The organism is Rothia santali (assembly GCF_024199905.1).
In the GTDB taxonomy this organism is placed as follows: Bacteria; Actinomycetota; Actinomycetes; order Actinomycetales; family Micrococcaceae; genus Rothia; species Rothia santali.
Genome location: NZ_JANAFB010000017.1, coordinates 1 through 53,444, shown reverse-complemented (window position 1 = coordinate 53,444; position 53,444 = coordinate 1). Strand labels below are relative to the sequence as shown.

The following is a 53,444-nucleotide window of genomic DNA, read 5'->3' as shown; positions in this document are numbered from 1 at the left end:
CATGAGTCCCGAGTCTCTACACCACTTCATTTTGGGCGCCACCTAACGAACTAGTGAGATCTTGCCCCATCACATCTCGGATACAAACCCACCATTAGGATCCTCACTACCTTACAGAACGGTGCCCCGCATCTGCGGCCACGAAACCCCAATGACTATTGAGATTCGAGACATGCTCGCCTTCAACGAATCTGACAAGACCGCGCTGATCTAAGAGATACCCTTACGCGAATCACCGATGAGGAATGACGGCTTCTCGAATATAGCGCACATGCTGGCAGCGCACCGTTTTCCTATATTTAACGTTCGCCGTTCGATGTTTGGCCAACCCGACCTGAACGCAGTCGTTCTATAGTCTCAAGATTCGCCCCTTCCTTATAAGTTATATGGTTTGCCAACCACATCGTTGCCTGTCGAAGCAATTCCTCGATATTAGCACCGCAATTAAACATGTACTTCATTGCGGCATACTGTGTCATCTGGTACCCCGCCTCCAGAACCTCAAACATTAGCTCAGGATCCGGATATAACGTTGTACGATACTGCCCCTCTTCGTATTCCTCACCTACGCTTACGTCCATTAGTTCGAAATTTGTCCAGGGCATGCCGTGAGCCGCACCACTGGCTGCCCGCCAGATGCGTTCAACATTTTTCCACTCAAGGGCGAGATCCTCCGGTTCACAGGCCCATCGAATAACATTCATGTACCCGCCGGGCGGACTAATCTCGCGCTCTTCGAAGCAAGCGCTCACCCTTTTGACCACTGCGGCGTCCCAATCCTTGAGTCGTTTCTTGTGCTCCGGGTCATTATTGCTCTTTTTGTATTCTCCAAGATTCCAACGAAACAGGCTAATGTGCCGTCTGAGGCATTCTTTAATATCGACTGTGTTCAGAAGCCAAACCGCTTGCGCCGAGCTTTCCAAGGATGCTCTAGCCAAGGCATGGACCGGCCTTGAAGTGAGCACCGTTTCTTGTTCTGGGTGAAATTTCTGAGGTGCCGCGTAATCAGCCCACATCAAAAGATGTTCAAGGGCTGCAGAAATATAATGCTTCGCACTGGATGACACTTTTTCAAACGGATAGATAGAATCAATTTGAGAGAAGTTTGAGAGCTCTGCCGGGTCGCCGCAAAGACTCATTGCTTTCCATGTAACTCTCGCCCCATGGGCGATATAAGCGAAGTTTTCGGAGTGTTCTTGCGACAATCGGACAGTGTCTTCGTACATGTACCTAGCATACTCTTGGTAGGGATCCTGCGATGACGCTCCTTGACTGGCCTCGTGGTCTTCATCAGGCCGTCGCCTTAGCCACTCGCGCTCGGGATAGAGAATAGGCAAATTAGCTGTGGATGGCACCCTCGCACCAGTACTTGTGCCGGGAGGGGCATCATGTACGTCTCAGAATTGGATGCGAACTCGGAAGTTGCACTTACGGCCGAGGGCCAGGATCAGAGAGGCCTCTCGTGTCACCGCCGACATGGGCAGCAGTTCCGTACTCGAAGTCCGAGCCGGAAACGTCCGTCTCGACGGGTTGGCCGTGGTGGTCGATATGCTTCGCATCGGTAGCGACCGGCGCTTCGGGGATCCTGGCCGAGCGTATGACCTTCACAACTTCATCGATCAGGGCCAGGTACTCCTCCCCCGGGAAGATCTTTCCGGACTTCGCAGCCTGCGCGTGCAAGGCCTCGCGCTGAGAGGGCATCAGCCATCCACCGAGGATGCCGAACGCCGCGGTGGCCAGGATCGTGATCGCGTACACCAGCCCATCTGAGAGCGGTTCGCCGCCGCGCTCAACCAACCCACTGATTAGCTGGGCAACCGAGACGCCGAGGACGGACCCGCCGCCGGCCGAGGCCAAGGTGACCGGACCCACGGTGCGCCTTTTTTGCTGTTCTGCCATGGTTACTTTCCTTCTTTCAGCAGGGCGAGGATCTCCCGCTGCCCGTTCTCGAGCGCACTCAGACGCCGGTCACTTTGCTCCTCTGCCAGCCGGCGCTTGTCGTCCTCGGACGCCCGGTAGGCCGCTTCGCGATCGTGCGTGGTGACGTTGGTTTTGTTCGCACCGAGGTCTTGGCCCTTCCACATCCCGTACTGCCGGATCTCGCGCTTCGGGTCGACGCGGTTCATGATCGTGGTCAGCCCCCAGTTCAGGACGGTCTGCAGGTTCTGAAGTTGTCCGTTAAAACCCGGCCAGGTCGCCCACCGGACGTTGTTGATCACCGCGTCCTTCGCCTTCTCGTACATCCGGTCCTCGAACTCCTGCCGGTTCCGATACCAGCTCATGATCTCCTCCAACGGTTCTCTCGTACTCACCGGCCGCTCGGCCGGACTCGTCGGCACGGAGGCACCGTGCCGGTAGACCACGACCGGCGGGCGCAGATTCGCCGCCCACATCGCGTCGTGATCGTTGATGGTGATGCCGTCGTAACCGGCATTGCAGTGGATGATGTTCTCCGCATCCACGAAGATCCCGGTATGCCCGGCCGCCCCGCTCGAGGCCCCCTGCCGACCCCAAATGAACACGTCCCCGCGCAGGGCATCGATAAACCCGCCCCCCGGATCCGCCGGCAACTGGTGCCACCCCGCGGCCGGTAGGTCCCGGAACAGGCTCTCGGTGTTCCCGATCCAGCTCCCCGGCGGCCGCAGCCCGGCGTGGATCATCGCGAAGTAGACCGCCGACGAGCAGTCATAGGCACCCGGCCCAGTCCGGTAGCTCATCGAGTACCGCACCCGCCCGGCCCGGGCCGCGAACCACTCGATCATCCTCTCGGTCGCCTCAGACATTCCCTCTCCCCTCGTTGATCTCCCCCACCGGTCCTAAGAGATGCTCCGCGGTCCGGGGGTAGGTATGGAAAAGGCACCCCCAGCGGGGTGCCTCTACTGCCGTTCATCCGACCGGGCCTCCAGCGCCCGGATCCGCGGCCCGTACTCGCGCGCTGCCTTCACATGCCGGTCCAACCGCGCCTCCAGCCCACCGATGCGCTCGCGGTGCTCCCGGTCCTCCCCGCGCATCTGCCCCATCTCCGCCCGGATCCCCCGCACATCCTTCGCGGTCTCATCGTGCAGGCTCTCCAGCCGGGCCGAGGAGGCCACCAGGGAGTCGATCTGCGCCCGCATCCCATCCAGATCCACCCGCAGATTCGTCGGATGCGTGTTCTTCACCTCCTCCCGGGCCACCCGCGAGTTCTCACTCGCCGCCCGCGCATCCCGCCGCAGCGACTCCAGGTGCGGGCGGACCTTCGCGTAGAGCACCAGCAGCCCGACCCCGGTCACCGCGATCGCCACCAGCGAGGTCAGCAGCACGTCCAGGACGGGCAGCCCGGTGGCCGGCGGCACCAGCTCCGCGCCCGACGTCGTGTCATTGGCCAGCATGGAACCTCCCCATCCGCTCCACCGGATACGACAACGCCGAGACGTCCACGTACGCCAGCTTCTGCTCCCGGTCCAGCACCCGCAGCGCCGAGATCGACCCGTCGCTGACCACGCGCAGAAACACCGTCGAGTAGTGCCCGCCGTAGCCCGTGCACAGCACGTCCCCGGCCGGGCGCACGTGCTCGGGCAGGTGGGCGAAGTTCCACAGCGGGGTGTCGAAGTCCGCGCGGTCCCGCCGCCGGATTCCGCCGGTGAAGTGCGCGGTACCATCCACCACCCGGTAGCCCATGAAGTAGCCGCTGGGCCGCCCGGTGGGGATGTCCTTCCACTCGATGTCCCGGTTGCCCGGGTTGGTCGGCAGCGGGATCCACCCGGTGTCCTGGTGCTTCGGCTCCCACCCCAGCAGGCCGATCATCGTGGTGGCCAGCAGCTGGTACCCGGCGTCGACGAGGTGGATGTCGTCGGCGGCGTAGAGCCCCATCGGGTTCCCGGGCCGCACCCCGTAGTCGGTGAACGCCCGGGACAGGTCCACGAAGCTCGCGTTCTCCCGCCCGGCCGCGATCGCCCCCAGCGCGGCCCCGTAGGCCTCCCACGGCGGCGTCGCCGGCTCGGGGACGTCCAGGCGCGGGTTCTGGTGGATCAGCACGTGGTGCGTCGCGGCCACGGCGTCGATGCGGTCCAGGGCCTTCTCCACGTCCCGGGTGTAGGCGGTGATGGACTTGCGGACCAGGTAGTCGTTGGAGCCGACCATGTGGAAGACCACCGGCGGGGCCAGGGCCCTGATCGCCTGGACCTTGTCCTCGGGCAGGTAGTCGTGGGCCTGGGTGCCGCCGGCCGCGCCGTTGACCACCATGAGCCCCGGTGCGGTGAGCCCGTCGGCCGGGGCCTGGGCGAGGTTGGAGGTCTCGTAGTGCTGGGAGCCGTCGGCCATCGGGTGGTGGGCGTACAGCGCGGTGGCCAGGTGCCCGGCGAAGGAGTGCCGCGGGGTGGAGGAGAAGAACCCCTGCATCGTCGAGGACCCGAGCAGCACCACGTTGACCCGCTGGGACTGGCACCGGGCCAGCCCGGCGCGCACCGCGCCCGGCAGCGGCCCGTCCCCAGGGGCGAACCCCGAGGCGACCGCGCGGACACCCCACCCGGTGAACCACTGGTAGTTCCCCGCCACCACGGTCCCGCCCGACTGCGCGGTCACCCGGATCCGGACCTGCCGGCACCCGTCCGGCAGCCGCACCCGGCGGCTGAACCGCCGCCACGAGGACACCGGCGCCACCCCGGCCCGCACCACCTCGGCCACTCCCCCGGTGAGCTCCGCGCCGGCGACGTCGAGGCACACCAGGTCGACGTCGAACCGGGAGTTCTCCTGCCCGCCGCGCGCCCAGAGCTCGACGTCGTAGAGCCCCGGCCCCGGCACCGGGAACGCCTCCCCGGCCGCGGTCCTGCGCCCCTGGAGCCAGAACGACCCGGGGAAACCGCCGTTGACCCCCGGCCCGCCGGTATTGTGCCCGAACTCGGCCCACCCGTGGCGGGCGCGCCCGTCCCCGTTGAGCACCAGGTTCCCCGCCTCCTGCGTGCGCTGCGCGGTGTTCCGCACCTCGACGCGCACCAGCTCGCCCTCGTGGGAGGCCGCGCGGCGCTCCAGCGTGGTGGCACGGTCGCCCAGGGTCGTGTCCGCCCCGGCCCGGGCGCGCCGCTCGGCGGCGAGGTCCGCGCGGACCCCCTCGAGGGTGACCGGGGATCCGCCGGTGGCGGCGTCGGCCGGTGGGGTGACCTCCGCTCCCGGAGAGGCAGCGGGCCAGGGCTCGTTGGTCGGGAAGTCGATCGTGAAGCTCACGCCCGCGCGCCACGCCGGCGCCGCGAGGTCCCCGGCGTACAGGCGCGTGCCCAGCGTGGACGGCTCGGTGCTCAGCCACACCTGGCCGCGTTCGGGCCGGGCCTCCCGGGGACCGGTGGAGACGACGCCGTGGTAGCTGACCGGCGTCTCCCCCGGCCCCGCCTGGTTCCCGAATCCGGCCGGCAGCTGCAGCACGACCACGGACGCCCGCCCGGTGGCCAGCAGCCGCACGGCCCCGCGCACCTGCACGACGTCGCCCACGCGCCGGATCTGCAGCGAGTTCGACGCCGCAGGGTCCAGGACCAGCGCCATCTGCCCGAAGGGGACCTCGCGCCAGCCGGTGGACCGCGGGGTGGCGCCGTTGATCGCCCGGGAGAGCGCGGCGTCGCCCTCGGAGCGGGCGGTCTGCTCCTCGGTGAGGCGGGCGGTCAGGTCCGCGTCCGCGGTCTGCCGGGCGGTGCGCTCGGCGTCGTCGGTCGCGGCGCGCGCGGCGGCCTCCTCGGTGAGGGTGTGGTCCAGGCGGCCGATGTGCTGGGTGAACTCGTTGTCGATGGCGTTGCCCAGGCCCTGCAGGTGGGCGGGCACGGTGGCGCGCTCCTGCCGGTCGGGGACGGGCCACCCGCGCGGGGTGCTGGTCATGGGCATGCGGGCCCTCCTCTGCTGCTCGTCTGATCTGGTCGCGGCACCGGTCCGGGTGCGCCTCGGATGCCGCTCGTCCCGCGGGCCACAGGCGCCGCTCGTCCGCCCCACAGGCCGCAAGTGCCGCTCGTCCGCCCCGCGGGCCACGGGTGGCATCGTCCGCCCGGGAGCCCGCGGCGGTCGCGGCCGCAACCACCCCGGCGCCGCTCATCCCGTCAGCGCCCGATACGTCCCGACCCCCTCCAGCTCCCGGTACGAGGCGAAGTCCCGCTCCACCTCGCCGTAGGTCCGGGAGGTCCGCCGGAAGGAGACCACCCGCGGGGTGAACGTCGTCGTGCCGGCGACAGGGTCGTGCTCGACGCCGGTCACCAGGACCGTGAACGCGTGCCCCCACCGTTTGGTGGCCTCCAGGGTGAGGACCAGGCCGACGTCGATCCGCGGGTCGAAGCTGGTGGTCACGTCCTCGAAGACGGGGTGCTCGGTCGCGAAGTACTCGGCCAGCACCCGGCACACGTGCCGCACGGCTCCGCCGGAGCCCCACACGCCCATGTCGTGGATCAGCTCCGGCCCGGCCGGCCCGCCGGTGGGGAAGGCGAGCGAGGTGGCGTCGAAGACTTCCACCCCACCGCCGGCGCGCAGCACGGGCATGCCTTGGTTGTTCATGTTGAAGCCCAGGGACTCGTTGATCTGCTGAGGCATCTGCGGCCGCGAGTCGCGCGCCCAGCCGCCCGTCCCGGCCCAGCCGACGGTGACCTTGAACGTCTTGATCGAGATCCGCTCGACCTCGCACTGGATCAGCCCGCCCGGCACCGCGTCCAGCGGGTAGGGCCGGCTGCCGGTCTCGTTCTTGTCGGTGCGCGCGACGGCGAAGACGCTGCGCCAGCCCCACCACCACTTCTCGAGCCGGCCCAGGCGCAGCCGCTCCCCGATCGCGTCCTTGATCGCGTCGAACTTCTCGTTGAGGTTCACCGGCTTCGTGTCGACCTCGAAGAAGTCCTCGCTGTCGCCGATGCGCACGATGTAGGTCAGCCGCCGGTCGGCGTCGAAGGTGTCCGAGGAGGACCCGGTCCACACCTCGACCACCGGGTTGCCGGACCCGTTCATGCTGATCAGCCGGTCCCGGAACTTCCCCGTGACCTGCCCGGCGGCGTGCGTGTAGGCGGTGGACCAGCGCAGCGGCGCGTAGTCGGACTCGGTCAGCCGCAGCGCGGGCGCCTGGGCGCGCAGGAGGTTCCCGGACCAGAACTGCAGGATCCCGGCGCCGTCGACCCACGAGGAGATGCAGTAGGGCCCCGCGACCGTGGCGATCGCGTCCTTGCCGGTCTCGGTCTCCATGCCGGGGATGTACCCGGTGCCGGGGATCTGGGCGTCGAGTCGCCAGTTCACCGCGTGCCCGGTCCGCGAGCGGCAGATCGCCTGCCACGCGCGCGGGGTGGCCTGGTCCTGCCCGGGCCGGCCGATCATGGCCTCGCACGCGATCCCGGGCCCGGTCTTGTACAGGAAGATCGGGGCGGTGGTGGGCGTCTGGTAGGTGTCCGCGCCGGTGCCGATGATCTCCCGGTCCGCGTCGAGCCGGGTCAGGGGCGTCTCGTGGAACTGCCCGTCGATCCGCGCCCAGAGCCGCTGCCCCGTCCCGGGCGGGTAGTACAGGCCCAGCAGGTGGTCCCCGGGCGCCAGGTCGGCCACGCGGATGTGCCGGCCGGTGGAGGTGTAGATGTGCAGGCCGCCGTCGACGACGCCGAGCTGCACCGTCGTGGAGTCGTTGAACCTCACGCCGAGGTACAGGTAGGTGCCGGCCTGGCAGCCGAGGAGCTCGACGTCGATGAACAGGCCGTGCGGCAGGACCGAGCGCGGGTCGTTGTCCCAGGCTGCTACGCCCCGCTGCAGGCCGCGGCGCCCGCGCAGCGCGGCGAAGACCGGTGGCCCGGAGGGGTCCTCGGTGACGCCGGCCGCCACCAGGCCGCCCTCGTAGCGCAGGAAGTCGGTCCAGACGGAGCCGTTCAGGTGCGCGTTGAGCAGCCAGTCGCCGTCGAAGGCGGGGTACCGGGCGCCGAAGCCGCACTGCTTGGCGGCTTCGGCTAGGACGTAGACGTACTGGGTGCCGGGGTACGGGGAGCGCCACTGAGTGCGCTGACGGCGCGGCATGCGGTGGATCAGCGGGTACCAGGAGACGGAGGCGTTCAGGTCGTCCGAGCGGTCGATCAGCGTGGACACCAGCGGCTCGCCCATGCCGCCGCTGGTCTCGTCGACGACGCCAGTGAACACCCGCTGCGCGGTGACCTCCTCCCCCTGCCGGATCTGCGCGGTGCAGACGACCGGGTCGCCGGGGCGGGGGTAGTCGGGGTCCAGGGGCGAGACGTCGCGGGAAATCGTCCCCTCCTGGTCGTGGTCCCAGCGGATCGTGCCGGTGCGCTGGGGCACGGAGTCGGAGCTGGTGAAGCGGCCGGGCAGGTCGTTGGTCAGGGCCGCGGACCAGCTGACCGGGTGCAGGCCGCGGTCCTGCCCGCGCAGGGTGACGAGGGTGCGGATCTGCCGGAGGGTGCGCGTCATGCAGGGTCCCCCGTCCTGAGCTCGGTGATGGTGTAGGCGGGCCGGGCGTAGGTCGCCGCGTCGAGGCACCGGGAGCCGGCCCACAGCAGCGCGGAGGCGTTCTGCTCGACGACGACCGAGGGCACCCGCTGCCCCTCGCCCCAGGCGTAGAGCTCCGGGCCGAGGGTCACGGCGGGGCGGGTGAACTCGCCGGTGACGAGCAGGTCGGCGTGGACGGCCGGGGCGGGTGGGGCCTCGGGGCAGTGCAGGGCGATCCGGTCGAAGGTCGAGGCGCCGCCGGTCGCCACGGCGCGGTGCTCGGCGACGACGCCGCGGGCGGCGTCCCGGTAGCGGACCAGCAGGGTCGTGCGGCCGCGCGCGTAGGCCGAGGCGGTGAGCCGGCACCGCGGGGCCCCGGACGCGGGGACCGGCAGCGGGATGCCCTCGCCGACCACCGCGGCCCGCCGCGGCCCGGCCGAGTACCCCAGGACGACGCCGTGCTCGGTCCGCACCGGGGCCGGCATGTAGTGCTCGAGGTAGGCCAGGGAGGACTCCTCCCGGGAGAGCATGTTGACCCGCTGGCCGCCGGTGGGCAGGAACTGCAGGCCGGTGCCGCGGCGGTACCAGGCGGCGTCGGCGGCCATTGACTCCAGGAGGTCGAGCTCGCCGGGGCGCACGGCGCCGTAGCCGGCGGCCCAGGTGCGGGCCGCGGCGAGGCCGCCGAAGACGGTGGCGGTGCGCCCGCCGTCGGCGGCCTCGTGGAACCGGACGCGGGATTCGCGGGAGGTCTCCAGGGTGACGGAGGCCTTGACCGGGAAGAAGCCGTCCAGGGTGGTGCCGAGGTGCATGGGGGCCTCCTTCGTCGGGGGGTGGTGGGGCCGGCGGGGTCCGGTGGCGTCCATTCCGTGGCCGGTGGCCTGGGCACGGTGGGGTCCGGTACAGGGCCGCCCGCCTCACGCGCGCGGCCCGTACCGCCGTTCGACCTGCTTCATGAACCCGTAGGTCTCCCGGCCGCCCAGGTTGACCACCGGCTGCCAGGAGCGCATCGCCGCGTGCACCGCGGCCGCGATCTCGTCCGCGCCACCGGCCCGGGCCGGGAACCCGCGCGGCGCCGTCGTGCTGGCCGGGGTGCCGGCTGCGAATCCGCGCGGGGACCCCGGCATCACCCCGCCGGCGTTCATCCACTCGAGCCAGGCCCGGTTCTTCCGGGCGGCCGGCTCGTTGGCGATGAACTCCTGCGAGCGCACCTTGATCAGCTCCCCGGTGTCGGCCACGCGCGCGAAGACGTTGTCCGCGGTGGGGTCGGCCGGCGGTGTGCCCGGCACGAGCCCGCCCGCGGCCATGCCCCGCAGCCCCTCGATCACCGATCCGCCGGCGGAGTACCCCGCCTGCGACTTCTCCACGCCGCCGAGCGAGAACTTCTGGTGCGACTCGATGACCTTGATCTGGACCTCCCTGAACGTGGGGATCCGCTCGATCGCCCGCGCGGTCTCCCGGGCGGTGTTCAGGGCGTTCTCGCTCATCCACGAGGAGATGCGGGTGTCCTTGGGGATGCGGAGGATGGCGGCGGTGGTGTCGTTGGCCTTGTTCTCGGCCACCGAGCTCATCCAGGAGTCGACGGCGTCGCTCTCCGGGATGTCGAGCACCGCGGCGCGGGACCGCACGGCCTGGAGGACGATGTCCTCGCCCATCCAGGTCCGCACGGCGATCTGGCGCTCGATGTCGCTGAGCGAGGACTGGGTGCCCTCGGCCATCTGCTTGGCCGCGTCGCTCATCCACGAGTCGATGGAGACCTCCGGCTCGATGCCGAGCACAGCCCGCGCGAGGCTATCCGCCTGTTCGCTGGTCAGCCCGAACCGGACGCCGGTGTCGACCAGGTCGTCGTAGGTGGTGCGCAGCGCGTTCTGCACCTCCGCCTGGGAGGCACCCTGCTTGGCCATGGCCTCGGCCATGTCCCACCCGGCGCGGCCGAGCTCGTTGAACGCCTTCTGCGCGGCGTACCCGCTCTCGGTGGTGGTGTCGAGCATGCCGGTGGCCTCGTCGAAGGCGAAGGCGTTCTCCGCCAGGGCGCCGTGCAGCTCGCGCAGGGACTCGTGATAGGCACCGGTCGCCTCGGCGGCGGTCATGTTGATCTCCCCGAGCTGGCGCAGGCTCTGCATGACGTCGTCCAGGGTCTTCTGGGTGTCCGCGGCCTCCCCTCCGAGCAGGCCCATGGCACCGGCGGCGCCCTCGAGCCCGCCGCCGGCCGCCTGCGCCGACTCGGCCGCGTCCAGCAGCTTCGGCGGCAGATCGCCCATCATGGCCTGCAGCTGCTCCTGGGGCGTGAGGGTCACGTTGAGGCTGTTGGCGTACTGGATGACCGCGTCGCGCAGCTGCGGGAACAGCTTGGCGGTGACCTCGAGCGGCACCCCGGACTTCTCGGCCTCCTCCGCGATGGATCGGAAGGCCTGGGCCGCGCGTTCGGTGTTCCCGTCCCGGAACATCCCGGCGAGTGATTCGTCGACGTTGCCCAGGCTCTTGGCCAGCTTCCCCACCGCCGGGGTCGACGCCGTCAGCCCGCCCATGACCCGGGTCAGGTGGTCGACGCCGCCGCTGTCGTTGATGCGGGCGATGGCGCTGCCGATCCCGTCGATGCCGGACACCGTCCCCTCGAGGGACCAGCGGCCGCGGCCGTTGACGAAGTCGGCGTTGCGGAACGCGTCGTCGAGCCGGCTGACGTTGAACTCCGCCCCGGACATGGCGTTGGTCATCTGGTCCACCGAGAGCACGTCGTCGCGGCTGAATACGGCGCCGAGGCCCTGCAGGACCGCGAATCCGGCGGCGGCCCCGGCCGCGTACTTGCCGACCTTGCTCAGCTTCCCGCCGAGCCCGGTGGTGGCGACCCCGAGGGTGTCCAGCGCCGCCTTGGTCTGGGCCAGCCACGCGATGAGCTTCATCCCGCCGCCGACGGCCAGGGCGGCCGCGCCGGCGAGCCCCGCGATGGCGACGACCGTCCCCATGACGGGCTGGGGCAGACTGCTGAACCACCCGGCCAGCCCGGCCAGGGCATCGGCCATGCCGGCCACCGCGGGCAGGATCGCCGCGCCGGCGGTGACCGCGGCGTCCTGGATCGAGTTCCACGCGATGCGGGCCCGGGACTCGGTGGTCTCGTACCGCTTCCCGGCCTCCTCCACGCGGTCGATGTTCTCCCGGAATCCGTCGTTGCTCTGGTGAAGCGAGCTGGTGAGGATGTCGGAGGCTCCCGCCAGGCGCAGGAACGCGTCCTGCTCGCGGATCCCCCGGATCCCCAGCTCGGTGAGGACCTGCGAGACCGACCCGCCCTCGTCCTTCACCCGTCCGAGCCCCTGCACGAAGGAGTCCAGGGCCTGGGCGGGGTTCTCCCGCCACGTGTTCGTGAACTCCTCCGCCGACGTCCCGGAGATCCGCGCGAAGGTCTCCAGCTCGGTCGAGCTGGTGCGCACCGCGTTGTCGATCTTCTTCAGCGACATGGACATGGCGGTGCCGCCCGCCTCGGCCTCGATGCCCACCGAGGACATGGCCGCGGCGATCCCGAGCACGTCGCCCTCGGTCATGTTCATCTGCGCCCCGGCGCCGGCCAGGCGCAGGGACATCTCCACGATCTCCCGCTCCGTGGTCGCGAAGTTGTTGCCCAGCCGCACCAGCGCGGACCCCACCCGGGAGTAGGCGGACTCCCCGACCTCGCCGACGGTGCCCATGATGTTGGTGAACCGCGCGATGCTGGTCGCGGCGTCCTCGGCGGAGAGGTTGGTGGACTCCCCCATGTCGATCATGGTCCGGGTGAACGCCAGGACATGCGGGGTCTGCACCCCGAGCTGCCCGGCCGCCTCGGCCACCGCGGCCAGATCCTGGTGCGAGGCCGGCAGCTCCCGGGCCATGCCGCGCAGCCCGTCCTCCACGGCCTTGAGCTGCTGCGGCGTCCCGTCGACCGTCTTGGTCACCCCGGCCCACGCGGACTCCCAAGACATCGCAGACTTCACCACCAGCCCGACGGCGCCCACCACCGCGCCGCCGGCGATGGCCGAGCGGTTGGCGATCGTGTCCCACTCGGCGGAGTGCTCGCGCTGCTTGGCGATCACGCCGTTGATCGACCCGGTCACCGAGGACCCCATGCTGGCCCAGACGGAGCCGGCGCGCTCGCCGGCGCCCTCGGCCTTGGTCCCGGCCTCGTCGAAGGACTGCCCGGTCTTGTGGCCGGCCTGCTCCCCCGCCTGGCCGGCCTGCTCCCACGGGGTGGCGACGCCGTCGGCGGCGTTCGCGGCGTCGGCGCCGGCCTCGGCGTAGGCCTGGCCGACCCCGTCGGCGGAGCTCTCGGCGGTCGTGCCGGCCTGGTTCCAGGGCTCGGCGACGTCGTGCGCGGCGGCCGCGGCCTGGTCGCCCGCCTGGTCGTAGGCCTCGCCCACGCCGTCGGCGGAGTGCTCGGCAGAATCTCCCGCCTGCTCCCAGGGCGGGCGGACGTCCTGAGCCGCGGCGGCCGCGGCATCACCGGCCTCGTCGTACGCTTGGCCGACGCCGTCCGCTGACTGCGCGGCAGCGTCACCGGCCTGCTCCCATCCGGGCTTGATCCCGTCAGCTGCGGCCTTTGCTTCAGCGCCGGCGACGTCGTAGGCCTGGCCCACTCCGTCGGCGGACTTCTCCGCGGTATCGCCGGCGTCGGCCCAGGGGGACTTAACCCCCTCGGCGGCTTCACCTGCGCGAACGCCAGCCGCGCCGTAGGCCTCACCAATCCCCTGTGCCGAGCTCGCGGCATCAGTTCCGGCCCGCCGGTAGGCGTCCCCGGCACGCTGCGCGCCCTCGGCTCCCTGCGCCCCGACCTTGGCAAACGCCTGATCGATCTGCGCAGCCGCGGATTTCGACGCCGACGCCGCCTCGGCCATCGCGGCCTTGAACGCCGAGATCTCGGCCTTCAAACGGATCGTGACGCTGCGATCTGCCACCCGAATCACCTCTACTCTGTTGCCATGACTGACCCGCCAGTGCCCACCCGCACCCTGTCCGAGACCCTGCTCTTCTGTGCCAGCGCCCTGATCGGTGCCTTCGCGGTGCTGACGCTGTTCACCGCGCTCACGTTCGAGAAGCCCTCCGCCGCGCCGGTCGGGGCGGGGACCTTGGCCATCCTGCTGGCCGGGCTGGGATACCTCGCCCGGCTCACCCGGCTGGTCACGGCGTGGATGGGCGCGGAGGCGACCCGTGTCGAATCGTCGAAGGAGCATTGAATGGCACGCGCACAGCAGAAGCGACTCCCCGGGGACACCATGCTTGGCTTCGGCATCGCCTACCTCTTGATCGCGCTGATCCTCGGGGTGGCGACAGCCCTCGGCGGGGGCGTGCCCGGACTGCCGGTGATCCTGCTGTGCATCGCCGGGCCGATCTTCATGCTCATCGGCTACCTCCAGCGCATCGCGGCGGCCCGGGACTCCGAACGGGTGCGCCATGACTGAACGACGGCTGCCCGGCCGGGGACTGATCATCGCGGGCATCGTGGTCCTCGCGTTGACCGCTCTCGCGTTCCTCGGCCTGCTGGTCTTGGCCTGGTTCTACGGCCTGGCATTGCTGGGGCTGGTGCTGCTGCTGATCCCGCCGGCCGGTCTCGGCGTCGTGCTGATCGTCATCGGGTACCTCAAGCGCATCGCGGCCACCCGGGAGCCCGCCGACGGAATTGCCCTCCGGAACGAAGGTGCGCCACAGATCGAGCGGTGATTCCCAGCCGAGGATCCCCGGCCCATCCCGCGAAGCCGGGGCCCTAGGTTCAGCGCGCACCTCGCCTCTATGCTCAGTCTATGAGCGATGTCACACGGCGTATCAGGTGGCGCAAACACCTGCAGGGATGGGGCATGGCCCTCTTCTTCATCGGCGCGGCCATGAACTTCTCCAGCTGGGCCTGGGACATCGATTTCGGCTTCACCAGTCTGATTGTCTTCATCATCGGTACAACAGCGGTGTGCACGGGAACCTACATAGGACGCGGTCTGCCCGCCCAGCCCGTCACCACGGAGCAGCCCCAAACGCCGTCCCCGTCTGCTCAGCAGGATCCTCCCGCACCGCGATGAGCACCTGACCCGGCGCCGGCTCCTTGATGTCCCGCTGCGCGGACTCCACGGCCTCCTTCGCGAAGCACGTCTGCGTCTCGACCCGGAACCGCCCGGACATCCCCGGATCCCGGCACACGGAGACCGGGTTCCCGCACTCGGGGCACCGCTCGAGCTCGACGATCTGGAAGGCGAGCGCCGCGATCCGGTCCCGGACGCTCCAGGCCTCGCCGGAGCCGAGGAAGAACCCGGGCGGCTTCCCCCACGCCCGGCCGGTCTTCAGCGCCAGCAGGACCCCGGGGTTACGGCCGCTCGCCAGGGCGTCCGCGGCGAAATCGGGGCGTCACGTCGATCTGCTGCGCCGCCTGGTACCGCAGGATGATCGCGGCGAACTGCGCCCCGATCGTCCGGTGCAGGGCGGCCCACTGCTCCGGTTCCAGGGCCCGGCCCTGCAGCCGGGCGGCCCGGGCCAGGATCCGGTACCAGTAGTCCATGTCCTGGTGGTAGTTGTAGTCCTTCGGCTTCTCCCCCAGCTCGGCGCGGATCTCGGCCAGCTCGGGCTCGATCAGCGCGTACAGCTCGACCTCCGCCTTCGCCGCCTCCATCCGCTCGAGCAGCCGCTGCTTCTCCCGTTCGAGCTCGCCGGCGCCGGCGTCGCCCATGGACTCCATGCCCTCCGGCGCCTCCTCGGCGCGCTTCATGGCGGCCTCGATGCGTTCGACGTCGGCGGCCAGGTGCGCATCGCGGTAGACGGTCACGACCTCGCGCAGGCGGTGCTCCGTGCCGCCGGTCAGCCAGTCGCCGAGGTCGAAGGTCTCGGCATCAGGGGCCGAATGCTCGGCGGGCCGGGCCTGATCGGTGAGCGCGCGGGCGGCGAGGGTCTCGGGGGTGGTGCTGTCGGTCATGGCCGATGGTTCTCCGTTCTGGGGGCGGGGCGGGGCGGGTCGGTTCGCGGCGCCGCCGACGCCGGTTCGTTCTGTCACGGGGTGGGCGGCCCGCCGCCCGGGAGAGGACGCCGGGCGGCGGGCACGGGTGAGGGGGCCGTGCGGTGGGCGGCCGCGCGGCGGGGCTACCGCCCGCCGGTCGAGGTCACCGCGGGGCGCACGGCCCGGTTCTGCCAGGCCCGCTGCGGGTTCAGCGGCACGGTGCGGCGGATGAAGCCACCGTTGTCGGTGGGCTTCTGCGGGGTGTCGGTGAGGATCTCGTAGACGTCGACCTCGTCGGTGGCCTCCCAGGCGGCGTCGAACCGCTTGCCGGTCTCCCGGGCGACCATGTACCCGCCGGTGCCCTTGTCCTTCAGGGCCTGGAAGGCGATGTCGCCGAGGGTGTCGTGGCGGCCGAGGTGGGTGGGGTCGAACCAGCGGAAGATGCTGATGAGCCCCTCGTAGTTGGAGGGGCCCAGCACCACGGGGTTGGACTCGTCGCTCAGGGCGGCCTGGTCGTCCACGGTCTCGGAAGCCGTAGCCGAGAGCCGGTAGTCGGCCTTCAGCACGCGCTGGGACAGGTCAATGCCGGCGTTGAGCTCGGCGATGGTGGGGTTCTCGGGGTCGGAGAGGTAGGTGCAGTAGGTCAGGCGGATCTTGGCGTCGGCGAGGGTCTTCGGGGGCAGGATCTGCGGGGCGGCGGTGGCCGCGGTCAGGATGGTCATTCAGTGTGCCTCCTTCTCGGTGGTCTTGGCGGGTCTGCGGCCGGCGCGCGGGCTGGTTCCGGGCTCGCCGGCGCCGGCGGCCGGGTCGGTTCCGGGGGCGGCCGGCCCGGTCGCGGCGGTGACCGCGTCCTTCGCCGCGGCCCCGGCGGCGTCGGCCGTCACGGTGGTCGCCGCGTCGCCTCCCGCCGGCAGCGGGCTCACGAGCTCCGGGAACAGCTCGAGGTGCTCCTCGGGCCGGTAGATGGTCTCGCCGTCTGTGGTGCGCATGGGCACGATGGCCATGGGTGGTCTCCTTCGTCGGATCGGGGGGTGGCGGATGGGGGTCAGTCAAGGTCGAGGGTCCACAGCAGGGGCAGGTACTGCCGGGGCGGGGTGACGCCGGTGTCGGTGATGATGAACGCGTGGGCGTGCTGCTCGGCGTCGGGCTTCACCACGTGGTCCCCCACGCGCAGGTTGGTCAGCGCGGGGCCCACCCGGTCGGCCAGCCAGTGGACGTTCGCGGCGTCCGCGCCGACCAGCTGCGTGTGGATCCGCAGCCGCCGCGCCCCGGTGGCGGCCAGGGCGTCGAGGGCCTCCATGGCCGGGTCCGCGGCACCCTGGGAGACCCACAGGCACACGTAGGGCCGGATCCTTCCCGAGGGGTGGGTCGGCACGGCCCGGTCCACGGTGCCGGTGTAGACCGGCAGGCGCCCGTCGATGCCCCGCAGCGCCCGGTGCAGCCGCTCCCGGGCCTCGTCGGCGGTGACGCTCACAGCAGCGCCTCCCCCGCCTGGGCGATCGCGCGCTCGTAGGCCGGGGCCACGACGTCGAACGCCGGCGTCATGTACGGCCGGGCGGCCATCCGGGAGGTCCCGTACTCCAGGTAGATCCCGTAATGCGCGCCGGGCCCGACGAGGACCTCGCCCGGGGCGGGGCTCTCCGCGGCGATGGAGGCCCGCAGGTACCCGGTGTCCACGGGGGCCCGGCGCTGCGCCTGGGCCTGCAGGTCCGCGCCGGCCTTGACCGTCGCGGCGTGGACGGCCCGCTCCACCCGGGCGGCGCCGGCGCGCAGGTCCCCGGCGAGCTCGGCGAGCTCGGTGCTGTCAGTCGCCATAGTCCATCGCTCCGTTCTGGGTCTCGACGTCGACGCAGAGCAGGTCCCGCTGCCACAGGTCGGTGCCCTGCAGGACGTGCACGACGTCGAACCGGCGGCCCGTCAGCTGGGGGTCGTAGCGCGGGGTGTCGGTGATGACGATCTGCGCGCTCGCGGCGCCGCCGGTGATCTCGTGGGCCCACTCGAGGGGAAGGGAGATGCGGTAGAGCTTCGCGCCGACGATCTGGCCGGCGGCGATGCCGAGGTCCGCGGCGCCGGAGTTCAGTTGCTGGACGCGGCAGGGCGCGCCCTCGGCCACGAGGTCCCAGTCCTCCCTCTCGAATCCCACGGGTGGGTCGAGGACGCGGTGGTAGATGCGGCATCTCGCGGTGAAGGCGGCCTCGGCGACCGGCCGGTGGTGCTCGTGCCAGCCGGGTGGGATGAGCGGTCGGTCGGGGTCTAGGGCGCCCATCGTTCGGTCCCCTCCTGCCGGGTGGGCGGGCCGGCGGGGATGTACGCGGCGTAGGCGGCGTCCGGGCCGGTGCGGGCGTCGTCGGCGTCGGCGTCGGCGATCAGGTCCCGGGCCTGGGCGCGCAGCTCGGCGGCCACGGAGGGTCCGTCGGTGGAGAGGTCCTGGGTGGTGATCTTCTTGGACAGCAGCACCTCGGAGGCCGCGATGCTCAGCAGCGCCCGGGCGGCGGCCCGTTTGACGGAGCCGCCGCTCAGGCGCAGGAACCGGCGGATCTGCTCGGGGTCGAACAGCTCGGAGCGGTCCCGGCGCGGTTCCCCGATGAGCAGGCGCACGTCGGCGACGTCGTCCGGGGTGTCCCCGTGGTCCGCGGCGGCGGCCCGGGCCGGGTCCGGGCCGCCGAACGGCTGCTGGGTGTCCATCGCGCCTCCTCGGCTTGGGTGGGTTCCCGCCCGGGTCAGGAGCCCTGGGAGGCGTAGACCGCGTAGGGCATGAGCGCGGCGCCGCCGGTGACGTGCCGGCCGCGGTACCAGATGGTGTCGTCCTTGAAGGAGCCCTGCATGGGGTCGATCGGGCCGCCCCCGCCGGCGCGCAGGCCCTGGGTGTTGCTCACGCGCAGGTCCGGCTCCTCGTGCCCGTCGAGGCTGACCTTCGCGATCGCCGGCGTCGTGGAGCCGGGCTCGGGCAGCAGGTACCAGGTGGTCTCGGCCTTGTTCGCGGTGTCGTACTTGGCCAGGGCCCGGGGCGCGACGAGCGAGGCGATCGAGGCGCGCACGCCGTTGCCGGTCTTGGTCGCGGTGCCGCCCTGGGTGGTCTGGACCTCGGTGATGTTGAGGATCGCCTCGGCGGCGGTCTTCAGGGCGGGGTGGACCACGAGGGTGAACCGGTCGACGTCGATGAGCTGCCCGTCCTCGCCCTTGCGCAGGCGCAGGGCGCCGAGCGCGGTGAGGAGGTTGTCGTAGGTCAGCGGCAGTCGGGTGGGCGCGGAGGGCCCGGTGAACAGGGTCTTGGACGGCCCGCCGCGGGGGTCGATGAGGCAGCCGAAGACCTTGGCGTCCTCGGTCCGGCGCGCCGCGGAGGCCAGCCGCTGAGGCAGCTTGGCGAGGGTGGACCAGTTGCGGGAGAGGTTCAGTTCCCAGGTCAGGCCGATCGCGCGGCCGGTCTTGCCGACCTGGATCTTGTATCCGGTCTCGGTCAGGGGCGCGCCCTTGTACTCCTCGCCCTGGGCGACGTCGTCGAACTCGTCGAGGTCGTGGAGGCCGACGTAGGGCTTCTCGGTGAAGTCGGGGACGCCGGCGGTGTCGACGATGCCCTGCCATTCGGGGGTGTGGGCGCGGAAGAGGTCGAGGGCCTCGATGCCGAGCGCGGGCGCGAGCAGCTTCGGGAAGTCGGCGGTGGTGAAGGCCTCCTGCAGGTTGGCCTTGGCGCGGAATCCGCCGGTCAGGCCGGCCTTGAAGGTCTTGGCGGCCTCGAGGACGCCGGTGAAGTCGGAGGGGCGGGCCTGTTCGATCTTGTCGGCGTGCAGGAAGTCGCTGTCCATGAAGGTGGTGGTCATGCTGGTTCTCCTAGAGGGGTGGGGGCTACCGGGGGACCTTGCCGTAGGGGGCGACCTCGACCGGCGAGTTCCCCGGTCCGGCCGGGGTGAGCGCGACGCCGAAGGGTTCGCCGTTGCCGACGGTGCTGCTCAGCATCCCGGTGGAGGTGAGGTTGATCTGCTGCCCCACCGTGACGGTGCCGTTGACGGTGAGGATGTAGGACCCGTCGAGCCAGAGGGTGACCATCTCGTCGCGGGCGGCGTCGGTGTGGACGACGCCGGCGAACTGGCCGATGCGCACGGGATCCCCGGACTTCAGGGCCCGCGGGGCGGGGAAGGAGATGTGGTCGGCGCGGGTGTAGCGCTGGTTCAGTGCCATGGTGGTCAGGCCTCCTGCTTCATGATCTTCAGGACGTCGCCGGCGGTGGGCGCGGCGGTCCCGGGGGTGGTGGCGGTGGTGTCGCCGAGGCCGGTGACGGCCCCGGCGGCCCGTGCCGCGGGTGCGGCGGCGCGGTAGGGCGCGGTCTCCTCGAGGGCCTCGGTGCGGAAGGCCTCGGCGTCGAACTCCTCGGCGCCGGCGGCGGCCTCGGCGAGGCGGGCCCGGTGCCTGGGCGCGTCGATGCCGTCGAAGGCCTCGTCCAGGATCCGCTCGGCGGCGGCGAGGCGTTCGGCGCGGCGGGCCTCGGCGAGCTCGGTCTCGAGCTGGGCGGCGCGCTGCTCGGCGGTGGTGAGGCGCTGGTAGTCGGCCTCGTCGATCTCGATGGTGGGCACGGGGGCCTCGCTTTCTCTGGTGGGGGTCGTCTCGGTCGGGGGCGGGGTCAGGGTTGGAGCCGGAGTCGCCGTCGGCGTCGGGGTCGGAACCGGAGTCGCCGTCGGCGTCGACGTCAGGGCTGGGGTCGTCTCGGTAGCGAGTAGCGTCTGGCCACCGGCATCCAAGCCGGAACCGGGCGGGCCGGCGACAGCGTGGAACACGGTCTCCCGGTGGACCTCGGCCGGCTCGCCCACCGGGGTCACCACGGTCCCGGCGAGCCGGTAGGGCTGCCGGTGGTAGGTGCCGGCGGACCAGTCGTGGACGATGTACACGGCGTCGTCGAAGTCGACCAGCTCCCGCTCGGTGCCGTCCCGCCGGTTCCGCTCGATCAGCGCGGCGGCGATCCACTGCCGCAGGTCCCCGGTGAGGGCCTCCACGGCCTGGGTCCGGGTGGGGCGGGCCGACTCCAGGACCCGCAGGATCCGCCCGCCGCGGCCGGCGCGGGTCACGAAGTCGATGGAGGTGCACTCGGCGATCCGGGTGATGATCCGCTGCCCGCCGGCCTCCCGGTACTCGGCGTTGCCGCGGATCGAGACGCCGATGTCCTCGGCCATGTCCCGGATGACGGCCCAGTGCCCGTAGAGCCTCGCCTCCGCGACCAGGGCGCCGTCGGCGTCCAGGCGGGCGTCCTCGGTCAGGACGCCGGCGAGGTTGCGCAGGTCGCCTTCGGGGCGCTCGTAGGCCTCGGTGGGCGAGGCGTGGTTGACGAACATCTGGGTGCCGCGGGCGAAGACGCCGGCCTCGGCCGCGGCGGCCAGGGTCTCGGGCGGGTACGTCCCGGAGCTGCCCTGCCCGGGGCTGATGATCTTGACCAGCAGCCGGCCCCCGGTGCGGGCGGTAGTGCTGCCGGCGGTCTCGGCGATGTGCACGGTCATGGGTCTCCCTCCATGGTCAGCAGGTCTCTTAGCGGGGTCGGTTCGATCGAGCGGCGCCACCCGGGGTTCTCCCGCCAGCGGGCGAGGTCGGCCCAGCGGATGCGCCCGGCGTCGTAGGCGCCGGCGATCCGGGGGCCGAGGATGCGGCGGCGGGTCTCCGGGTTCTGGTCGTTGAGCCATTCCTCGCCGGTGCGCATCGCCGGGCCCGTGTCCTGGACGCCGGGGTGCCCGAGCTCGGCCCAGGTCCTGGTGACGGGCAGGGCGATGCACCGGCCGTTGTGGTGGTCCTCCGGCGGCGGGTCGTCCACGGTGAAGCGGGTGCCGTGCATGGCCAGGCAGGCCCGGCAGCACAGGGAGTCCAGCGAGGCCTCCCAGACCCAGCCGTCGACGACGTGCCGGTTGGCCTGCATCCACCGCCGCTGGGCCTCGCGGTGGGCGTCGAGCATCTCGGTGCGCGCGATCGTCCTGGCCCGCGGCAGCCCGCCGTTGAACGCGGTCCCGGTGCGCTGGATGATCCGCTGTGCCACCGCCCGGGGGTTCTCCCCGACGGCGATGCCGCGGATCAGCTCGGCGCGCATGGCGAGCTCTACCGCGGCGGGCAGGGCCAGGTGCCGGGCGGTGATGTTCTCGCGGGCGCGGGTGACGATCGCGTCCAGCTGGTCGTAGACCTCCGTCAGCCCGGCCCCGGGGTCGTCGCCGCCCTCGGCGCGGTCCGGGCCGGGCAGCTGGGCCGCGACCATGGCCCGGGTGCCCTGCAGGGTGGCGGCGAGCGCCTCGGGCAGCAGGAGCACGACGTCGTCCCCGTACTCGGCGAGGATCTCCCCGAGGCGCTCCCGCGCTTGGGCGAGCGCGGCGGCCAGGCGCCGGGAGCGGGTGAGCCGGGAGGGCGGGACCCGGCCGGTGCGGGCCCGGTCCATGAGCTCCTCGAGCGTGTCGGTCAGCTCGGGCGCGATCTCCCGCCAGGCGTGCCACCACGCGGCGACCAGCGCGGCGTCGGAGGGGTCCAGGAGGGCGGCGAGCTCGGTCTTGAGCTGCTGGCCGAGGGCGGCGACGTGGACAGGCGCGGTCATGGGGTCCTCCCTTCGCTCGCGGCTTCGGTGGCCCTGCGGTGCTCGGCGCTGCCCGGGGCCGTCCCGACCCGGTCCCGGGTCGTCCCGGACCCCTCCGAGCCTGTCCCGAACCGCCCCGGGCCCGTCCCGGCCTGACCCGGGGCCGTCCTGCCCCGGCCCGGGCCCGTCCCGAACCGCCCCTGCTCGTACCGCCTCAGCAGCTCGTCCCCGATGCTGGCCCCGGGCGGGACGAACACGCCGTCGTCGTCGAGCATCGACTCCACGATCTCGTCGACGTCGCGCACCCGCAGGGCGCGCAGCAGCAGCCGGGCGGTGACCTCGGGCGGGATCTTCTCGGTGGCGTCCGCGGCGATGATCGCCTCGATGGCCTCCCGCTCCCCCAGCTCGTCCAGCCGCGGCCACTCGATCGTGAGCGTGCGCGGCGTGTCCCCCGCCAGGGTGACGACTCGTCGATCCCCCTCCCGCGCCACGGTCCCCTGCAGCGGCCCGGCCGGGGCGATCACGGCCATGTCGACGACGTAGTTCAGCGAGGCCCGCAGTGCCTCGGTCCAGAGCTCGCGGCGGGACTGGAACTCGTAGATCATCGGCTGGGTCAGGGTCTCGGCGACGGCGCGCGCCCCGGTGGCGCCCGGGTCCCCCAGCAGCAGGGTGATGGGGACGCTGAGCCCGGCGGAGACCATCACGGCCAGGGGCTTGCCGGACTCGGCGTCGATGGTCGCCCCGGCCTTCGGGATGGCCTCGATGTCGGCGTTGGCCGCCGCGATCGCCCCGCCGGCCACGCCGGCGCGCATCGCCTCCTGGATCGCGCCGCGGGCGGCCTGGGTGGCCTGCCGGTCCTTGCCGGAGATGCGGTAGGTGATCCGGGCCAGGGCCGACATGTAGTTCGCCCAGTCCTCCAGGTAGCGCTTGTACGCCCGGACCCACGGGATCGAGGCGTAGACGTCGCCCACGCCCCACTGCCAGTCGGCGAGCCCGTTGTCCCGCACGTGGTAGACCGGCGCCTCCCAGACCACGCGGATCCCGTCGATGCGCTTGTGCCGGACCACGGGCGCGTACCCCAGGGCCGGGTAGTAGGCGACGTGCTCGGTGGTGGAGGTCTGCCCGGCGGTGACGTTGCGCTGGGTCCAGCGGCGCAGGTAGTACCAGGGTTCGGTGGAGTCCTCGGGGTTGGCGATGATCTCCTCGACCTCGTCGAAGGGGATGGCCCGGACCTTCACGGCGCCGGTGCGGGGGTCGGTGAAGTGGGCGAGGAACCGGTTGCCGTCGGTGCCGAGGGCGGTCTCGGCGTCGAGGTGGGCCTGGTGCCCGGTGTAGGCGACGCGGTTGCCGGGGTCGTCGAGGAAGCGCTGCACGACGTCGTTGACGTCCTGGGCGCCGTGCTCCCCTGTGGCTTCGGCGGTGATGCCCACGCCCTGCCCCCAGACGAAGGAGGCGCGGATCGCGAGCCCGCGCTTGATCAGCGGGTTGGCGATGGCCAGGGCGCGGCCGACCTCGGCGTTGGCGCGGCGGACGGCGGCGGGGAACTCGCGCGCGCCGGGGCCGGTGAGCTGGGCCCATCCGGTGTCCTCGCGGGCGAGCTCGAGGTCGGCGACGGACTCCTGGACGAGCTCGAGCTGGTCCAGCAGCTGCCGCCGCTCACCGGGCGCGTACCCGAGGCGGCGGGCGAGGGCGGCGTCGGCGGCGCGGGAGGCGGTCTCGCGGAGGGCGTGCAGGATCCCCACGGGGCATCACCTCCGTCGCGGCGCTCGGTCTTCGGTTGTGCGGCCGGGCCGGCCCGGTTTGTGCCGACGGGTGGTCTAGGTTGTGGGGCGGATCAGACCCGGCCACGCCGCATCGCGGGCAGGTCTGCGCGGCAGCCCCGGTCAGTACGGGCTGATGGACCACCCGCGGGCATCCATCAGCTCCCACTCCGGCGCGTCCCACGTCCCGCCGCCGACCGGCAACGGATGCAGCAGCAGCTGATTCACGGCCTGCGTCATCGCGTCCACCGAGTCGTCGTGCGAGGAGGCGGGGAACAGCTTGGCCTCCTCCACGAGCTCCCCCACGTTGGGCAGCAGCTCGTCGTCGGGCAGCACGACGTCGTGTGAGAACACCAGCGGCGACACCGCATTGGCCCGCGCGACCTTTGACCCCTCCGGCTCCACCGGGATCAGCCCATTGAGCTGCCCCGCCAGGGCGTTCATGACGGCGGGCCCGTTGGCCTTGTCCTCGACGTACTTCGCGACCGCCTGCGGCCACCGCGCGGAGAGCCGCCGGATCGCGGCGAGCGTGTCGTTGAAGTTCAGCCGATCCCGGATCATGTCCAGCAGATACGCCCTGGTGCCAACGCGCAGCCACACCTGCCCCACGACGTAGTCGGAGGAGTCCGTGGCCTTGAACGCCAGGTCCCAGGACTGGACCAGCTCGTGATCCTCCCGCTGCCCGACGCCGGGCACGATCCGCGCCCCGTCGGGCCGCTCGGTCCACATCGGGGTGGAGTAGCGGGCCCACTCGCCGGGGAACACGCCCCCGGCGTCCGGGGAGGGCCGGCCCTGGTACAGCGACGCCCACGTCTTCGGGCCGGACTGGCGCTTCCGGGCCTGCCACTGCCGCGTGGTGCGGCCACGGGCGGAGACCATGAACTGCCCCGGCTCACGGCCCAGCGGGTCCGTCTCGCCCTTCTCGGGGCGATGGTCTGCCTCGGCGGGGATGCGCAGGAACCGCCAGTTGGGGTCGGACTTCATGAGCCTACCGGCGAGGTCATCCTCGTGCCAGCGGGTCAGGATCACGATCACCGGCGCACCCGGCGCGAGGCGGGTCAGCGCGGTGTCGGTCCACCAGTCCCAGGCCTTCTCACGGAAGGTCGGGCTGTCGGCCTGTTCGCGGCCCTTGACGGGGTCGTCGATGAGCAGGAGGTCTACGGGGCGGCCGGTCATGGCGCCACCGATGCCGGCGGTGAAGATCCCGCCGTCGCGGCCGACGAGCTGCCATTCGTGCTGAGCGGACAGGTCGTCACGGACCGCGAGGTCCAGGACGTCGCTGTGCTGGGTGATGTCGTCGCGGACGGCGCGACCCCAGCGGCGGGCGATGTTCGCCTCGTAGGAGGCGATCGCGATCCGCAGGTCAGGGTTCTGCTGCAGCGCCCACGTCGGAAACCGACGCGAGGCCCGCTGGGACTTCCCCTCCTGCGGTGGCATCGAGATGATGAGCCGCGAGTCAGGGGTGTTGAAAGCCTCGACCAGGGCCGCGTCGATCAGATCGAGCGCGGGGGTCTGCACGGTGCGGAAGTCCAGCTCCCGGGCCATGTCCCCGGGGGTCTCCCACTTAGCGACGTGAGGGGCGAAATGGGCGGCGAGGGCGCCCCAGAACGATGCGTTCACGGGGCGGCTCCCTCCATCTCGCTAGGCTGGTCAGACACGATTCGAAAGGACTGACATGAGCGAGAACATCTACGTCTACCCAGTTGGAGACAACTGGCGCGTGACGCTGCCAGGAACCGACAACTTCCGGGAGTACAGGACCAAGGAGAACGCTATCGGTGAGGCCAAGCGCAACGTCAATATGACAGGCTGCCACGCTCAGGTCCTTACGAGTGCTGACGGTCAGGTGGAGGAGGTCATCGCCTGATAAGTGCTCGCCCGTCAGCGCATAACAGTGTCCGTCGGGTGCTTGCTCTCGGTCACGGGCAGAGGTGACCGCCCAGACACTGATTTACCCTCCTGGGGCGGCATCGAGATGATGAGTCACAAGTCGGCGCTGCTGAACGCTTCGACCAGGGCCTCGTCGATCAGGTCCATCCCCGGCGTCCGCACAGTTCGCGGGTCGAGCTCACGGGCCATGTCCTACGAGTCTCCCACTTCGCGACGTGCGGGGTGAGGGCGCCCCAGAACGATGCATTCACGGGGCGCCCTCCGATCTAGTCTTCGGGTCTACTGCCGGTGAAGTACTCCCATGCATCTGCCAACTGCTTGGGGTCACTTGGATCCTGGATCGTGTAGGTGTCACCCTTGATTCGCTGAGTAGTGACAGTCTTCTGCGTCGGGCCGATTGATGCTTGTGACTTGACTACTTCCATGCTGAGAACAAACTTCTCTGACTTCCTCATCCATAGGAAGGTCTTTCTGCTGATCGTCAGGGTGACATCACTTTGAGGACCCGTTGCATTTTGAAGCCGCGGACTGATTGAGTACAGGTTTCTGACTTCAAGACCGGGAGGCCAGGTTGGAACTTCAGAACCAAGTTGCTTTCTGACATGCCGCGAGACGTCTTTCTCATCCCGTTCACCAGCTTTCGCGTCTGAGAAATGGAATCTCACCCTTTTTGCTGCGCGTCTTCCGTTGTTCTGAACGATCAGGAACGCATATTTCGCCTCATCATCAGGTTCGACATGCGCGCTCATATATGGACTGTTTGCGGAGATAACTGAAATTGCGGTGACCACAAGCGTGAGGGCGGCGACCACCACCCCGCCGACCGTTGCTCCGTCGGTCACTAGAGGAGGGAGGCCTGAAAGAAGAACTATCACCTTTTCATTCTCTCACCTTGTGTGCCTGTCAGCGCACGACAGCGTCCGTGGGGCGCTTGATCTAGGTGACGCGTAGGATGCGCGCCACCTACAACTTCACCGCGCGCAAGCGGTCTCATGTAGTGGGCGGAATCCGGACCGGCATTTCGTCGTAGCAGGGGGCACTGACAACTCTAGTTCTACCCCACTTCGTCCGTTACTCGTCCACGTGACTCAGAATGGGCTACGATGCAGCGCGGACTTCGCGCCAAGGACGAGCTTTGAACTTCCGTGGACGCAATATGGTCGGGTGGCTTTTGCGACGAACCCCTGGCGTCGGTTCTGGTAGCGTACGGGCGCGACGCCGTACTGAGCTTCGTCTCGTTGGGTTATATCGGAGGGAGTGCAGATGCAGAATCGAAGTACTGCGCCGAGCGAACGGTAGGATCGTACGCGACTTTGGGACCAGGGAGTCCTAACTTGTCGTTCCCATCTAGGCGCAAATTGCCTAAGATACGCTTTTTAAATTATCACGCCCGCCCAGGGAATCAAGTACCTAAGCAGCTCTCATCTCGACCTGTTCCGCTAGGTCCAGAGCGTCGTCAACGAGGTAGGTTCGTCCGCCCTGGTCAGCAAGCTTTCCCGCGGCGGCCCACCGGTACAAAGTCGACGGCGACACGGCGTGTCCCATCATCTCCAGAGCCGCCGCGAGGTCCCGCATGCGCAGCGCCTGCCCGGATAGCTCATCTAGCACGGCTTCCCTCCGCACCTCCTCCAGCGCCTCCGCCCGGTAAGCGGTCCCGCAGTACCGACACGGTACGTACTCGGTGCCGCGATGTGCGATCAGGGGCCCGCCGCAGTGGCAGGCGCCGTAGGTGACGCGTTCAGGGTGCCGGTCGATCTTCTGCACCGCGCGGTGCAGCTGCTCGGTCAGGTCGTAGGCGTACCCGGTGATGGATGCGTTCTTCACCGCGGCGGGGAGGTGGTGTCGAATGCGGGCCACCCGCCGTCGCACGACGACGGACGGTCCTACGGCACCGGATACCAGCCGCTCGAGCCCGGTCAGTATCCGCGTGATGTCTTGGCGGATCTCCGAGGCCACGAGGTCGTAGCCGGCGCCTTCGGCTCCCCCGGCACCGGGCGAGGCAGCTTTGACGGCCTGCCGGGTCACCTCGACGTCAAGTTCCTCCAAGATTTCCGGCACGCGCCCCAGCTCTGCGTGCAGCCGCGTCTCGCATGCTCCGCAGAGGAAACGCCCGGGGCTGGTGATGGTGGCTTCGCAGGTGCAGGTGATGGTCATGCCGCGATCTCCTGGGTGTCGATGGTCAGGCGGGTGAGCTCGGTGTGCAGGATGGCCTTGGCCTCGTCGAGGCGGGTACCGGTCAGGCCGAGAGCGAGGAACACGCGGATGACGGCGCCGGCCATGATCTCGGCTTCGTGTTCCTGGATCTCGGCGAGGCGGTCCCAGAGCTTGTGCTTGAGGGCCATGTCGAGCATCTTCCCGGCACGGTCGAGGGAGCGCTCGTAGATCTCGACGATGGCGTGGGCCTGTTCGGCGCCCTTGAAGTCGGTGCTGGAGAGCTCGCCCTTGAGGTCGTTGACGTGGGCGGCCAGTTCGTCCTTCCAGGACAGGACCTCTATGAGCAGGCGCTTGAACTCGGTGAGCGGGTCCTCGATCGTGCTCTGCGCGGTGATTGCGGGCTCGGTCCGGCTGTTGGTGAGAGCAGTGCGGACGCGGTGCTCCTGCCAGCGCCGCTCCCCCGCGGCCCGATTCTGCTTCGCGTTGCCACCGTGGTATTTGCAGACCGTCTGTCCGCGCAGGGCCCAGTTCCCGCAGGGCTTGCCGGTCTTCTTGTTGGTGCCCGCGCACTTGAGCCGCTGCCGCCGGCCGTCGGCGTCGGGGCCGGGCACCCATGCGTCGTTGCCGGCCATCTAGAGCTCCTCGATCCGCAGGAGCAGGCCCGGCGCGGCACTGATGCCACCGTGGTGCAGGAAGGGCCCCTCGACGTGCCGCCAGTCATCGTCTACGACCAGGCCATAGTCGACGAGACCGTCGACCACGGCCTTGGCCGTCGGGTAGAGGTTCGCGGGGTCGTAGCGGTTGGCGCGGGCCTTGAACACCGATGCATCAATCCGTACCCGGTTGAGGTCGATGACCAGGTCGGTGCGAGCGGCGCGGGTGCGGGCCTGGGCGCGCCAGAGGCGGGTGTAGTCGTGGCGCAGGGACCAGTGTCCGCGGTCGTTGGAGTTGATCCATGGGATCCCGTTCTGCGGGATGAGCAGCTCGTGAATCGTCATCGGTGCTCCTTCACTCGCCTGTTGAACGCCCGCGATGTCAAACCGTTCTTGAAGCGGACTACCACCGCGCCTCGGAGGAGAAGTCGTAATTCAGCGTGGGCAATACTGATCCCTACTACCGTGGTCCGTGTCCCTGTGGCCACGAGCCGCCCTCCGTGTCTCGATTGGATGATGAGTAAATGCCTGAGCTGTTCCGTCTCAGTCCCGACATAAGTGCGGCAGTGATCGGCGCTCTCGTCGGCGCCTTCTTCTCCCTCTTGACAACCTTGTTCGTAGGTTGGCTGCGAAGGCCAAAGGCCCTCTGGATGCTGAACTGCGAGTACGTCTCGCAGAAATTTCCGCCCGTGCTCATGCCCGATATGAACCCTCAAGACAGGGTGATGGCCGTCCAAGGGACTTTGGAGAACTGCGGCGACGGTGTTGCTCACGATGTGAGAGTGATGGACTTGAGGCACGTGGTCCATACCAGGGTCGCGAGGCTCGAGCCTGGACAGGGGATTGATTTCGCCGTCGAGATGAAGTTTCAGGAGTTCAATCACAGGAACCTCCTCGTCTTTTACAGGGAGCCGCCAGTCCGGATACGGAAAGTCAAACTCACTCGTTTTCGGTTCCTCAAGATGGCAACTGGACGGGTCCTTGTAGGCCGGTAGGCCATCCCTATTCACGATGTGCTCGTCATGCCGAATGACGACAATCCGTTGAGGTTCCATGGGGTCGGGCGGTTCTATGGGGTCTCAGCGTGCTCGGAGGAGCGTGCCGCGGGCGTGAAATTCTCCGGCGGCCCCGAGGTGTCGGGTAGTGCCGCGAGGACGGCGTGTGCGGTGGCGAGGGCTGCTTGGGTGCGTGCTGTGTGGAAGCAGCCGGCGTCGGCGTTGGTGTGGGCTTCGGTGAGGAGTCGTTCGGCGGTGGCGCGGTGGTGGGCTTCGGTGGTGGTGGTTGTCATGGTGGGGTCTTTCTGTGCGGTGGGTCGGGGGTGTGTGGTGGGGTGGTGGGATGAATTGGAGGATGTGGTTTTTCGATCTGTGCGTTCCGGCCTTGGTGACGTGGGTGTTGCTGTGGTTGGCGTGGGGTGCGGTCCAGTACGGGGGTGCGGTTCGGTTGTTCGGTGTGGTCGCTTTCGGGGCGATGTGGTTCTCGGTGGTCGTGAGGTTTGTGCGGGCTTGGCGTCAGGGGAAGTACCGGTTGCCGGCCGAGGGCCGGGAGGGTTCGTAGGTCAGGGTGCTTTGCCGTAGTCGGCGGGTGTGCGTTGGCCGGCTTTGATCTCGGAGTGGCAGGCGGCGCAGTTGGTGGCGCGTTCCCAGCTGTGGGCGGGGCAGGGCCTGCGGTCGACGGTCGCTTGTGGGGTCGTGGGGCCGGTGGTGGTGCCGAAGGGTCCGGTGAGTTCTTCGAGGACGGTGTGGATGCGCTTGGCGGTCTGGTGGGCCGGGTTCCGGGCGGTGAGGAAGGTGGCGGTGATGATGTCGAGGTCGTTTCCGACGGCGTGGGTGAGTTCGGTGGCGACGGCGGCGGGAGGCCATTCGGGGCGGAAGGCGCAGGCGATGTGGGCGATGTGTTCGGCTTGGGGGCGGTTCATGGTGGATCCTTTCGGCCTGCCGGTCGTTGCGTGCTGCGCGCGTTCTGGAACGTAACGGCGGGCAGGGGACTATAGGGGTTAAAGGGTTAGGGTTAGGGGCTTACACTTCGCTTACGTTGTGCTTAGGTTTCTGCTTATTTTTGGATAAGCAGGTGCTTACGGTTTTGGTTATGCGGTGCGGGCCTCCTGGCAGTACTGGCAGTCATCGCTGAAGCGGTCGCGCGCGACGTGCCACCGCTTGTGCATCCCTAGCGAACCGCCTTGCGAGCCTGCCGTTTTCTTCTTCTGCGACATGCTCTCGATCTCCTTCGCCGACCACTGATGCTTGAGGTAGTCGTGCAGGTCGTAGCCTCCGTCGATTTCCGTGAGAAAACCTGCGGAAACCAGCTCGCGGATGCGAGTCGGTGTGGCGTGCATCTTCGCGACGTTCTTCGGCAAAAATCCGTCGGTTCTGAGCTTGTGCGAGTAGCACCAGTAGGTGATGATCGCCCGGAAAGCACCGTCGGAGAGCTGCACCGTCTTGGGGTGCTCGGGGAAGGTGTCGGTCACCGAGATGAACGGCCGGTCATCTCTCATGGATGCCTCCAGTGGATAGAGTCGTGGGCATGCAGGTGATTGATGGAGTGCAGATCGGACTGACCGTCCTCTCGCTGGTGGGCGCGGGGTACTCCTGGTGGCGGGCGCACCTGTCGAAGAAGGCCAAGGACGAGGCCGAGGAGTCGGCCGAACGCGCGCGGGCCCAGGCGGACGGCATCCAGGACATCGCGCGCAGCCTGCGCAGGCCCGACTTCGAGCTGGTCTATCAGGACAAGAACGCTCTGCAGCTGCGCAACCACACGGCGGAACCGGCCACGATCGAGAGTCTGGAAGGCCCGCAAGGAGTCCGCGTCTTCCTGGACGTGGGCCCTGCGCCTCATACGTTCGAGCGTGCTGTGAACCTGCACTATGTCCCCTCATGGGGCTCCGGCGAGCCCAGCGAGTTCGTCTTCCACATCGACGGCTCACGGCACGTCCTCCCCGTCCCGGGCCCCTCCACCCCGCGCTGAGCCCCGAGGCACCCGCCCAGCCCTCCACAACCGGTAGGCGCTGAGCAGGCTCACCCCGGCCGCCACGGCGGTCAGAGCCATACAGACGACGCTGATCATCGCGACCGCTCCCCTACGCCGCGAACTCCGCCAGCACGGCGTCGGCCTCCTCGAAGGACAGCGCGCCCAGCCCGCCGTGGCCGTCGTCGTTCAGGAACGCCCGGATCTCCCGGTCCGCGTCCGCCTCGCTCGAGGCGACCTGCAGGGCCTTGAACCGCTTCCGGATCTCGCTGCGCTGCGCCTTCGTCGCCGGCTTCGCCCCGTGGAGCTCGCCGGTGGCGGGGTCGACGTCGTCGGCGGCGATCGCGGCCGCGTACTCCTCCCCCACGACCTCCTGCGGGCCCGGCGCGGGTTCCTCCGGGACCGGCACCGGCTCCAGCACCGCGCGGCCCCCTGCAGCCTCCAGGGCGCGCTCCCGGGCCGCGCGTGCGGCCTCCTGCCCCACGCCGGCGCGGATGGCCTCCACGCGCTTGTCCTCCGCGGAGGTGGGCACCCACTTGGCGAGGTCGTGGGCGGCGGTCTTGAGGTACATCGCCCGCGGGTGCTTCTTCCACGGCGAGTACTGCGAGTCCGACCCGGCCGAGGCGTCCATCGCCGCCCGGATCCGCGTCTGGTCGGTGACCACGACCTTCGAGACCGCCCCGCCCTGCATGATCGCGTACGCGTACGCCCCGATCAGCGGCCCTCGCTCCCCGAACCAGTTCGGCGCGTGCTCGGGCCGGTCCATGGTCCCCGGGTCCCAGGCGAAGGCATCCTGTGCGTGGACGGTCTCCACGATCACCGAGGACACCGCCCCGGACCGGTACATCAGGTTCACCTCCCCCTGGTACCCGACGACGCCGAGCACCTCCCACCGGCCCTTGTTCTTCCGCGGGGTGAGGTAGTACTCCTTCGTGCCGGGCCGCAGGCCCAGCTGCGCGGCCTCGTTCAGGGCGTTCATGAGCGTGCCGGGCGAGCTCATCGCGGCGTTGGCGAGGTTGGGGTCCTTCATGATCGCGGCGTACGCGGCCGAGAGCCACCCGTTGACCTGGTCCTGCTGGTCGGCGGGCAGCATGGTCTTGTGCTGCCCGGCGTTGGCGAAGACGAGGCTCTTGGCCTGCTCGGCGAGCTGGTTGCTGGTCATGGTGTTCACGCTGCTTCCTGGAAGTCGAAGGTCTCGGGGGCGAGCTGGTGGACGGTGGGCGGGTTCCGCATCGCCTGGATGTAGGGCCGGCCGGCTCCGCGGGCGCGGCGCTCGGCCACGGTGTACCCGTTGCACACGGCCGTCCGCGCATGCCCCATGGCCTCGGCGAGCAGGGTCTTGGTCTCCAGCTCGAAGGCCTCGGCCGACTTCGACGACGCGCGGGCGGCCAGGTAGTCCAGGGCGAGGCCGGTGGGGATCTGCACGGCGGTGCCGTCGATCTCGGGATGCAGGTCGCGGACGGCCTCGTAGGTGGCCAGGTGCCCGGCATCGGCCTCCACCGAGGGGGCGATGCCGAGCTCCAGGCTGTCCATGAAGACCCGCGCCTGCTCAACTAACCGCTCGACGTGCCCGGGGTCGTGGTGCACGACGTACTCGGCGAAGCGCAGGGCGGTGATGACCGGGACGTAGACGGTGCGCTCCCCGGTGCAGTACATCTGCCACTGGCACTGGTCGTAGTAGGCCGGCGGGATCTCGTCGGTGCCGGGCTTGCCCCAGTCGGTGGTGTCGGCGGCGGACTTGCACTCGACCAGGCCGAGGACCTCCCCGCCCTGCTCGGCGATGTAGTCGGGGGTGGCGGCCATGCGGGAGTCGTCCGGGTGGATCCACCAGCGGCCGCGCACGGGGCGGATGTTCCACCCGGGGTGCTCCTCCTGGAACCAGGCGGCGATGGCCGGTTCGAGGATGCGTCCGCGCTGCAGGACCTCGTCGTCCGGTGCGCTGGGGATGGTGCCGGCCATGGTGTGCCACAGGGAGAAGTACGAGGCGTGCGGCGAGCGCGAGGGGACGGCGGTGGCGGCGATCTTCGACGCCGTGAGCTTGGCCCGCCATTCCGGGGTGCCGGGGGCGGGGGCCTTGGCGGCCCGGTAGAGCAGGGAGCGGTATCTGGTCATGGGTCTGCGTGTCCTCTCAGGATCTCGGTTTCTATGTCGTGCCAGGGGCGCGCGCCGGGGTGGGTGGCGCAGGCGGCCTCGAGGTCGGCGCGGGCGGTCTTGCGCTCGGCGAGGGCCCGGCGGACGGCGTCCTGGGCCTCGGCGAGGCGGTCCTTCGCGCGGTCGACGTCGTGGGTCTTCTGCTCGAGGAGGTCCTGGCGGGCGCGGATCGTGTGCGAGGCGCGCAGCTCCTCGAGCAGGGCGGGCAGGGTCGGGGTCATGGTCTCCTTCCGCGGGTGAGCCGGCGCCACCAGCGGGCGTAGACGGCGAGCGGGTCCTCCTCGAAGGGGGAGGACTCCCCCGTCAGGTCGTGGACCAGCACCGGGATCGTCGCGGCGAGGATCGCCAGCAGGGGGATGATTTCCAGGCCGGGGCCGGTGGGGTTCATCGTCGTTCCTCTCTCCCGTGTGCTCCGCGTGGGGGCGGGCGGGCGTTCTCACTCCCAGGCGTCGCGCTCGGCCCAGCGGCGGTCCGCGGAGCTGAATAGGTCCAGCTGCGGCGGCTGGCCGCAGATGCAGGGCACCAATCCGCAGTCGATGCAGGAGTCGTCGACCTGGCTGAACGGGTTCATGCGGCCACCGCTTCCGGTCCGCGGTGAGGGGTCTGGGCGTGGTGCAGGCGGACGACGTCGGCGCTGCGCTCCCGGTGTTCGGTGGACGGCGCCTTCGCGTCTGGGCGGCTCTGGGAGCGGGCGGCCTGGCTCTCCTCGGTGGGGCGCGGGCGGCTGGCGCTGGTGACTCCGGTACTGATGCCGGAATCGCGGTAGGTGGGGATTCTGGGCTGTCTCATGGTTTTCCTCTCTCGTGGCGGTCGGTCCGCGCGGCGCGTCAGGCGGCGTCGCGGGTGTGGTGGGTCAGGGAGTCGATCAGCTGCTGGAGGTGGTCTGCGCGCACCCGCGTCTTCGCGCGTCCCATGCCGAGGTCCACGTAGGGCAGGTCTCCCCCGCGAATCCGGTCGTAGACGTAGTGCACGGAGACGCCGAGCCTCCGGGAGACTTCGGCGACGGTGAAGAGGCGCATCCCGTCGGCGGGGAGGTCGGCCGGGTCGGGTTTCTGGGGGCGGGGTGCCATCACGCGGCCTCGCTCTCTGTCTCGGGAGCGCGGATCGCCTTGAGCACGAAGAGGTCGCCTGGCGCCATCCCCAACCCCCTCGCGATGCATGCGGCAGTCTCGGGGCTGCATGTGGAAGCCCGGCCGTTGGCCAGGTTCCCGATAGTCGTCTTCGACACCCCGGTCGCGGAGGCGAGCTGACGGTAGCTCATCCCCTTGAACCTGAGCGCCACCGTCAGCGCCTGTGGTGCGGGCTGCGCGATGAATGATCTCGATCGAACCTCCATCGTTCCTCCTGTTCGTTGTTCTTGGAACACAGATCACAATACCCAGACCGGACACCAATGTCCACATCTCGTTATGCCCAAACCCCCGGATCAGGTCCCACTAGGGATAGGAGCGATGCAATACTTGGACAGTTAGTCCTGGGGGCACTGGGCGCAGCCATCAATCAGCGGGAGAATCTGTACATGAGCCAACTGTCGGAGGCACTCGGTCGAGCCAACCGGGAGGACATGCCTCTCCGCGAGATCGAACGTCGAGCCGAGAAGCTGGGGAAGCCTCTGACCATCTCGACGATCTCCCGGTACATGCGCGGGCAGCACCCGTCACAACCCAACCTCGACGTCATCCGAGCCTTCGCCGCGGTCTTCGGCACGGACACCAGCCACATCCTCGAAGACGCGAAGCTGCCCGCCGTCGGCTCCCGCTTCGAGCTCCCCGCCAAGGCCGATCTGCTGGACGACTCCGAGCGCCAGGCCATCCTGCATCTGATCGACGTCATGGCGGCCAAGAAGAAGGGCTGAGGTCCAGAACCGTTGAGGCCGGCAGCGTCGGGAAGCTCGCTGCGGGTTGCCTCACCCTCTCCCCACCGATGGGCACAATGGCAACAGGACGCCTCTCAACCACGAGGCACACGAGACGAAAGCCATGCCACCCATGTCTAGACCCGCAACACTCGTACGGCTCGCTCCACTAGTGGCCCTCCTCTTGATGGGCTGCTCAGAGACGTCACAGAAGCAGGAGCTACCCGAAGATCCCATCGCCCAGGCTGAAATCGCCTTCATGAGCAACCCTCGAAAAGCAGAGATTCACCGCGCCATGGATGGAGCAGCCACGGCGACCGGCCTGCCGCTCACCAATGACAGCTACTCGCGCATGGGCAGTGCCGCGGTGAAACTGCGCAAGGAATACGGCGTCGATGAGATGGAACTGCTGAGATGCATTCCTGGGCAGAAACTGCACGCACAGGCTAGAAGCACACCGCAGGACACGTTCGTTTACTGGTCGGCGCTCTGCGCGACGAAACTGACGAGGTAAGCCCCCGGAAACTAGCTGGCCGCCCAAGGCCACCACCCCGGACTCGGGACGAGGCAACCGGCGGGTGCCACCCATCGTTTCGTCCCATACCGCTCCCTCCAACATCCGGCATCCGTACCGCGCACCCCCGGGCCTTCCTCACCCACCCCCCTCATTTCCTACACTGAAGCCAAGCGGCCCCTGGACGCGCCGTTCCCCAACACCGCGCACCCGGGGGCATCCGCACCGGCCCGCGGGATGACCGTTCGGCCAGCGAATGGACGAAGGGGTCCTCTTCCGTCCCCTTCCCTCCCGGGTGGGTCCCCATCGGTGTCCCCCCGGTGCACCCAGGGGCCGCGTTCACGCCCACCCCGCGGGTGCGCGCGAACCCCGGGGGAACGCACACGGCCATGGGGCCCGGCACTCGGCCGCGCGCCCGCGCCACACCCCAGGATGTGACGCCCGTGCCCCGACCACCCGCCCGCACCCGCCGCTCCAACGGCGAAGGCACCAAACCCCGCCAGCGGAAGGACGGCCGCTGGCAGATCGACCTCCGCATCTCCCAGACCACCACCGGCCAGTCGATCCGCAAGTCCTTCATCGCCCGCACCCGCGCCGACGTCGTCGCCAAGGCCCAGACCTACCGCAACCAGCTCGACCGCGGCGTCCTCGCCGACCCCGCCAAGACCACCCTCACCGCCTGGCTCGAGCACTGGCTCGCCGACATCGCCAAGCCCCGCCTCCGCGAACGGACCTGGCTCTCCTACCGGGGCTACCTCCGCAAGTGGGTCATTACCCAGCCGGCCGGCACCGTCCCCCTGGAGAAGCTCGCCCCCACCGACATCGACCGCATCCACACCGCCATGCGCGCGCCCCGCGATGGCCGGCCCGGCTGCTCCGAGACCACCGTCAACCTGGTCCACCGCATCCTATCCAAGGCGCTCTCCGACGCCGAGAAGCGCGGCATGATCGGCGCCAACCCCGCCAAGAAGGCCTCCGTGCCGCGCCCGGCGACCTTCGAGCCCGTCGTCCTCACCCCCGCCCAGGCGCGAGAGCTCGTCGGCGCCGCCGAGCACGACGACGTCTGGGGCCCCTCCTGGATCGTCGCCCTGGCACTGGGCCTGCGCCAAGGCGAGCGGCTCGGCCTGTGCTGGGACGACGTCGACCTCGCCGCCGGCACGCTGCGGATCCGCCGCGAGCTCGGCCCGCTCCCCTGGCAGCACGGCTGCGGCGGCACCCCGGCGCGGCCGGCCTGCGGCAGACCCCGCGGGAACCTCTGCCCCGCCCGGCACGGCGGAGGCCCCCACCTGTTCCCCACGAAGTCCGACGCCGGCAATCGCAGCCTGGCCCTCCCCGCCCCGATCCTGCGCGCGCTGCAGCGGCAACAGCGCAACCAGCGGCTGTGGCGGGAGCAGGAGGGAGAGGCGTGGGTGGGATTCACCGACTCCGCCGGGGCCGCCTGGGATCTGGTCTTCAGCCAGCGCAACGGCCGGCCCATCGGCCACCACCAGGACCGCAAGGCTTGGCACGCGTTCACGGCCGAGCACGGCATCGAGGGCATGCGCGTCCACGACGCCCGCCACACCGCGGCCACCGTCCTACTCTCCCTGGGCGTCGCGCCGCGGGTGGTCATGGGCATGATGGGCTGGTCCCAGACGGCCATGCTGACCCGCTACCAGCACGTGCTGGACGAGATGCGGGTCGACGCCGCCACGCGCGTCGCCGGGGCGCTCTGGGGCCCCGCAGAGGGCCCTGGCGAAGGGCCGGCGAGTGGTGCTGCGGAAGGTGCCGACGGGAGTACCGCGCTCGGCGCACCGGAGGCGGCGACCGGAACGCTCTACGCCGGGCCGGCTGAGAGCCCGGCGATCCCCGCGGCGTCGGAGACCCGACGGGGCCGGGGTGACCTCCCTGCGGTGCAGGAACAGGCTTCCACGCAGCGCTCCCCCGCTGCTGTGCCCAGCCCCACCGTCGTCGACATGACCGCCTTTCGCCGACGGAAGCGGGGATAATGGCGGTCAGAATGGCGGTCACCCCACCACCCACGGACACAGAAAACCCCGCCCCAACCGGCCATCTGGCCTGATCGGAACGGGGTTGAGGTCGGTGCCCCAGGAGGGAGTCGAACCCCCGACCAAGAGATTAGAAGGCTCCTGCTCTATCCACTGAGCTACTGAGGCGCGTCGTCCGTCGTATCGACCTATCCAGCCTACCCCTCGCGCGACGCGGTCTCCACCCGGACCCGCCGTCGGTGTACCGAACGGTAACCGCCTTCGGCACGGGACGCCGCCCTCGGCGACCCGGCACCGGAAGAGCGCCGGACCGGTACGGCGTCGCGCGCCCGCGGAGCACGGCCCGCGACGGACTCGAAGGGGCGGCGCAGGCCTCAGATGATCGAGCCCGAGACGTGCCCCCGCCGGAACACCCTGCGCGTCGAGGGGTCGACGAACATCAGGTACACCCCGTAGACCAGCGCGACCACCGCGGCCACCAGGCGCCCCATGTTGAGGTCGAGGTCGAGGTAGGGGAACACGTCCAGCTGGTCGGAGACCGCCCACATCATGAAGAACACGGTCGTGAGGAAGAAGAAGTCGACGTGCCAGTCGGTCCGCACGCCCGTCACGGCGAAGAACGGGATCAGCCACACGACGTACCAGGCCTGGATCATGGGGTTGAACACCACGATCAGCGTCAGGCCGATGGTCAGCCGCCGGATGATCTTCTCGTCGCGCCCGACGAAGGCGAGGACGGCCAGGCCGATCACGCCCACCATCTGCGCCGCCTTGTAGATCGCCGACTGGATGTCCCCGCCGGGCAGCCCCAGCGAGTCCGCCCAGATCTTCAACAGGAATCCGAGGGCCCCGATCGGCGCGTACCAGATCCAGACGCCGCCGGTGGTGGTCAGCGCCCCGACCCAGTCGAAGCCGAATCCGTTCGCGAGCCCCATGAGCCACAGCTCGACGAGGCAGATCCCCAGCGTCAGCGCCCAGAACAGGAACTTGCGCGGCCAGGAGGCGCCCTTCCCCGCCCACAGCAGGCCGATGAACGGCAGGATCAGCAGCGCGATCGGCTTGATGGCCACCGCCAGCGTCGTGATCGTGATCGCGGAGATGCCGCCCGCCGAGTTGCGCCACCGCGCCGCGATGTAGACCGCCATGACCATCAGGCCGATCATCAGCGCGTCGTTGTGCGCCGAGATGACGAAGTGCACCAGGAACATCGGGTTGGCCAGGCACAGCCACGAGGCCCTGACCGGGTTGACCCCGTGCATGGCCGCGAGCTTCGGCACGTAGATCGCGATCAGCACGACGCCGACCAGGGCCACCAGGCGGAAGAGGTAGAACGCGACGTCGGGCGAGGTGCCCGCCGCGCGCGCCACGATCCCCTCGATCCACAGGAACACCGGACCGTACGGCGGCGGGGACTCGCTCCACAGCTGGTCCGCCCCGTACTGGAGGAAGTTGTTGACCGAGGAGACCCCCGACTCGTAGGGGTTCAGCCCCGAGTCGTACAGCCGCCCCTGCGCGTAGTACGAGTAGACGTCCCGGCTGAACAGCGGGAACGAGAACAGCATGGGGATGCCCCAGGCGACGACGGCGGCGGTCACCCACCGCCGCGCCCGCCGGTCCCACGCTGAGATCTTCTGGCTCAGCCGCAGCCACTCGCGCGTCAGGGCCATGGCGCCCACCGCGGTCGCGACGATGCAGGCAACGACGGCGAGGTCGTTATAGCGCAGCAGGATGATGAAGGGGTCCTGCCGGAACCCGGAGATGGGGGCGAGCCAGCCGATGCCGAAGGACCCCAGGGTCATGAGGAGGGACCCGATGGTTCCGATGACGATCGTGCGCAGGGGGCTGCCCTGCACGAACCTCGGTTCGGGTCTGCCCCGCGCGTCGACTACGGCGCTCTGGCTCAAGGATCCCCCTGCTTCCGTGCTGGTCCGACTCGGTGACGACCGGACGACGTCGCGGCTCGGGACGCGCTCGAGCCTCCCCGTCCGCCGGACGTTCAGAGGCAACTTTACAGTTTCCGGGCCTTCCCGGTCGCCCGCTCCCCACCCCGGCTCCCCGGGGCGATACATTGGGAGGGTGTCTAAAGCTAGTGAAAAAATCGTGTGGATCGACTGCGAGATGACCGGCCTGGATCTGGAGCGCGACGCCCTCATCGAGGTCGCCGTCCTGATCACCGACGCCGAGTTGAACATCCTCGACGAGGGGCTGGACGTGCTGATCAAGCCGTCGTCGGAGTCCCTGGAGCAGATGAACGACTTCGTGCGCTCGATGCACACCACCTCCGGCCTCCTGGACGAGCTCGACCAGGGCGTCACCATGGAGGAGGCCACCGCGCGGGTGCTGGAGCACATCAAGCGCTACGTCCCCGAGCCCCGCAAGGCGCAGCTGGGCGGCAACTCGGTGGGCACCGACAAGACCTTCCTGGTGCGGGACATGCCCGAGGTCGTCGAGCACCTGCACTACCGGATCGTGGACGTGTCCACCATCAAGGAGCTCGCGCGCCGCTGGTACCCCCGCGCCTACTACCAGTCCCCCGCGAAGACCGGGAACCACCGCGCCCTGGGCGACATCCGCGACTCCATCACGGAGCTGCGCTACTACCGCGAGGCGGTGTTCGTGCCCCAGCCGGGTCCCGACTCCGAGACGGCGCAGAAGGCCGCGCAGCGGGCGGGCGAGGCGGCTCGCCGGGACGCGGGCGAGACCGAAACGGCCGGGACCGGGGCAGCCGCGCCCGACGCCGCCGGGACGGGGCAGGCATCCCGAGCGGCCGGACCCGAGGGCGCACCGGTGCGAGACGGCTCGACCGGCGCGACCACCGAGGAGTTCGCGGGCGACTGACGCGGCGTCGGCTTCGGCCCGGCGACCCCGGGTCGACGCGGCGGAGCCCGGCGGCGCCCTCGGCTCGTCTGGGTGCGGTCTCTCGTGCCCCCGGTTCATCCGGCCGTGGCCCCCTGACCAGGTGAGACTCGGCGTCGCCGGGCTCGGCCGTCCGCTTCCCAGCGCGTCGGAGGGCGGGGCTCGGGGCGCGAGGACGGCGTCGTCGGGCCTGTGGCGCTAATCACCAGACGGCGCGGTGGGCCGGATTGGCCGGCGCTGGTCGCCTCGTGTATTCTCTTATCTGTTGCCCGGAACGGACGGCCCCTCGTGGTCGATCCCCGGAGCTGACATGGTGGGCGTAGCTCAGTCGGCAGAGCGCCTGGTTGTGGTCCAGGAGGTCGCGGGTTCAACCCCCGTCGTTCACCCCGCATGTCTCTCCCCGAGAGACGGAGAAGCACCCCGAACCTTACGGTTCGGGGTGCTTTTTTCATGGGTCGGTTCGGGCTCTCGCCGGTGCAGGGGCCGCGCCCCGCGCCGTCCGCGACCAGCGTCGGCGGCAGCACCTCGTCGTATCCTGGGACCAAGACGCCCCGAGGAGGACGCCCATGAGCGAGACCACCGTCTCCGAGGTCATGGCCGAGCTGGCCGCGCTGGAGGATCCGGCCCTGCGCGAGGCCAACGAGCGCCGCGGCGACGACCACGGGGTGAACCTGACCCGGCTGCGCGCCGTGGCCAAGCGCCTCAAGGCCCAGCCGGACCTGGCCCGCGAGCTCTGGCGGACCGGGGACACCGCGGCCCGCCTGCTCTCGATCCTCGTCACCCGGCCCCGAGCGCTCGAGAGGGACGAGCTGGACGCCATGCTGCGCGGGGCCCGCTCCCCCAAGGTTCAGGACTGGCTGGTGAGCTACGTGGTGAAGAAGAGCCGGCACGCCGAGGAGCTGCGCGTGGCCTGGCTGGGCGACCCGGACGACGCCGTCGCCGGCGCCGGGTGGGCCCTGACGGCCGATCGCGTCGTGAAGAGTCCCGAGGGGCTCGACCTGGCCGCGCTGCTCGACGAGATCGAGGCGCGGATGGCCGGTGCCCCCGAGCGCCTGCAGTGGGCCATGAACGAGTGCCTCGCGCAGATCGGCATCGAGCACCCGTCCCAGCGAGCGCGCGCCGTCGGGATCGGCGAGCGGCTCGGGGTCCTCCGCGACTACCCCACTCCCCCAACTGCACCTCTCCCTACGCCCCCGCGTGGATCGCCGAGGTCGTGCGGCGCCGGGAGGAGGCCTAGGGCTCGGCCCGTCACGTGCTTGGACCGCCCGGTCGCCTAGGGTATATACGAATCAGACGGGCGGCCCCGCCGCGGGGCCGGCCCCACGACCCGGGCGAAGGGAGCCCCCATGACGCTCGTCGGATTCACCGCGTTCGCCTCCACCGCCTTCGTGGTCCTCGAGTACCTGGTGAAGATCGTGGCGGTCGGCGTCATCCCCGAGAACCGGCGCCCCTCCTCCTCCACGGCGTGGCTGCTCCTGATCCTGTTCCTCCCGGTGGTGGGGGTGCCCCTGTTCCTCCTGCTGGGCAGCCCGTACATCAACCGCCGGCGCGCCCGCATCCAGGCCGAGGCCGACGAGCTGCTCGCCCAGGGCACCGAGGCGGTGCCGGACGTCCCCGACTCCGTCGACGTCCCGCCGGAGCTGGCCGGCGTCGTCGAGCTCTCCCGGTGCCTCACGGCCCTGCCGATGGTGACCGGGACGAACCACGGGGTCGTCTCCGACTACCGGGCGGGCATCGACCGGATGACGGCCCTGGTCGAGGAGGCGCGGGAGTCGGTCTGCGTGGAGATCTACATCATGGCGCGGGACCGGACCACCGAGGGCTTCTTCCGCGCCCTGGAGGACGCGGTGCGGCGCGGGGTCAAGGTCAGGGTCCTGCTGGACCACATGGGCTCGCGCAAGTACCCCGGCTTCCGGGACTTCCTGCGGGGCATGACGGCGGCGGGGATCGACTGGCACCTCATGCTCCCGTTCCAGCCGCTGCGCGGCAAGGCGCGGCGGATCGACCTGCGCAACCACCGGAAGCTGCTGATCGTGGACGGGCGGGTGGCGGTCATGGGGTCCCAGAACCTCATCGACCCCGCGTACGGCAGCGCGAGGAACGAGCGGATCGGCCGGCGCTGGAACGACATCTCGATCGAGCTCACGGGCGAGATCGTCAGCTCCCTCGAGGCCGTGTTCATCGTGGACTGGTACAGCGAGTGCGGCGAGGTGCTGACCATCCACGCCTACCGCGAGGCGGGCGACGACGCGGTGGAGGCAGGGGACGCGGCCGCGCCGGTCGCCGCACCCGGGGTCGCGGCGGGCGACGCCGCCGGGGCCGCTGCCGGCCAGCGCATCGGTGCTGGGCCCGGGGCGGCGGCGCGACTCGGCGACGACCTAGGGACGGCGGAGCGCCTCGGCACCGGGCCCGGGGCGGCGGAGCGGCGTCTCAGCGACGGCCCCGGGGCGGCGAGGAGGAGCGGCTCCGAGCCCGAGACCGCACGGGCCCGGGCGGCGCAGACCGCCGCCGTCGGCCTGCTGCCCGGGCGGCACGGGCCGACGCCGGCGGTGGGCGGGCCCGTCAACGCCGTGCAGCTGATCCCCTCCGGGCCGGGCTTCCGCACGGACCCCAACCTGCGGGCCTTCACCTCGCTGATGTACATGGCGCGGGAGCGGCTGGCGATCGTGAGCCCCTACTTCGTCCCCGACGAGTCGCTGCTGGCCGCCGTGGTCACCGCCGCGCACCGGGGCGTGCGGGTCGAGCTGTACGTCAGCGAGGTTGCCGACCAGTTCATGGTGGACCGGGCGCAGTCCTCCTACTACCAGGCCCTGCTCGACGCCGGCGTCGTCATCATGCGCTACCCCGCCCCGCAGGTGCTGCACACCAAGTGTTTCCTCGTGGACGACACCTGCGCCGTCATGGGCTCCTCCAACATGGACATGCGCTCGTTCGGGCTCAACTACGAGATCAGCCTGCTGGCCTACGGCGGCGACATCGTCGAGCAGGTGCGCGGCGTCGTCGACGAGTACGCCCGGTGCAGCACCCGGCTGGACACGGCCGCGTGGGAGCGCCGCGGCGTCGTGCGGCGGTACACGGAGTCGGTCATGCGCCTGACCTCCTCGCTGCAGTGAGGCGGGGCGCGGCACACTGCAGCGATGCGGGGCGTGGCGCACTTCGGTGAGGCGGCGGGGCGGGGCGCGCTGCAGGGATGCCAGCGCCGCGCTTCCGCCGCGGGTCTATGCTGGTGTGCAGCACGTCACCATGTCCGCACGTCCCCCAGGAGCGCACCATGACCGAGTCCGCAGCGGCGCGGAAGGCGGCCGCGAAGCCCACCGTCGTCGGCGAGGGCCGGGTCGTCCGGATCGGCGACCGCCTCATCCTCCGGCTGCCCGAGCAGGCGAGCCGGCAGCTGCCCTCGCGCGGGCAGGTCGCCGTGCAGGCCCTCGTGAACGGTCACGCGTTCGACGCCGTCCTGGAACCGGACGGTGCCCAGGGCCACTGGCTGCCCCTCGGCGAGGAGCTGCGCCGCGAGGCCGGCGTCGAGGAGGGCACCACCGCCGGCTTCGAGTTCCGGCCCGCCGGGGCCTGGCCCGAGCCCCAGGTGCCGGCGGACCTGCGCGAGGCGCTCGACGACGCCGCCGACCTCGCCGGGACCTGGGAGGACATCACGCCCATGGCGCGCTGGGAATGGGTCCGCTGGGTCGGGGCCACGAAGAACCCGCAGACCCGGCAGCGCCGCGTCGAGGTCTCGATCTCGAAGCTCCGCTCCGGCAAGCGGCGCCCCTGCTGCTTCAACCTGGCCTCGTGCACCGACCCGGAGCTGTCGAAGAACGGGAAGCTGCTCGGGATCGAGTGAGACGGTGCGGGCTGCTCGCCCGCCGGGACCGGTGACGGCGGGACGCCCATCGGACCGGCAGCGCGGCCCTTCGTCGCCTCGAGGCGTCACGGCCTGGCCGGAGTCGTGGCCCGGTCGTATCCTGGGAGCATCACCGCACCACGCCGGAACCCGCGCGCACGATGAGTCGCCGCACCCCGCGGCGGCCGGATGCCGGGGTCCGCCGCACCGAGGAGGAACCCATGACGTCGGATCCGAACGGCCTCCCGCGGGCCGACGCGGAGTCGCAGCTGCGCGAGCGCGCGATGAAGCGCCTGCGCGAGAAGCGCGAGTTCCTCCTGCACCTCGTCATCTACCTCGCCGTGAACGTGCTGCTCGTGGTCCTGTGGGCCTCGAGCGAGGACCCCGGGTTCTTCTGGCCGATCTTCCCCATCCTGGGCTGGGGCATCGGCGTGTTCTCGCACGGGTGGACGGTCTACCGGGGCCAGCACTTCAGCGAGGACCGCATCCGCCGGGAGATGGACCGGATGCGCGGGACCGGCTAGGCGCCGTCCGCGGATCGCGATGCCCCGGGCACCGGCCGGCCCCCGCGATGCGCCCCGGTGTCGGCCGACGACGCCCCTAGTCCGCACGCCTCGCCACCGGACGCGACGATCGGCGCCCGGAATGGCGCACCCCGGCGCGGAGACGACCGCTCAGTCCGCCGAGGCCGGCTTCCGGGCCAGCACGAGGTGCCGGGTCGAGTGGGCCACGAAGGGCCGCCCGGCGCGCATCTGCCGATCCAGCTCGCGCAGCCGGCCGGCGTAGCGCGCCGCGCTGAAGCCGGGCACCCACCAGACGCACTTGCGCAGGATCCACACCACCGCCCCGACGTCGAAGAACTCCATGCGGCACCGGGCCGTCCTCAGCTCCTCGACCCGCAGGCCCGCTCGCCGCGCGGCGGCCGCCTCGTCCTCGGGGTCACGGGCCCGCCGCTCCCGCGGCAGCGGCCCCAGGAAGTGCTCGATGAGCTCGAAGGCCGACGCCGGGCCCACGTGCTGCGCGAGGTAGCTTCCGCCGGGTGCGAGCACGCGGTGGATCTCCGGCCAGTCGGGCCGGACGGGGTGCCGCGAGGTCACCAGCTCGTAGCTCCCGCCCGGGAACGGCAGCGGCCCCTCGCCGGTCTCGACGACGCGGACGCCCCGGGGCCCGAGCCGCTCGCGGGCGCGCTCCACGTTGGGCGGCCACGCCTCCGTGGCCGCGGTGCGCGGCGGCAGCACGGGAGCCAGGTCGAGGACCTCCCCTCCCCCGGTGTCCAGGTCGAGGGCCGAGCCGGCGTGCGCCATCCGCTCCGCGAGCAGCCCGGAGTATCCCCACGGCGGCCGCTCCTCGGTCGCCCGCCCGTCGAGCCAGTCGAAGCCCCACCCGGCGACGTCGGCGGCCTCGGCCTCCTCGATCAGCTCCTCGAACGTCCTCATCCGCCCGATCCTATCCGTCCCCGCCGTTCCCGGCGCCCGCCCTCGGGCGCGGCACTTGCCCACGCCCGCAAGCTCGGCACCCGCCCACGCCCTCAGGCCCGCCGCGCGTACTCGGACACCACCACGCCCGACTCGAACGCCGTCGAGCGCACGAGGTCGAACAGGCCGGGGGCGTACCTGCCCCGGTCGAACAGCGGGATCCCGGCACCGAACAGCACCGGGTTGCACTTGAGGACGAGCCGGTCGATCTCGTCGATCAGCTGGGTCGCGAGGTTGCCGCCCCCGCACAGCCAGATGCCGGCGCCCTCCTCCCGCTTGAGGCGGCGCACGACGTCGACGGGCGGCTCGTCTGTGACCGTGAGCCTTTCCCCCTCCCCCTCGTGCCCGCGGGAGAACACGACCTGCTCGAGGTGGCGGTACGGGCTCGTGACGCCCTCCTCCAAACCGACGGCGTAGGTGTTCCAGCCCATCACCACCGTGCTGAACACGTCGCCGGCCGGCTCGATGCCGAAGCGCTCGGCGACGTGGGTGGGGATGGTGTCGCTGTAGCGCCGGATCAGCTCCTCCATGTGGTCGCCTTCCATGAGGAAGGCGTCGAAGGCGCCGTCGGGACTCGCGATGTAGCCGTCCAGGCTGGTGGCGATGTAGTAGACGAGTTCTCGCATGGTGCTCCTCGGGTCGGGGGGGGCGGTCGGGGCGGCAGCCTCGGTCCGGGGCGGGCCCCTGGCCGTAGGCCCCGGTGAGGCCGCGCCGGTGGGGTCGAATCAGGGGGCGTCCGGAAGCAGACGCCTCGGAGCGCGCGCCTCCCAAGCCTCGGCGATCAGCTCGCTCAGCTCCGACCGGTCGACGCGTTCGAGTCGGACCAGAACGCTCGCGTGCTCGCGGTAGTGGTCCGTGGTGAAGAACCGGTCCGGCGCGGCGTCGAGCAGCACCTGGCGCTCCCCCAGGTCGCGGCGCCAGCAAACCAGGACTCCCGGCTGCTCGTGCAGCCGGAGGAAGATCCTGCCGGCGACGTAGAAGGCGGGGGTCCCGTAGCTGGGCCTCTCCTCGACCTCGGGCAGCGTCGTCGCGATGCGCCGCACGTCCTCCTCGGTGGTCATCGAATCGCCGCTCGACGATGGCGGCGGGCGGCCGGCGCCGCCCGGGAATATCCCCAACTATGACGTGGATTACACTGCATAACCCCACCCTACGCGGTGCGTCACGCTTGTGCGCCGAGAGCGGACGGGTGGAGCAGTTCCCCGCCCGGATCCCCGCCGTTCCGGGCCGCGCGGAGGCTGCCGCCCACTCTGGGAAGGCCGCCGCGAACTTTTCCCCCCAACCCGGTGTTGCACCCGCACCGCCCGAATTAGGCTCGAAACATCTTGGAAGCATTCCAAGACAACGCCGCCTGACCTTCAGGCGGATCAAACTCTGGAGAGTGACTGCACCATGGTCAACAATAACCTTGACTTCGACGCACTCGACAACGCCAACGTCTACGACGATGAGCACAAGAAGATCGGCTCGATCGGCCAGGTCTACCTCGACGACGACACGCAGCAGCCCAAGTTCGTGACCGTCAACGTGGGCCTGTTCGGAGCGCGGGAGACCTTCATCCCCGTCGAGTCGGCCAACCGCACCGAGGACGGCATCACGGTTCCGTTCTCGAAGGACTTCATCAAGGATGCGCCGAACGTCGACGTCGACGGGCACCTCACCCCTGATGAGGAGCGCCAGCTGTTCGACTACTACAGCCTGAACTACGACGACCGCTCCGGCCGCTCCGCAGGCGGCGTGCGCGACGACGCCGGTCGCCGCGATGACCGCGACGACGCCGGTCGCCGCGGCGAGCGCGACGGCGACCTCGCCGCGGGCGGCGTCGGCGGCGGTCTGGGTCGCGACGACGACCGCGGCGCGGGCCTGGGTCGCGACGACGCGGCCCTGCGCGACCGCGGAGCCGGCCTGGGCCGGGACGACGACGCGGCGCTGCGCGACGGCGACCGCGGTGCCGGCCTGGGCCGCGACGACGCGGACCGTGCCGCCGCGGACGGGCGCGGCCGCGAGGCGGGCCTCGACGACGAGGGCTCGCTCGTCGCGCACGAGGAGCGCCTCCACGTGGGCACCGAGCAGCACGAGGCGGGCCGCGCCCGCCTGCGCAAGCGCGTCCGCACCGAGCACCAGAACGTGGAGGTTCCGGTGCAGCGGGAGGAGCTCGTCGTCGAGCGCGAGGAGATCGACCCGAACTCGGCCGAGGCGCGCAACGCCGGCGGGATCGACGCGCAGGAGACCGAGGAGGTCGTGACGCTGCGCGAGGAGCGTCCCGTGGTCGACAAGGAGACCGTGGCGACCGAGCGGGTCAACGTCGGCAAGCGCACCGTGCAGGACACCGAGACGGTCTCCGGCGACGTGCGCCGCGAGGAGATCGAGGTCGACGACGAGGAGAACGGCCCGGATCGGCGTCGCTGATCCGCCTCGCCCGACGCGGACGTCCTGACGAGGCGGCCCGCGCCGCGTGAGTCCTCCACCGCGGGGCCGGCCGAGCGCATGCTCGGCCGGCCCGCGGCGTCCGGCGGGTGCGAGCGCCCGGCTCGTGCCGCCCGCCCGGTAGAGTCGTCCGCACCAGGCGACGGCGGCGAAGGGGAGCACCATGGCGACGGACGGACATCTGACGGGCAGGGTGGCGCTGGTCGCCGGGGCCACGCGCGGGGCGGGGCGCGGCATCGCGGTCGAGCTGGGCGCCGCGGGCGCCACCGTCTACGTCACGGGTCGCACCACCCGCGAGCGCCGCTCCGAGTACGACCGGCCCGAGACCATCGAGGAGACCGCCGAGCTCGTGGAGCGGGCGGGCGGCGTCGGGATCGCGGTGCCCACCGACCACCTGGTCCACGAGCAGGTGCGCGAGCTGGTGGAGCGCGTCGACCGGGAGCAGGGCCGGCTGGACGTGCTGGTCAACGACATCTGGGGCGGGGAGAAGCTGACCGGCTGGAATCAGCCCGTCTGGGAGCACGACCTCGACGCCGGGCTGCGGCTGCTGCGCCTGGGGGTCGAGACGCACCTGGTCACCGCCCACTACGCGCTGCCGCTGCTGATCCGCGAGCCAGGCGGCCTGCTCGTGGAGGTCACCGACGGCACGAGCGAGTACAACGCCGCGCACTACCGCCTCTCCCCGTTCTACGATCTCGCCAAGGTCTCCGTGAACCGGATGGCCTGGGCCCACTCCCGGGACCTCGAGGCGCACGGGGCGACCGCGGTCTCGCTGACGCCGGGCTGGATGCGCTCGGAGATCATGCTCGAGGTCTTCGGGGTGCGGGAGGAGAACTGGCGCGACGCCGTCGCGGGCGAGCCGCACTTCGCGATCTCGGAGACGCCCCGCTTCGTGGGCCGCGCGGTGGCCGCGCTCGCCGCCGACCCGGAGCGGGGCCGGTGGAACGGGGAGTCGCTCTCGAGCGGGCAGCTCGCGCGCGAGTACGGCTTCACCGACCTGGACGGCTCCCGGCCGGACGCGTTCCGCTACCTCGTGGAGGTGCAGGAGGCGGGGAGGCCGGCGGACACCGACGGGTACCGCTGAGGCCGCGGGCCCGGCTCCCGGCGGTTCCGGCCGGGGCCGAGCCGTCAGCCGTCCGGGGCAGTACCGTCAGCTATCCGGGGCAGTGCCGTCAGCCGTACGTGACCGGCTCCCCCAGGGTCAGCTCGTAGTACAGCGCGAGCGGGCCCGAGCCCTGCCCCTCGTGGCAGTCGAAGCCGTGCCGCTCGTACAGGCGGCGGGCCACGACGTCGGCCTCGGTGGTGTTGAGGTCCACGTACCCGTAGCCCGCCTCGCGCAGCCGCCGCAGCATCTCCTCCAGGAAGCGGCCGCCGACGCCGCGGCCGCGCCGCTCGGGCCGGACGTACAGCTCGGCGAGGTACGCCTCCGGCCGGCTCTCCCACAGCCCTGGCCGGAAGCGCAGGACGGCCACCCCGTCGGCCGGCCGGCCCGCGAGCAGCACCGCGGTCTCGCCGGGGCCGGGCGAGGCCGCGCCGCCGGGCCGGTGCCCCGCGCCGCTCAGCGCGGCCAGCCGCCGGGCGAGCCAGTCGGGGCGGGGGCGGGGTCGTCGTACTCCCGGTTGAAGGCGACCAGCAGGCGGGCGGCCTCCTCGAAGTCGGCCGGCTCCCGTGCGACGCGGAACCCCGGCCCGGCCGACTCGCGGAAGCGGCGGAGGGCCTCGGCGTCGTCGACCGGGGTGGCGGCGGCATCCGACGCACCCGCGGGATCCGACGTACCCGCAGGACCCGACGCACCCGCCGGTTCCTCGCTCACCCCTCGTGGCCGATCCACTGCCACAGGCTGGCCAGCGCCGCCGTGGTCCCCGCGCGCAGGGTGGTCTCCGGGTCCGGGGCGAAGCGCGGCGAGTGGTTCACCGGGCCACCGGGCTCCGGGGAATCGAAGCCGCCGAACCACCAGAAGACGGACGGGACCTCGATCGAGGCGCCGAGCCACCCGAAGTCCTCCGAGCCCATCATGGGCGGGCCGACCGAGACCTCCTCCTCCCCGAGCGCCGAGCGCAGGCCTGCCAAGACCCGCTCGCCGGCGCGCTCGTCGTTGACGTTGAGGGGGAAGTCGTAGATCTTCTCGATGACCGGCTCCTCGATGCCCGCCACCATCGCCTCTCCGCGCAAGATCCGGTGGATCGACCCGATCAGCCGGTCCCGCGTCTCCTGGGACAGCGCCCGGGTGTTGACGGTGAACTCCGCCTCCTCGGGGATGATGTTCTCCTTGATCCCGGCGTGGAAGGTGCCGACCGTGACGACGGCGGCCTCCTGCGGGGCCAGCTCCCGGGACACGATCGTCTGGAGGCTGGTGACCATCGAGGCCGCGGCGACGATGGGGTCCTTGCCGTCCTGCGGCTGCGAGCCGTGGGTCTGGCGGCCCCTGACGGTGACGCGCAGCGAGTCCGCGATCGCGGTCGCGACGCCCGCCGCGAGCGCCACGGTGCCCGCCCGGGCCGGCGAGACGTGCTGGCCGAGGACCACCTCCGGCCGCGGCGCCCGGTCCCAGAGGCCGTCCTCGACCATGGCGCGCGCGCCGGCGGCGGTCTCCTCCCCCGGCTGGAAGATCGCCACGAGCGTCCCGCCCCAGCGCTCGGTGTCGTAGACCAGGGCCCGCAGCGCCCCGAGCAGCGCGACGACGTGGGTGTCGTGCCCGCACCCGTGCATGACCGGGACCTCCCGGCCGTCGGGCAGGGTCCCGCGGGCCTCCGAGGCGTACTCCCGCCCGGACCGCTCCTCGATGGGCAGCCCGTCCGTGTCCGCGCGGAAGGCCACGACCGGCCCCTCCCCGTTCTCCAGGATCCCGACGACGCCGGTGCCGCCGCAGCGGAAGTGCTCGATGCCCAGCGCGTCCAGCTCGGCCTCGATCCGCTCCTGGGTCGCGTGCTCCTGCATGCTCAGCTCGGGGTTGCGGTGCAGGTGCCGGTAGAGGTCGTGCAGGGACTCGGTCTCGTGGGCGGAGAGCTCGGGCAGGTGGGAGACGGTCATGGAGCGATCCTTCCGGGGCCGGTGCATGGTGTGATCCAGCGTACAGCGGGCCGATCCGGCGGCGGCCCAGCGCCCCCGGCCGCCACGGACCGTGTCCCGGCGGCCGGGCCCGCACGGTTCCCGGCGTCCGCACCGCCGAGTGGGCGCCGTCCACGCGGCCGGGCCCGCACCGTCCCCGCCGTTCCGGCGGTCGCACCCACGCCATCCCGACGCCGCTCAGTCGCCGAGCCCGCGCGCCTCCAGGGCGTCCCCGACGTCGTCGGCGTGGCGCAGCGAGAGCACCAGCACGGGCATGACCCAGGCCCACGGGACGAGCCGGACCCCGCGGCTGCGCTGGGCGTCGCGGACCTGGCGCACGATCTCCCCCAGCTGGCCCACCGCGCTGAGCGTCAGGGCCATCGCCAGCCCTACGCGCTCGGGCCGGGCGCCGAACCGGCGGAAGGGGCGCAGCAGCCGCTCGGCGGTCTCCACGATCCCCTCGACCGGCGTCGTGCGCGTGACGCACTGGGCGAGCAGGACCACCGCGACGACCCGCAGCGTGTTGGTCGCCGCCACGACCGGGGCGAGGAAGATCAGCTGGGTCGCGGCGAGGAACAGCAGGAGCAGCCAGATCCGCCGCAGCTCGCGCAGCAGCAGCCGCGGGCCCAGCCCGGCGAGCGCGAAGGCGGCCACGGGCAGCGCGGCGCACGCGAGGCAGGTCCACCACGAGGCCGGCGCGAGGGAGAGCCCCAATGCGACGACGGCGAGCGCGAGCAGCTTGACCCCGGTGGGCGCGCGGTGGACCGGGCTGGCGCCGGGGACGTAGAGGGAGATCACGCGAGGGTCTCCTCGTAGGCGGCGATCACGCACTCCGGGCGGCCGCGGGCGTGGAGCCGCCCGTCCTTGACGAGGATCGCCTCCTCGCAGCGGGCGGCCAGGTCCATGTCGTGGGTGACCAGCAGGACCTGCGGGGCGGCGGGGGCCAGCAGCCGGTCCGCGATGATCCGGCGGTGGCGGGCGTCCAGGAGGCTGGTCGGCTCGTCGGCGATCACCAGGCGCGGCCGGCGCACCAGCACCGAGCACAGGGCGAGCCGCTGCATCTGACCGCTCGAGAGGGTCTGGCAGGCCCGCTCGGCGAGCTCGGTCAGGCCGTGCTCGGCCAGGGCCGCATCGACCCGCGCCGCCGCCTCGGCCCGGCCCAGGCCGAGCCCGCGCAGGGACAGGGCGACGTCCTCCCGCACCGTGGGCATGATGGCCTGCGCGCCCGGGTTGGAGAACACGAAGCCGACGCTGCGGCGCAGGCGCTTGGCGTGCCCCACGGTGGGGACGCCGTCCACGGTGATGGTCCCGGAGGCGGGGCGCACCAGCCCCGCGACGGCCTTGGTCAGGGTGGACTTGCCGGAGCCGTTCTCGCCGATGACCGCCGTGGTGGGGGCCGCGAGCTCGCAGCTGACGGCGTCCAGCAGGACCGCGGGGCCGGAGGGGCCGTCGGCCTCCACGGTCACGGCGTCGAGGACGACGCTCATGCCGCGCGCTCCAGGAGCATCGCGGCGCCCATGCCGCCGCCGATGGCGCAGGTCGCGACCCCGACCGAGCCGACCGGGGTCTCGAGCAGCCGGTGCCACAGGCGCACCAGGGCCACGGCCCCCGAGGCGCCCCACGGGTGGCCGAGCGCGAGCGCGCCGCCGCGGGCGTTGACGCGCGCGTCGACGCCGTCAGCCTCGGGGCCGGGGACGTGGGGTCCGGGTCCAAGCCCTGGGGCGCCGGTGCCGGTGCCGGGAGCGCCGAGACCGCGCCCGGGGGCCGCGAGCCCCAGCTCGTCCAGCGCGGCGAGGGCCTGCGCGGCGAAGGCCTCCACGATCTCCACGGCGGCGAGGTCCTCCATCCGCAGCCCGGCGCGGTCCAGGACGCAGCTGACGGCGTCCAGCAGGACCGCGGGGCCGGAGGGGCCGTCGGCCTCCACGGTCACGGCGTCGAGGACGACGCTCATGCCGCGCGCTCCAGGAGCATCGCGGCGCCCATGCCGCCGCCGATG

62 protein-coding genes, 2 tRNA genes and 1 pseudogene are annotated in these 53,444 nt (G+C 70.9%); 18 read left to right on the top strand and 47 right to left on the bottom strand.

The window, feature by feature from the left end:
- Positions 1-299: 299 nt before the first annotated feature.
- The 8 genes from NBM05_RS08500 to NBM05_RS08465 all read right to left on the bottom strand — a co-directional run bounded on the left by NBM05_RS08500 (position 300) and on the right by NBM05_RS08465 (position 13,325).
- Positions 300-1,226: a hypothetical protein gene (locus NBM05_RS08500; protein WP_254166528.1), complete on the bottom strand. Its 927-nt coding sequence runs from the start codon at positions 1,224-1,226 to the stop codon at positions 300-302.
- Positions 1,227-1,428: 202 nt separating this feature from the next.
- Positions 1,429-1,899: a hypothetical protein gene (locus tag NBM05_RS08495; RefSeq protein WP_254166526.1), complete on the bottom strand. Its 471-nt coding sequence runs from the start codon at positions 1,897-1,899 to the stop codon at positions 1,429-1,431.
- Between the two features lie 2 nt (positions 1,900-1,901).
- Complete coding sequence (locus tag NBM05_RS08490) at positions 1,902-2,783, bottom strand: peptidoglycan amidohydrolase family protein (RefSeq protein WP_254166524.1); 882 nt, start codon at positions 2,781-2,783, stop codon at positions 1,902-1,904.
- Between the two features lie 93 nt (positions 2,784-2,876).
- A complete protein-coding gene (locus NBM05_RS08485; protein ID WP_254166522.1) occupies positions 2,877-3,371 on the bottom strand; it encodes a DUF2746 domain-containing protein in 495 nt (164 codons plus the stop codon).
- A complete protein-coding gene (locus NBM05_RS08480; RefSeq protein WP_254166521.1) occupies positions 3,358-5,847 on the bottom strand; it encodes an SGNH/GDSL hydrolase family protein in 2,490 nt (829 codons plus the stop codon). Before NBM05_RS08480 ends, NBM05_RS08485 begins: the two co-directional genes overlap by 14 nt.
- A gap of 201 nt (positions 5,848-6,048) precedes the next feature.
- Entirely contained in the window at positions 6,049-8,391 is a 2,343-nt protein-coding gene (locus NBM05_RS08475) for a hypothetical protein (RefSeq protein WP_254166520.1), read from the bottom strand.
- On the bottom strand, positions 8,388-9,218 hold the full coding sequence (locus NBM05_RS08470) for a hypothetical protein (RefSeq protein ID WP_254166519.1): 831 nt from the start codon (positions 9,216-9,218) through the stop codon (positions 8,388-8,390). Before NBM05_RS08470 ends, NBM05_RS08475 begins: the two co-directional genes overlap by 4 nt.
- A 105-nt stretch (positions 9,219-9,323) precedes the next feature.
- A complete protein-coding gene (locus tag NBM05_RS08465; protein ID WP_254166518.1) occupies positions 9,324-13,325 on the bottom strand; it encodes a phage tail tape measure protein in 4,002 nt (1,333 codons plus the stop codon).
- Between the two features lie 24 nt (positions 13,326-13,349).
- On the opposite strand from NBM05_RS08465, the gene NBM05_RS08460 reads away from it, so the two are divergent.
- From NBM05_RS08460 to NBM05_RS08445, 4 genes are all read left to right on the top strand, one after another.
- A complete protein-coding gene (locus tag NBM05_RS08460; RefSeq protein WP_254166517.1) occupies positions 13,350-13,604 on the top strand; it encodes a hypothetical protein in 255 nt (84 codons plus the stop codon).
- Positions 13,605-13,829: a hypothetical protein gene (locus NBM05_RS08455; RefSeq protein WP_254166516.1), complete on the top strand. Its 225-nt coding sequence runs from the start codon at positions 13,605-13,607 to the stop codon at positions 13,827-13,829.
- Positions 13,822-14,088, top strand: a complete 267-nt coding sequence (locus tag NBM05_RS08450) for a hypothetical protein (protein WP_254166515.1) — start codon at positions 13,822-13,824, stop codon at positions 14,086-14,088. The genes NBM05_RS08455 and NBM05_RS08450 overlap by 8 nt, the downstream gene beginning before the upstream one ends.
- Positions 14,089-14,222: 134 nt before the next feature.
- Entirely contained in the window at positions 14,223-14,438 is a 216-nt protein-coding gene (locus NBM05_RS08445) for a hypothetical protein (protein WP_254166513.1), read from the top strand.
- A gap of 281 nt (positions 14,439-14,719) precedes the next feature.
- On the opposite strand, the gene NBM05_RS08440 is transcribed toward NBM05_RS08445, so the two are convergent.
- The 13 genes from NBM05_RS08440 to terL all read right to left on the bottom strand — a co-directional run bounded on the left by NBM05_RS08440 (position 14,720) and on the right by terL (position 25,255).
- Positions 14,720-15,322: a hypothetical protein gene (locus NBM05_RS08440; protein WP_254166511.1), complete on the bottom strand. Its 603-nt coding sequence runs from the start codon at positions 15,320-15,322 to the stop codon at positions 14,720-14,722.
- 164 nt (positions 15,323-15,486) lie between these two features.
- Entirely contained in the window at positions 15,487-16,065 is a 579-nt protein-coding gene (locus tag NBM05_RS08435) for a phage tail tube protein (protein WP_254166510.1), read from the bottom strand.
- The gene (locus NBM05_RS08430; protein ID WP_254166509.1) at positions 16,066-16,347 is read right to left on the bottom strand and encodes a hypothetical protein; all 282 of its coding nucleotides are present in this window, start codon (positions 16,345-16,347) and stop codon (positions 16,066-16,068) included. It abuts the gene before it with no gap.
- A 41-nt stretch (positions 16,348-16,388) separates the two neighbouring features.
- Complete coding sequence (locus NBM05_RS08425; RefSeq protein ID WP_254166508.1) at positions 16,389-16,817, bottom strand: hypothetical protein; 429 nt, start codon at positions 16,815-16,817, stop codon at positions 16,389-16,391.
- Positions 16,814-17,158 carry an HK97-gp10 family putative phage morphogenesis protein gene (locus NBM05_RS08420; protein ID WP_254166507.1) on the bottom strand — a complete coding sequence of 115 codons (345 nt, stop codon included), beginning with the start codon at positions 17,156-17,158 and terminating at the stop codon, positions 16,814-16,816. The genes NBM05_RS08425 and NBM05_RS08420 overlap by 4 nt, the downstream gene beginning before the upstream one ends.
- Positions 17,148-17,609: a DUF6093 family protein gene (locus NBM05_RS08415; RefSeq protein WP_254166506.1), complete on the bottom strand. Its 462-nt coding sequence runs from the start codon at positions 17,607-17,609 to the stop codon at positions 17,148-17,150. The genes NBM05_RS08420 and NBM05_RS08415 overlap by 11 nt, the downstream gene beginning before the upstream one ends.
- Entirely contained in the window at positions 17,597-18,028 is a 432-nt protein-coding gene (locus tag NBM05_RS08410) for a hypothetical protein (protein WP_254166505.1), read from the bottom strand. Before NBM05_RS08410 ends, NBM05_RS08415 begins: the two co-directional genes overlap by 13 nt.
- Before the next feature lie 35 nt (positions 18,029-18,063).
- Positions 18,064-19,161 (bottom strand): phage major capsid protein, encoded by a 1,098-nt coding sequence (locus tag NBM05_RS08405; RefSeq protein WP_254166504.1) that lies wholly within the window; start codon positions 19,159-19,161, stop codon positions 18,064-18,066.
- 25 nt (positions 19,162-19,186) lie between these two features.
- Positions 19,187-19,519, bottom strand: coding sequence for a DUF2190 family protein (locus NBM05_RS08400; protein WP_254166503.1), 333 nt, complete (start codon positions 19,517-19,519; stop codon positions 19,187-19,189).
- Between the two features lie 5 nt (positions 19,520-19,524).
- A complete protein-coding gene (locus NBM05_RS08395) occupies positions 19,525-20,826 on the bottom strand; it encodes a hypothetical protein (protein ID WP_254166502.1) in 1,302 nt (433 codons plus the stop codon).
- Complete coding sequence (locus tag NBM05_RS08390) at positions 20,823-21,896, bottom strand: phage minor head protein (RefSeq protein ID WP_254166501.1); 1,074 nt, start codon at positions 21,894-21,896, stop codon at positions 20,823-20,825. The genes NBM05_RS08395 and NBM05_RS08390 overlap by 4 nt, the downstream gene beginning before the upstream one ends.
- Entirely contained in the window at positions 21,893-23,617 is a 1,725-nt protein-coding gene (locus tag NBM05_RS08385) for a hypothetical protein (protein WP_254166500.1), read from the bottom strand. Before NBM05_RS08385 ends, NBM05_RS08390 begins: the two co-directional genes overlap by 4 nt.
- Before the next feature lie 141 nt (positions 23,618-23,758).
- A complete protein-coding gene (gene terL / locus NBM05_RS08380) occupies positions 23,759-25,255 on the bottom strand; it encodes a phage terminase large subunit (RefSeq protein ID WP_254166499.1) in 1,497 nt (498 codons plus the stop codon).
- A gap of 55 nt (positions 25,256-25,310) precedes the next feature.
- Between terL and NBM05_RS08375 the strand changes: the two genes are divergently transcribed.
- Entirely contained in the window at positions 25,311-25,502 is a 192-nt protein-coding gene (locus NBM05_RS08375) for a hypothetical protein (RefSeq protein ID WP_254166498.1), read from the top strand.
- Positions 25,503-25,791: 289 nt separating this feature from the next.
- On the opposite strand, the gene NBM05_RS08370 is transcribed toward NBM05_RS08375, so the two are convergent.
- The 4 genes from NBM05_RS08370 to NBM05_RS08355 form a co-directional block, all read right to left on the bottom strand.
- Positions 25,792-26,400 carry a DUF8453 domain-containing protein gene (locus NBM05_RS08370; RefSeq protein WP_254166497.1) on the bottom strand — a complete coding sequence of 203 codons (609 nt, stop codon included), beginning with the start codon at positions 26,398-26,400 and terminating at the stop codon, positions 25,792-25,794.
- Positions 26,401-26,935: 535 nt separating this feature from the next.
- A complete protein-coding gene (locus tag NBM05_RS08365; RefSeq protein ID WP_254166495.1) occupies positions 26,936-27,679 on the bottom strand; it encodes a hypothetical protein in 744 nt (247 codons plus the stop codon).
- A complete protein-coding gene (locus NBM05_RS08360) occupies positions 27,676-28,311 on the bottom strand; it encodes an Mcm10/DnaG-type zinc finger protein (RefSeq protein WP_254166493.1) in 636 nt (211 codons plus the stop codon). The genes NBM05_RS08365 and NBM05_RS08360 overlap by 4 nt, the downstream gene beginning before the upstream one ends.
- Positions 28,312-28,677 carry a hypothetical protein gene (locus tag NBM05_RS08355; RefSeq protein WP_254166491.1) on the bottom strand — a complete coding sequence of 122 codons (366 nt, stop codon included), beginning with the start codon at positions 28,675-28,677 and terminating at the stop codon, positions 28,312-28,314.
- A 179-nt stretch (positions 28,678-28,856) separates the two neighbouring features.
- On the opposite strand from NBM05_RS08355, the gene NBM05_RS08350 reads away from it, so the two are divergent.
- On the top strand, positions 28,857-29,327 hold the full coding sequence (locus NBM05_RS08350) for a hypothetical protein (RefSeq protein ID WP_254166489.1): 471 nt from the start codon (positions 28,857-28,859) through the stop codon (positions 29,325-29,327).
- A 74-nt stretch (positions 29,328-29,401) separates the two neighbouring features.
- Here the strand turns inward: NBM05_RS08350 and NBM05_RS08345 are convergent, their stop codons facing one another.
- From NBM05_RS08345 to NBM05_RS08335, 3 genes are all read right to left on the bottom strand, one after another.
- Positions 29,402-29,620: a hypothetical protein gene (locus NBM05_RS08345; RefSeq protein ID WP_254166487.1), complete on the bottom strand. Its 219-nt coding sequence runs from the start codon at positions 29,618-29,620 to the stop codon at positions 29,402-29,404.
- 270 nt (positions 29,621-29,890) lie between these two features.
- Positions 29,891-30,250 carry a hypothetical protein gene (locus NBM05_RS08340; RefSeq protein WP_254166485.1) on the bottom strand — a complete coding sequence of 120 codons (360 nt, stop codon included), beginning with the start codon at positions 30,248-30,250 and terminating at the stop codon, positions 29,891-29,893.
- Between the two features lie 168 nt (positions 30,251-30,418).
- Positions 30,419-30,799 (bottom strand): hypothetical protein, encoded by a 381-nt coding sequence (locus NBM05_RS08335; protein WP_254166483.1) that lies wholly within the window; start codon positions 30,797-30,799, stop codon positions 30,419-30,421.
- Between the two features lie 56 nt (positions 30,800-30,855).
- Between NBM05_RS08335 and NBM05_RS08330 the strand changes: the two genes are divergently transcribed.
- Positions 30,856-31,296, top strand: a complete 441-nt coding sequence (locus NBM05_RS08330) for a hypothetical protein (protein ID WP_254166481.1) — start codon at positions 30,856-30,858, stop codon at positions 31,294-31,296.
- Between the two features lie 112 nt (positions 31,297-31,408).
- On the opposite strand, the gene NBM05_RS08325 is transcribed toward NBM05_RS08330, so the two are convergent.
- Genes NBM05_RS08325 through NBM05_RS08295 form a run of 8 tightly spaced genes read right to left on the bottom strand, consistent with a single transcriptional unit; the run spans position 31,409 to position 34,783 of the window.
- Complete coding sequence (locus NBM05_RS08325) at positions 31,409-32,458, bottom strand: RecT family recombinase (RefSeq protein ID WP_254166548.1); 1,050 nt, start codon at positions 32,456-32,458, stop codon at positions 31,409-31,411.
- 5 nt (positions 32,459-32,463) lie between these two features.
- Positions 32,464-33,408, bottom strand: a complete 945-nt coding sequence (locus tag NBM05_RS08320; RefSeq protein ID WP_254166479.1) for a YqaJ viral recombinase family protein — start codon at positions 33,406-33,408, stop codon at positions 32,464-32,466.
- A complete protein-coding gene (locus NBM05_RS08315; RefSeq protein WP_254166477.1) occupies positions 33,405-33,668 on the bottom strand; it encodes a hypothetical protein in 264 nt (87 codons plus the stop codon). The genes NBM05_RS08320 and NBM05_RS08315 overlap by 4 nt, the downstream gene beginning before the upstream one ends.
- Entirely contained in the window at positions 33,665-33,835 is a 171-nt protein-coding gene (locus NBM05_RS08310) for a hypothetical protein (protein ID WP_254166475.1), read from the bottom strand. The genes NBM05_RS08315 and NBM05_RS08310 overlap by 4 nt, the downstream gene beginning before the upstream one ends.
- A gap of 48 nt (positions 33,836-33,883) precedes the next feature.
- The gene (locus NBM05_RS15425; RefSeq protein ID WP_302183818.1) at positions 33,884-34,018 is read right to left on the bottom strand and encodes a hypothetical protein; all 135 of its coding nucleotides are present in this window, start codon (positions 34,016-34,018) and stop codon (positions 33,884-33,886) included.
- Positions 34,015-34,236 (bottom strand): hypothetical protein, encoded by a 222-nt coding sequence (locus NBM05_RS08305; RefSeq protein WP_254166474.1) that lies wholly within the window; start codon positions 34,234-34,236, stop codon positions 34,015-34,017. Before NBM05_RS08305 ends, NBM05_RS15425 begins: the two co-directional genes overlap by 4 nt.
- 38 nt (positions 34,237-34,274) lie before the next feature.
- Positions 34,275-34,517, bottom strand: a complete 243-nt coding sequence (locus NBM05_RS08300; protein WP_254166472.1) for a helix-turn-helix domain-containing protein — start codon at positions 34,515-34,517, stop codon at positions 34,275-34,277.
- Positions 34,517-34,783, bottom strand: coding sequence for a helix-turn-helix domain-containing protein (locus tag NBM05_RS08295; protein ID WP_254166470.1), 267 nt, complete (start codon positions 34,781-34,783; stop codon positions 34,517-34,519). Before NBM05_RS08295 ends, NBM05_RS08300 begins: the two co-directional genes overlap by 1 nt.
- Positions 34,784-34,966: 183 nt before the next feature.
- Here NBM05_RS08295 and NBM05_RS08290 point away from each other — a divergent pair, with 183 nt between their 5' ends.
- The 3 genes from NBM05_RS08290 to NBM05_RS08280 all read left to right on the top strand — a co-directional run bounded on the left by NBM05_RS08290 (position 34,967) and on the right by NBM05_RS08280 (position 37,804).
- On the top strand, positions 34,967-35,302 hold the full coding sequence (locus tag NBM05_RS08290) for a helix-turn-helix domain-containing protein (protein WP_254166468.1): 336 nt from the start codon (positions 34,967-34,969) through the stop codon (positions 35,300-35,302).
- A 187-nt stretch (positions 35,303-35,489) separates the two neighbouring features.
- On the top strand, positions 35,490-35,816 hold the full coding sequence (locus NBM05_RS08285) for a hypothetical protein (RefSeq protein ID WP_254166466.1): 327 nt from the start codon (positions 35,490-35,492) through the stop codon (positions 35,814-35,816).
- 443 nt (positions 35,817-36,259) lie between these two features.
- Positions 36,260-37,804, top strand: coding sequence for a tyrosine-type recombinase/integrase (locus tag NBM05_RS08280; RefSeq protein ID WP_254166465.1), 1,545 nt, complete (start codon positions 36,260-36,262; stop codon positions 37,802-37,804).
- Positions 37,805-37,899: 95 nt separating this feature from the next.
- On the opposite strand, the gene NBM05_RS08275 is transcribed toward NBM05_RS08280, so the two are convergent.
- Positions 37,900-37,972, bottom strand: a tRNA-Arg gene (locus NBM05_RS08275).
- Positions 37,973-38,178: 206 nt separating this feature from the next.
- Positions 38,179-39,657, bottom strand: a complete 1,479-nt coding sequence (gene mptB / locus NBM05_RS08270; RefSeq protein WP_254166464.1) for a polyprenol phosphomannose-dependent alpha 1,6 mannosyltransferase MptB — start codon at positions 39,655-39,657, stop codon at positions 38,179-38,181.
- 265 nt (positions 39,658-39,922) lie between these two features.
- On the opposite strand from mptB, the gene orn reads away from it, so the two are divergent.
- From orn to NBM05_RS08240, 6 genes and pseudogenes are all read left to right on the top strand, one after another.
- Positions 39,923-40,642: an oligoribonuclease gene (orn, locus tag NBM05_RS08265; RefSeq protein WP_373689313.1), complete on the top strand. Its 720-nt coding sequence runs from the start codon at positions 39,923-39,925 to the stop codon at positions 40,640-40,642.
- A gap of 331 nt (positions 40,643-40,973) precedes the next feature.
- Positions 40,974-41,046: transfer RNA gene (locus NBM05_RS08260), tRNA-His, on the top strand.
- A 180-nt stretch (positions 41,047-41,226) separates the two neighbouring features.
- Positions 41,227-41,897: pseudogene (locus NBM05_RS08255) on the top strand (DNA alkylation repair protein).
- Between the two features lie 109 nt (positions 41,898-42,006).
- Complete coding sequence (locus tag NBM05_RS08250; RefSeq protein WP_254166463.1) at positions 42,007-43,773, top strand: phospholipase D-like domain-containing protein; 1,767 nt, start codon at positions 42,007-42,009, stop codon at positions 43,771-43,773.
- A gap of 158 nt (positions 43,774-43,931) precedes the next feature.
- Positions 43,932-44,498, top strand: a complete 567-nt coding sequence (locus tag NBM05_RS08245; RefSeq protein ID WP_254166462.1) for a YdeI/OmpD-associated family protein — start codon at positions 43,932-43,934, stop codon at positions 44,496-44,498.
- Between the two features lie 221 nt (positions 44,499-44,719).
- Positions 44,720-45,022 carry a 2TM domain-containing protein gene (locus NBM05_RS08240; RefSeq protein WP_254166461.1) on the top strand — a complete coding sequence of 101 codons (303 nt, stop codon included), beginning with the start codon at positions 44,720-44,722 and terminating at the stop codon, positions 45,020-45,022.
- A 150-nt stretch (positions 45,023-45,172) separates the two neighbouring features.
- On the opposite strand, the gene NBM05_RS08235 is transcribed toward NBM05_RS08240, so the two are convergent.
- The 3 genes from NBM05_RS08235 to NBM05_RS08225 all read right to left on the bottom strand — a co-directional run bounded on the left by NBM05_RS08235 (position 45,173) and on the right by NBM05_RS08225 (position 47,034).
- Entirely contained in the window at positions 45,173-45,934 is a 762-nt protein-coding gene (locus tag NBM05_RS08235; RefSeq protein WP_254166460.1) for a methyltransferase domain-containing protein, read from the bottom strand.
- A gap of 92 nt (positions 45,935-46,026) precedes the next feature.
- Positions 46,027-46,599 (bottom strand): dihydrofolate reductase family protein, encoded by a 573-nt coding sequence (locus NBM05_RS08230; RefSeq protein WP_254166459.1) that lies wholly within the window; start codon positions 46,597-46,599, stop codon positions 46,027-46,029.
- A 99-nt stretch (positions 46,600-46,698) separates the two neighbouring features.
- Positions 46,699-47,034 carry an MmcQ/YjbR family DNA-binding protein gene (locus NBM05_RS08225; RefSeq protein ID WP_254166458.1) on the bottom strand — a complete coding sequence of 112 codons (336 nt, stop codon included), beginning with the start codon at positions 47,032-47,034 and terminating at the stop codon, positions 46,699-46,701.
- A gap of 331 nt (positions 47,035-47,365) precedes the next feature.
- Here NBM05_RS08225 and NBM05_RS08220 point away from each other — a divergent pair, with 331 nt between their 5' ends.
- Both NBM05_RS08220 and NBM05_RS08215 read left to right on the top strand, forming a co-directional pair.
- Entirely contained in the window at positions 47,366-48,382 is a 1,017-nt protein-coding gene (locus NBM05_RS08220; protein WP_254166456.1) for a DUF2382 domain-containing protein, read from the top strand.
- A gap of 181 nt (positions 48,383-48,563) precedes the next feature.
- A complete protein-coding gene (locus tag NBM05_RS08215) occupies positions 48,564-49,484 on the top strand; it encodes an SDR family oxidoreductase (RefSeq protein ID WP_254166454.1) in 921 nt (306 codons plus the stop codon).
- An 88-nt stretch (positions 49,485-49,572) separates the two neighbouring features.
- Here the strand turns inward: NBM05_RS08215 and NBM05_RS08210 are convergent, their stop codons facing one another.
- The 6 genes from NBM05_RS08210 to NBM05_RS08185 all read right to left on the bottom strand — a co-directional run bounded on the left by NBM05_RS08210 (position 49,573) and on the right by NBM05_RS08185 (position 53,399).
- Positions 49,573-49,902 (bottom strand): GNAT family N-acetyltransferase, encoded by a 330-nt coding sequence (locus NBM05_RS08210; RefSeq protein WP_254166452.1) that lies wholly within the window; start codon positions 49,900-49,902, stop codon positions 49,573-49,575.
- A gap of 56 nt (positions 49,903-49,958) precedes the next feature.
- Complete coding sequence (locus tag NBM05_RS08205; RefSeq protein WP_254166450.1) at positions 49,959-50,213, bottom strand: hypothetical protein; 255 nt, start codon at positions 50,211-50,213, stop codon at positions 49,959-49,961.
- Positions 50,210-51,430, bottom strand: coding sequence for an amidohydrolase (locus NBM05_RS08200; RefSeq protein ID WP_254166448.1), 1,221 nt, complete (start codon positions 51,428-51,430; stop codon positions 50,210-50,212). Before NBM05_RS08200 ends, NBM05_RS08205 begins: the two co-directional genes overlap by 4 nt.
- Before the next feature lie 216 nt (positions 51,431-51,646).
- The gene (locus NBM05_RS08195; protein ID WP_254166446.1) at positions 51,647-52,246 is read right to left on the bottom strand and encodes an energy-coupling factor transporter transmembrane component T family protein; all 600 of its coding nucleotides are present in this window, start codon (positions 52,244-52,246) and stop codon (positions 51,647-51,649) included.
- Positions 52,243-52,935, bottom strand: a complete 693-nt coding sequence (locus tag NBM05_RS08190) for an energy-coupling factor ABC transporter ATP-binding protein (RefSeq protein ID WP_254166444.1) — start codon at positions 52,933-52,935, stop codon at positions 52,243-52,245. Before NBM05_RS08190 ends, NBM05_RS08195 begins: the two co-directional genes overlap by 4 nt.
- A complete protein-coding gene (locus tag NBM05_RS08185; protein WP_302183815.1) occupies positions 52,932-53,399 on the bottom strand; it encodes a beta-ketoacyl-[acyl-carrier-protein] synthase family protein in 468 nt (155 codons plus the stop codon). Before NBM05_RS08185 ends, NBM05_RS08190 begins: the two co-directional genes overlap by 4 nt.
- Positions 53,400-53,444: the final 45 nt, after the last annotated feature.

Coding starts and splice junctions, on each gene's coding strand:
- NBM05_RS08185 (WP_302183815.1), bottom strand. CDS start 53,399: ATGAGCGTCGTCCTCGACGCCGTGACCGTGGAGGCCGACGGCCCCTCC.
- NBM05_RS08220 (WP_254166456.1), top strand. CDS start 47,366: ATGGTCAACAATAACCTTGACTTCGACGCACTCGACAACGCCAACGTC.
- NBM05_RS08235 (WP_254166460.1), bottom strand. CDS start 45,934: ATGAGGACGTTCGAGGAGCTGATCGAGGAGGCCGAGGCCGCCGACGTC.
- NBM05_RS08350 (WP_254166489.1), top strand. CDS start 28,857: ATGCCTGAGCTGTTCCGTCTCAGTCCCGACATAAGTGCGGCAGTGATC.
- NBM05_RS08440 (WP_254166511.1), bottom strand. CDS start 15,322: ATGACCGACAGCACCACCCCCGAGACCCTCGCCGCCCGCGCGCTCACC.
- NBM05_RS08200 (WP_254166448.1), bottom strand. CDS start 51,430: ATGACCGTCTCCCACCTGCCCGAGCTCTCCGCCCACGAGACCGAGTCC.
- NBM05_RS08375 (WP_254166498.1), top strand. CDS start 25,311: ATGAGCGAGAACATCTACGTCTACCCAGTTGGAGACAACTGGCGCGTG.
- NBM05_RS08400 (WP_254166503.1), bottom strand. CDS start 19,519: ATGGCACTGAACCAGCGCTACACCCGCGCCGACCACATCTCCTTCCCC.
- NBM05_RS08450 (WP_254166515.1), top strand. CDS start 13,822: ATGACTGAACGACGGCTGCCCGGCCGGGGACTGATCATCGCGGGCATC.
- NBM05_RS08325 (WP_254166548.1), bottom strand. CDS start 32,458: ATGACCAGCAACCAGCTCGCCGAGCAGGCCAAGAGCCTCGTCTTCGCC.
- NBM05_RS08500 (WP_254166528.1), bottom strand. CDS start 1,226: ATGTACGAAGACACTGTCCGATTGTCGCAAGAACACTCCGAAAACTTC.
- NBM05_RS08355 (WP_254166491.1), bottom strand. CDS start 28,677: ATGACGATTCACGAGCTGCTCATCCCGCAGAACGGGATCCCATGGATC.
- NBM05_RS08405 (WP_254166504.1), bottom strand. CDS start 19,161: ATGACCACCACCTTCATGGACAGCGACTTCCTGCACGCCGACAAGATC.
- NBM05_RS08435 (WP_254166510.1), bottom strand. CDS start 16,065: ATGACCATCCTGACCGCGGCCACCGCCGCCCCGCAGATCCTGCCCCCG.
- NBM05_RS08395 (WP_254166502.1), bottom strand. CDS start 20,826: ATGACCGTGCACATCGCCGAGACCGCCGGCAGCACTACCGCCCGCACC.
- NBM05_RS08420 (WP_254166507.1), bottom strand. CDS start 17,158: ATGGCGACTGACAGCACCGAGCTCGCCGAGCTCGCCGGGGACCTGCGC.
- NBM05_RS08215 (WP_254166454.1), top strand. CDS start 48,564: ATGGCGACGGACGGACATCTGACGGGCAGGGTGGCGCTGGTCGCCGGG.
- NBM05_RS08415 (WP_254166506.1), bottom strand. CDS start 17,609: ATGGGCGCCCTAGACCCCGACCGACCGCTCATCCCACCCGGCTGGCAC.
- NBM05_RS08445 (WP_254166513.1), top strand. CDS start 14,223: ATGGCCCTCTTCTTCATCGGCGCGGCCATGAACTTCTCCAGCTGGGCC.
- NBM05_RS08290 (WP_254166468.1), top strand. CDS start 34,967: ATGAGCCAACTGTCGGAGGCACTCGGTCGAGCCAACCGGGAGGACATG.
- NBM05_RS08190 (WP_254166444.1), bottom strand. CDS start 52,935: ATGAGCGTCGTCCTCGACGCCGTGACCGTGGAGGCCGACGGCCCCTCC.
- NBM05_RS08305 (WP_254166474.1), bottom strand. CDS start 34,236: ATGAGACAGCCCAGAATCCCCACCTACCGCGATTCCGGCATCAGTACC.
- NBM05_RS08295 (WP_254166470.1), bottom strand. CDS start 34,783: ATGGAGGTTCGATCGAGATCATTCATCGCGCAGCCCGCACCACAGGCG.
- NBM05_RS08460 (WP_254166517.1), top strand. CDS start 13,350: ATGACTGACCCGCCAGTGCCCACCCGCACCCTGTCCGAGACCCTGCTC.
- NBM05_RS08240 (WP_254166461.1), top strand. CDS start 44,720: ATGACGTCGGATCCGAACGGCCTCCCGCGGGCCGACGCGGAGTCGCAG.
- NBM05_RS08345 (WP_254166487.1), bottom strand. CDS start 29,620: ATGACAACCACCACCACCGAAGCCCACCACCGCGCCACCGCCGAACGA.
- NBM05_RS08315 (WP_254166477.1), bottom strand. CDS start 33,668: ATGACCCCGACCCTGCCCGCCCTGCTCGAGGAGCTGCGCGCCTCGCAC.
- NBM05_RS08340 (WP_254166485.1), bottom strand. CDS start 30,250: ATGAACCGCCCCCAAGCCGAACACATCGCCCACATCGCCTGCGCCTTC.
- NBM05_RS08485 (WP_254166522.1), bottom strand. CDS start 3,371: ATGCTGGCCAATGACACGACGTCGGGCGCGGAGCTGGTGCCGCCGGCC.
- NBM05_RS08455 (WP_254166516.1), top strand. CDS start 13,605: ATGGCACGCGCACAGCAGAAGCGACTCCCCGGGGACACCATGCTTGGC.
- NBM05_RS08360 (WP_254166493.1), bottom strand. CDS start 28,311: ATGGCCGGCAACGACGCATGGGTGCCCGGCCCCGACGCCGACGGCCGG.
- NBM05_RS08475 (WP_254166520.1), bottom strand. CDS start 8,391: ATGACGCGCACCCTCCGGCAGATCCGCACCCTCGTCACCCTGCGCGGG.
- NBM05_RS08470 (WP_254166519.1), bottom strand. CDS start 9,218: ATGCACCTCGGCACCACCCTGGACGGCTTCTTCCCGGTCAAGGCCTCC.
- NBM05_RS08410 (WP_254166505.1), bottom strand. CDS start 18,028: ATGGACACCCAGCAGCCGTTCGGCGGCCCGGACCCGGCCCGGGCCGCC.
- NBM05_RS08390 (WP_254166501.1), bottom strand. CDS start 21,896: ATGACCGCGCCTGTCCACGTCGCCGCCCTCGGCCAGCAGCTCAAGACC.
- NBM05_RS08480 (WP_254166521.1), bottom strand. CDS start 5,847: ATGCCCATGACCAGCACCCCGCGCGGGTGGCCCGTCCCCGACCGGCAG.
- NBM05_RS08230 (WP_254166459.1), bottom strand. CDS start 46,599: ATGCGAGAACTCGTCTACTACATCGCCACCAGCCTGGACGGCTACATC.
- NBM05_RS08225 (WP_254166458.1), bottom strand. CDS start 47,034: ATGACCACCGAGGAGGACGTGCGGCGCATCGCGACGACGCTGCCCGAG.
- NBM05_RS08490 (WP_254166524.1), bottom strand. CDS start 2,783: ATGTCTGAGGCGACCGAGAGGATGATCGAGTGGTTCGCGGCCCGGGCC.
- NBM05_RS08320 (WP_254166479.1), bottom strand. CDS start 33,408: ATGACCAGATACCGCTCCCTGCTCTACCGGGCCGCCAAGGCCCCCGCC.
- NBM05_RS08250 (WP_254166463.1), top strand. CDS start 42,007: ATGACGCTCGTCGGATTCACCGCGTTCGCCTCCACCGCCTTCGTGGTC.
- NBM05_RS08300 (WP_254166472.1), bottom strand. CDS start 34,517: ATGGCACCCCGCCCCCAGAAACCCGACCCGGCCGACCTCCCCGCCGAC.
- NBM05_RS08365 (WP_254166495.1), bottom strand. CDS start 27,679: ATGACCATCACCTGCACCTGCGAAGCCACCATCACCAGCCCCGGGCGT.
- orn (WP_373689313.1), top strand. CDS start 39,923: ATGACCGGCCTGGATCTGGAGCGCGACGCCCTCATCGAGGTCGCCGTC.
- NBM05_RS08430 (WP_254166509.1), bottom strand. CDS start 16,347: ATGGCCATCGTGCCCATGCGCACCACAGACGGCGAGACCATCTACCGG.
- NBM05_RS08310 (WP_254166475.1), bottom strand. CDS start 33,835: ATGAACCCCACCGGCCCCGGCCTGGAAATCATCCCCCTGCTGGCGATC.
- NBM05_RS08245 (WP_254166462.1), top strand. CDS start 43,932: ATGACCGAGTCCGCAGCGGCGCGGAAGGCGGCCGCGAAGCCCACCGTC.
- NBM05_RS08330 (WP_254166481.1), top strand. CDS start 30,856: ATGCAGGTGATTGATGGAGTGCAGATCGGACTGACCGTCCTCTCGCTG.
- NBM05_RS08495 (WP_254166526.1), bottom strand. CDS start 1,899: ATGGCAGAACAGCAAAAAAGGCGCACCGTGGGTCCGGTCACCTTGGCC.
- NBM05_RS08285 (WP_254166466.1), top strand. CDS start 35,490: ATGGGCTGCTCAGAGACGTCACAGAAGCAGGAGCTACCCGAAGATCCC.
- NBM05_RS15425 (WP_302183818.1), bottom strand. CDS start 34,018: ATGAACCCGTTCAGCCAGGTCGACGACTCCTGCATCGACTGCGGATTG.